This is a genomic window from Pseudomonas sp. VMV1, from assembly GCF_056790235.1.
Genome location: NZ_JBXGSE010000002.1, coordinates 446393 through 501734 on the forward strand (window position 1 = coordinate 446393; position 55342 = coordinate 501734).

The following is a 55342-nucleotide window of genomic DNA, read 5'->3' on the forward strand; positions in this document are numbered from 1 at the left end:
TCAGCCGCTCGACCTGCTCGGCGGTCAGGCCGGAGTAGGAGAACATGCCGCGCTGGGCGTTGACGAAGGCGAAGTCGCGGGTGGCGCCGGCAGCGGCCAGGCCTTCCACCAGGGCGTTACGCATGGTGCGGATGCGCTGGCGCATTTCCCCCAGTTCGGCTTCCCACAGGGCGCGCAGCTCGGGATTGCTCAGCACGGTGGCGACGATGGTGGCGCCATGGGTCGGTGGGTTGGAGTAATTGGTGCGGATCACCCGCTTGACCTGCGACAGCACCCGGGCGCTTTCCTCGCGGCTCTCGCTGACCAGCGTCAGGGCGCCAACCCGCTCGCCGTACAGCGAGAAGGATTTGGAGAAGGAGCTGGACACCAGGAAGGTCAGGCCGGAATCGGCGAACAGGCGTACGGCCTGGGCGTCTTCCTCGATGCCGTCGCCAAAGCCCTGGTAGGCGATGTCGAGGAAGGGCACCAGGTTGCGCGCCTTGACCACGTCCAGCACCGCCTGCCAGTCGGCCGGCTGCAGATCCACGCCAGTGGGGTTGTGGCAGCAGGCGTGCAACACCACCACCGAGCGCTCTGGCAATGCCTTGAGATCGGCCAGGAAGCCTTCGCGATTCAGGCCATTGCTGGCGGCGTCATAATAGCGATAGTTCTGCACGGGAAAGCCGGCGCTCTCAAACAGGGCGCGGTGGTTTTCCCAGCTCGGATCGCTGATGGCGACCACGGCGTCCGGTAGCAGGCGCTTGAGGAAGTCGGCACCGATCTTCAGGGCGCCGGTACCGCCGACGGCCTGCACGGTGATGGCGCGACCTTCGCGCACCAGACTCGATTCGGCACCGAACAGCAGGTGCTGCACGGCCTGGTCGTAGGCGGCGATGCCCTCGATGGGCAGGTAGCCACGCGGCGCCTGGGCGGCCACGCGCTGCTTCTCGGCCTCGGCTACGGCGCGCAGCAACGGAATGCGGCCCTGCTCGTCGTAGTAGACCCCCACGCCCAGATTGACCTTGTGCGGACGGGCGTCGGCGTTATAGGCCTCGTTCAGGCCAAGGATGGGGTCGCGGGGTGCCATTTCGACGGCGGAGAACAAACTCATGGGGCAGGGGCTCGAATGAGGGGTGAAGGGAAGGGCGGAACGCTTAGGAACCAGGAGTATAGCCCCCTGCAGGCACCATCGCGACCCGACCTCGGTAGGAGATTTCCTGACGTGCGGCGCCGCAGGCGGATTGCAAAGGGGCGCATGCGACCTCATCTAGGGGCTTCCAGCCTTTTCCTCGTCCACACCGCCCTGACCTTGCGTCAGCGTGGTGGTGTCCGTGCATTTCCGCGCTACTGAGGCAGCCATGTCCGCATTCCAGCTTTCCACCCGCTACACCCCGGCCGGCGACCAGCCCGAAGCCATTCGCCAGATGGTGGAAGGCCTGGAGGCGGGCCTGTCGCACCAGACCCTGCTCGGCGTGACCGGCTCGGGCAAGACCTTCAGCATTGCCAACGTCATCGCCCAGGTGCAGCGCCCGACTATGGTGCTGGCGCCGAACAAGACCCTGGCCGCCCAGCTCTATGGCGAATTCAAGGCCTTCTTCCCGAACAACTCGGTGGAATACTTCGTCTCCTACTACGACTACTACCAGCCGGAAGCCTATGTGCCGTCGTCGGACACCTTCATCGAGAAGGACTCGTCCATCAACGACCACATCGAGCAGATGCGCCTCTCTGCTACCAAGGCGCTGCTCGAGCGCAAGGACGCCATCATCGTCGCCTCGGTGTCCTCCATCTATGGCCTGGGCAGTCCCGAGGCCTACCTGAAGATGGTCCTGCACCTGGATCGCGGCGATCGCATCGACCAGCGCACCATCCTGCGCCGGCTGGCCGAGTTGCAGTACAGCCGTAACGACATGGAATTCGCCCGCGCCACCTTTCGCGTGCGCGGCGACGTCATCGACATCTTCCCGGCGGAATCCGACCTGGAAGCGGTGCGCATCGAGCTGTTCGACGACGAGGTGGAGAGTCTGTCGGCCTTCGATCCGTTGACCGGCGAGGTGATCCGCAAGTTGCCGCGCTTCACCTTCTATCCCAAGACCCACTACGCCACGCCGCGCGAGACCCTGCTGGGCGCCATCGAGAACATAAAACTGGAGTTGGCTGATCGTCTCGAATGGCTGCGCAGCCAGAATCGCCTGCTCGAAGCGCAGCGTCTGGAGCAGCGTACCCGCTTCGACCTGGAGATGATCCTCGAACTGGGGTACTGCAACGGCATCGAGAACTACAGCCGCTACCTGTCGGGGCGTGGTCCGGGCGAGCCGCCGCCCACCCTCTACGACTACCTACCGAGCAATGCCCTGCTAGTGATCGACGAATCCCACGTCACCGTTCCGCAGATCGGCGCCATGTTCAAGGGTGACCGCTCGCGCAAGGAAACCCTGGTGGAATACGGCTTTCGCCTGCCCTCGGCGCTGGACAACCGACCGCTCAAGTTCGAGGAGTGGGAGGCCGGCGCGCCCCAGACCATCTTCGTCTCGGCCACCCCAGGTCCTTACGAGGAAGAACATGCCGGCCGCGTGATCGAGCAGGTGGTGCGGCCCACCGGCCTGGTCGACCCCATCATCGAGATCCGTCCGGCCACCACCCAGGTGGACGATCTGCTCTCCGAGATCCGCCTGCGCGTAGCCCAGGAGGAGCGGGTGCTCTGTACCACCCTGACCAAGCGCATGGCCGAGGACCTCACCGACTACCTGGCCGATCACGATGTGCGGGTGCGCTATCTGCACTCGGACATCGACACCGTGGAGCGGGTGGAGATCATCCGCGACCTGCGCCTGGGCACCTTCGACGTGCTGGTGGGCATCAACCTCTTGCGCGAAGGCCTGGACATGCCCGAGGTCTCCCTGGTGGCGGTGCTGGACGCCGACAAGGAGGGCTTCTTGCGTTCCGAGCGCTCACTGATCCAGACCATCGGCCGGGCGGCGCGTAACCTCAACGGCAAGGCCATCCTCTATGCCGACAACATGACTGGCTCCATGCAGCGCGCCATCGACGAGACCGAGCGCCGCCGCAATCGGCAGCTGGCGTTCAACGAAGAGCACGGCATCGTGCCCCAGGGCATCAAGAAGGACATCCGCGACATCATGGAAGGCGCCGCCGCGCCGGGCGGTAAGGGCAAGCGTCGCGTGGCCAAGGCTGCCGAGGACAAGGGCGAATATGCCGCCGAACTGCGCTCGCCCAGCGAGATCGGCAAGCGCATCCGTCAGCTCGAAGAGAAGATGCTGCAGCTGGCGCGCGACCTGCAGTTCGAGTCCGCAGCCCAACTGCGCGACGAGATACAGACGCTCCGCGAGCGCCTGGTCCAGGTTTAAGGTGATGGGCTCAACTGGCAGCGCTGACCCCGGCGCTGCTACCATTCCGCCTTTGTCCCTTCGCGTTTTTCGAGAAAGCCGATGACCACCGTTCGCACGCGCATCGCGCCGTCGCCCACCGGCGACCCGCATGTCGGTACCGCCTATATCGCCCTGTTCAATCTCTGCTTCGCCCGTCAGCACGGCGGTCAGTTCATCCTGCGTATCGAGGATACCGACCAGGTTCGCTCGACCCGCGAGTCCGAACAGCAGATCTATGATGCCCTGCGCTGGCTGGGCATCGAGTGGGACGAGGGCCCGGATGTTGGCGGTCCCCATGGCCCCTATCGGCAGAGCGAGCGCGGCGAGATCTACTGGAAGTACGCCCGGGAGCTGGTAGAGAAGGGCCACGCCTTCTACTGCTTCGCTACTCCGGAAGAACTCGACCAGATGCGTGCCGAACAGCAGGCGCGTGGTGAAACCCCGCGCTACGACGGTCGCGGCCTGCGCCTGAGCCAGGACGAGGTGCAACAGCGCCTGGATGCGGGTCAGCCCTATGTGATCCGCATGAAGGTGCCGGAGGAGGGCGTGTGCGTCGTCCCCGACCTGCTGCGCGGTGATGTCGAGATCCCCTGGGATCGCATGGACATGCAGGTGCTGATGAAGGCCGACGGCCTGCCCACCTATTTCCTCGCCAACGTGGTCGACGACCACCTGATGGGCATCACCCACGTCCTGCGCGGCGAAGAGTGGCTGCCCTCGGCACCCAAGCTGATCAAGCTCTACGAATACTTCGGCTGGGAGCAGCCCCAACTCTGCTACATGCCGCTGCTGCGCAACCCCGACAAGAGCAAGCTCTCCAAGCGCAAGAATCCCACCTCGGTGACCTTCTATCAGCGCATGGGCTACCTGCCCGAAGCCATGCTCAACTACCTTGGACGCATGGGCTGGTCGATGCCCGACGAGCGCGAGAAATTCACCCTGGATGAGATGGTCGAGCATTTCGACCTCCAGCGTGTGTCCCTGGGTGGTCCGATCTTCGACGTCGAGAAGCTCTCCTGGCTCAACGGCCAGTGGCTGCGCGAACTGAGCCCCGAGCGCTTCGCCGCCGAGGTGCAGCAGTGGGCGCTCAATCCCGACTACCTGCTCAAGATCGCACCCCTGGTGCAGCAGCGCGTCGAAACCTTCAGCCAGATCGCCCCGCTGGCCGGCTTCTTCTTCAGCGGTGCGCTCAATCTGGATCCGGCGCTGTTCCAGCACAAGAAGCTGTCCGCCGACCAGGTCCGCCTGGTCATGCAACTGCTGCTGTGGAAGCTCGAAGCCTTGCGCCAGTGGGACAAGGAGCGCATCACCGCAGTGATCCAGGCCGTCGCCGAGCACCAGCAGCTCAAGCTGCGTGACGTGATGCCGCTGCTGTTCGCCGCCATTACCGGCCAGGCCAGCTCGGTCTCGGTGCTGGACGCCATGGAAATCTTGGGTCCGGACCTCACGCGCTTCCGCCTGCGGCAGGCGGTCGAGCTGCTGGGCGCACCCTCCAAGAAAGAAACCAAGGAGTGGGAGAAGCTGCTGGCCGAACTCGGCTGACAGCCTCCCGGCCGACCCCGTCGTTGGGGTCGGCTTCTTTCTCGCGCCAGGATGGCCACATGACCTCCAAGACTCCTCCGCACCACACTGGCCTGGAAGCCAGATTGGCTGGCGGTACTACGCCTAGGCTGGACCTTCATTCCCGCGACGCCCGTATGCCTGCTCGCCGGACCAATCCCGGCCGCGCGAGGCCGCGGTCCCCAAGGCATGCCGGTGCTGATTCGCCTTCGTCATCATGCCAGTCTTGGTGGTATCAACATCGTTGTGCACTCTTTGCAGCAGCGCTACGGTTGGTGGGTGGGCAAGGTGCGGAAGGGTATCGCTTGCCTGAGCGTTCACCTGGCCCGGTTCGTTGTCGAGTCCGGCGCCACTCTCATTTCCCTCCTGGCCGCCGCGATCCTTATCTGGCCCGGCGATCGATCCTCGCCCAGGTCGTTACAGTGGGATCGACTACGGGCTTTCCGTCGCGCGATCGCAACTTCGATTGGTCCGCGACCCGCCTTGGCTTTAAGATGGCGCCCATTTTCGGCGGCCCGGCCGTCGTCATCGCAAGTTGAAGAGGTCTCCATGAGCTGCGATTTCCTGGCACAAGCCCTTCCCGGCGTACAGAAACTTTCGCCCTACGTGCCCGGCAAGCCTGTCGATGAACTGGCCCGCGAGCTGGGTATGGCGCCCGCCAGCATCGTCAAGCTCGCCAGCAACGAGAATCCCCTCGGCCCGAGTGCCAAGGCCCTCGAAGCCATCCGCGCCGAGCTGGCCGACCTGACCCGCTATCCCGATGGCGGCGGCTTCGACCTCAAGCAGGCCCTGAGCGAGCGCTTCGGCGTGGCCGCCAATGGCATCACCCTGGGCAACGGCTCCAACGACATTCTCGAACTGGTCGCCCGAGCCTACCTGGCACCCGGCTACAACGCCGTGTTCAGCGAGCATGCCTTCGCCGTCTATCCGCTGGTGACCCTGGCCATCGGTGCGGAAGGTCGCAGCGTCCCGGCCAAGGACTACGGTCATGACCTCGACGCCATGCTGGCCGCCATCGATGCCGACACCCGGGTGGTCTTTGTCGCCAACCCGAACAACCCCACCGGCACCTGGTTCGACAGCGAAGCCCTGGCCCGCTTCCTCGCCCGCGTGCCCGAACACGTCCTGGTAGTGCTGGACGAGGCCTACATCGAATACGCCGAAGGCAACGAGCTGCCGGACGGCCTGGCCTTCCTCGCGCAGTATCCCAACCTCGTGGTGTCGCGGACCTTCTCCAAGGCCTATGGCCTGGCCGCCTTGCGCGTGGGCTATGCCTTCTCCTCGCCGACCGTGGCCGATGTCCTCAACCGGGTACGCCAGCCGTTCAACGTGAACAGCCTGGCCCAGGCCGCGGCCTGTGCGGCCTTGGCCGACAGCGACTACCTGGCCCGCAGCCGCGCCCTGAACGACGCCGGCATGGCCCAGCTGGAAGCGGGTTTTCGCGACCTCGGCCTGGCATGGATTCCTTCACGCGGCAATTTCATCGCCGTCGACCTGGGTCGTGATGCCGGGCCGATCAACCAGGGCCTGCTGCAGGAAGGCGTCATCGTCCGCCCCGTTGCCGGTTACGGCATGCCGACCTTCCTGCGCGTCTCCATCGGTACCGAGGCGGAAAACGCCCGCTTCCTGGTAGCACTGGGCAAGGTGCTGGGGCGTGGCTGACATGGCCGCCCCCGTGATCGAACGTCTTGTCGTTGTCGGCCTGGGGCTGATCGGCGGCTCCTTCGCCAAGGGTGCTCGCGCCAGTGGTCTTTGCCGTGAAGTGGTCGGGATCGACCGGGATCCGGATACCCGGCGCCAGGCGGTGGAGCTGGGCGTGGTCGACCGTTGCGTCGCCGAACTCGCCGAGGCCTGTCCCGGCGCCGATGTCATTCAGCTCGCCGTGCCCATCCTGGCCATGGAGTGCGTGCTGGCCGACCTGGCGGCACTACCGCTGCAGGGCGCCATTCTCACCGATGTCGGCAGTGCCAAGGGCAACGTGGTGCGCGCCGCCCGCCGTGCCTTTGCCGGCCAGTCGCTGCGTTTCGTCCCGGGGCATCCCATCGCCGGTTCCGAGCGCAGTGGCGTCACCGCGGCCAATGCGGCCCTGTTCAATCGTCACAAGGTCATCCTCACGCCACTGGAAGAAACCCTGCCGGCCGACCTGGACAAGATCGATCGCCTCTGGCGCGCCATCGGCGCCGACGTCGAGCACATGACCGTCGAACATCACGATCAGGTTCTCGCCGCCACTAGTCATCTGCCGCACCTGTTGGCCTTCAATCTGGTGGACTCCCTGGCCAAGCGCAGCGAGAACCGCGAGATCTTCCACTATGCCGCGGGCGGTTTCCGCGACTTCACCCGTATCGCCGGCAGCGATCCGACCATGTGGCACGACATCTTCATCGCCAATCGTGAAGCCGTGCTGCAAGCGCTGGACACCTACCGCACCGATCTCGACGAACTGCGCGGTGCCATTCAGGCCGGCGATGGTCAGTTCCTCATGGAGGTGCTGACCCATGCGCGGGGCGCGCGCGAATATTTCGGGCGCATCCTCGCCAGTCGTACCCAGGCCGGCGCTCAGGCCGCCAGCCATCATTCCCTTACGGAGGGGCACTCATGAGCAGTACCGCACCCGTCATCACCCTCGACGGCCCCGGCGGTTCGGGGAAGGGCACCCTCGCGGCGCTGGTCGCCCGCCAGCTCGGCTGGAACCTGCTGGATTCCGGCGCGCTCTATCGGCTGCTGGCCTTCGCCGCGCGTAACCATGGCGTCGACTACACCAATGAGGAGTCGCTCAAGCTGCTGGCGGCCCATCTGGACGTCCAGTTCCTCGCGGGGCACGAGCACGGCCAGCGCATCATCCTCGAAGGCGAGGACGTCACTGACGTCATCCGCACCGAGGAAGTCGGCGCCGGCGCCTCCCAGGTCGCCACGCTGCCTGCCGTTCGTGATGCCCTGCTGCAGCGCCAGCAGGCCTTCCGCGAAGCGCCCGGCCTGGTGGCCGATGGTCGTGACATGGGCACCGTGGTTTTCCCGGATGCCGAGCTGAAGATCTTTCTGACCGCCGGTGCCGAGGAACGGGCACAGAGGCGTTATCTTCAGTTGAAGCAAAAGGGCGAAAATGTTAGTTTGCCTGCCCTCCTGGAAGAGATCCGTGAGCGGGACGCCCGCGATAGTCAGCGTAGCGTTGCTCCGCTCAAGCCTGCCGACGACGCCGTCGAGCTGGATTCCACGCATCTCTCCATACAACAGGTATTGGAACGCATCCTGACCCTGGCCGCCGAGCGCGACCTGGCAGGATGAAGGCCGAGGCTCATTCGAGTCGTCGGTGAAAGCTGCCGGGAACCAGTCACATCCCGGTAGCCGGATGGTTACCACTCACCCCGCATGGGCTGGTCATGCGGTAGCCGGATACATCGGGTATCCATACAACAGGTATAAACATGAGCGAAAGCTTCGCAGAACTCTTTGAAGAAAGTCTGAAATCCCTCGACATGCAGCCGGGCGCCATCATCGTCGGCACCGTGGTGTCGATCGATGGCGACTGGGTAGTGGTCGATACCGGCCTGAAATCCGAAGGCCTGGTTCCGCTCGAGCAGTTCTACAACGAACAAGGCGAGCTGACCATCAACGTGGGTGACGAAGTCCACGTAGCCCTGGATGCCGTCGAAGACGGTTTCGGCGAAACCAAAGTGTCTCGCGAAAAGGCCAAGCGCGCCGAGTCCTGGCTGGTCCTGGAAGCCGCGTTCAGCGCCGACGAAGTGGTCAAGGGTGTCATCAACGGCAAGGTCAAGGGCGGTTTCACCGTCGACGTCAGCGGTATCCGCGCGTTCCTGCCGGGCTCCCTGGTCGACGTCCGTCCGGTGCGTGACACCACTCACCTGGAAGGCAAGGAACTCGAGTTCAAGGTCATCAAGCTGGACCAGAAGCGCAACAACGTTGTCGTTTCCCGTCGTAGCGTCCTGGAAGCCGAGAACAGCGCCGAGCGTGAAGCTCTGCTGGAATCCCTGCAGGAAGGTCAGCAGGTCAAGGGTATCGTCAAGAACCTCACCGACTACGGTGCGTTCGTCGACCTGGGCGGCGTGGATGGCCTGCTGCACATTACCGACATGGCCTGGAAGCGCATCAAGCATCCGTCGGAAATCGTCAATGTCGGCGACGAGATCGACGTCAAGGTGCTGAAGTTCGACCGCGAGCGCAACCGCGTCTCCCTGGGTCTGAAGCAGCTGGGCGAAGATCCGTGGGTCGCCATCAAGGCTCGTTACCCGGAAGGCACCCGCGTTCAGGCGCGCGTCACCAACCTCACCGACTACGGCTGCTTCGCCGAGCTGGAAGAGGGCGTGGAAGGCCTGGTACATGTGTCCGAAATGGATTGGACCAACAAGAACATCCACCCGTCCAAGGTCGTTCAGGTCGGCGACGAAGTGGAAGTCATGGTCCTGGATATCGACGAAGAGCGTCGTCGTATCTCCCTGGGCATCAAGCAGTGCCGCGCTAACCCGTGGGAAGAGTTCTCGGGTCAGTTCAACAAGGGCGACCGCATCTCCGGCACCATCAAGTCGATCACCGATTTCGGTATCTTCATTGGTCTGGAAGGCGGCATCGACGGCCTGGTACACCTGTCCGACATCTCCTGGAACGAAACCGGCGAAGAAGCCGTGCGTCGCTTCAAGAAGGGTGACGAGCTGGACACCGTGATCCTGTCCGTTGACCCGGAGCGTGAGCGCATCTCCCTGGGCATCAAGCAGCTGGAAGACGATCCGTTCTCCAACTACGCCTCCCTGAACGAGAAAGGCACCATCGTGCGCGGTACCGTCAAGGAAGTCGATGCCAAGGGCGCTGTCATCACCCTGGGCAACGAGATCGAAGGCGTCCTGAAGGCGTCCGAAATCAGCCGTGATCGCGTCGAAGACGCCCGTAACGTGCTGAAGGAAGGCGACGAAGTCGAAGCCAAGATCATCAGCATCGATCGCAAGAGCCGCGTGATCAGCCTCTCCGTCAAGTCCAAGGACGTCGACGACGAGAAGGAAGCCATGAGCTCCCTGCGTAGCAAGCAAGAGCCTGCTGCTGGCCCCACCACCATCGGCGACCTGATCAAGGCGCAGATGGAAAGCCAGAACTAAGTTCGAGCTTGAATGAAAAAGCGACCCTTCGGGGTCGCTTTTTTTTGCTCTGCAGAAAGGGAAGCAAGGTGGTCATGAGACGTAAAAGTTACCGAGGCGAAAGCGACCTGCTTGACTTTTCAAAAATCGGCCAGCGTGCTAAAAGTCCTTGAAGGTGATCTAGCCGCTTGATAACGAAGGAAAAAATCCATGACCAAGTCGGAGTTGATCGAGCGCATCGTGTCCTACCAGGGGCAACTTTCGTCCAGGGACGTCGAGCTGGCTATCAAGACCATGCTGGAGCAGATGGCCCAGGCGCTTTCCACAGGTGATCGCATCGAAATCAGGGGCTTCGGCAGCTTTTCTCTGCATTATCGGGCGCCTCGGACCGGTCGCAATCCCAAGACAGGCGAGTCGGTATTGCTGGACGGAAAGTTCGTGCCGCACTTCAAACCGGGCAAGGAGTTGAGAGACAGGGTCAACGAGTTGGAGCCATAAAGCCGTCGCCCAACTCTTCTGTCTGCTCGATTACCGTCTAAGCTATTGATTCTTCTGCTTTTTTAATCTGAGCCAGAATCGTCAAAAAAGCGTTGTTTATTCATTTTTTATCGGTATTTTGACGTTTACAAAAAAAGTCAAGGCGTTTTGATATTTTTGTAGACGAGTTCCGATTTTTGTATGAGACTTCCTTCACATAAGGTCTTGGGTGACCTCGTAGTCCACGCCGAGTGAGGAAGTTGTCATGCGCCACTATCTTTTCATCTGGATTGGTATCGCCGCCTGCTTTACCAGCATGCAACTTGGGCATCCCTTCCTGGCCGTCGCTGCTCTGGCTGGCAGCTGGATGGTAGCTCTGTTCCTGCAGCCCGCTCAGCGCGTTGAGAACTTCTCCCGTCACTACGTTGCTCCTCCGGCCGCTCGTTTCCAGGCCGTTGAAGTGCGGGCGACTGCCAAGACGTTCTAAAGCTTTACCGTTTTACGGCCCGCCAAGCTCACGCTTGGCGGGCTTTTTTATGCCCGCGTTTTGCGCGGCTAGGCCCTCGCGGGGCAATGTCTTACCATAAGCCCCCTTACCTGGCTGACTGGCACGGCGCAACGCATTGATGGAACGCAAGATTCTGGTGACGGGGGCGAGAGGCTTCGTGGGTGCCGCCCTGGTTAGGCAGCTGCAGACCAAGGAGTATCCGGTAATCGCAGCGCAACGCCAGGCGTCCGCGGCTTCTACCGTGGGTGGCATCACGACGGTGATCCAGGAGCTGTCCAGCGATACCGATTGGTGTGCAGCGCTGGCAGGGGTGGACACGGTCATTCACCTCGCGGCGCGCGTCCACCAGTTGGGCGAACAGCCGGGCGCGGAGAGCGAAAGGCGCTACGACGAAGTGAATCGAGCTGCCACGCTGAAGCTGGCACGGGACGCCTCTGCCGTCGGCGTTCGCCGCTTCATCTTTGTCAGCAGTATCAAGGTCAACGGCGACTGGACTCAGCCCGGTCGGCCCTTTCGCGCTGACGATCCTCCTGCGCCCAGTGACGCCTATGCACGTTCGAAGGCGGCCGCCGAACAGCAGCTGCTGGCGCTGATGGCCGAGACCGGGCTGGAAGTGGTCATCGTGCGACCGCCGCTGATCTATGGGCCTGGAGTAAAAGCCAATGTGGCTCGCCTGCTGGACACCCTGGCTCGTGGTGTACCTCTGCCCTTGGGCGGTGTCCGCCATAACAGGCGCAGCCTGCTGGCCTTGGAGAACCTGGTCGATCTGTTGATCCTGTGCATCGAGGCGCCCAAGGCCGCGGGCGCCATCCTGCTGGCCAGTGACGACGAGGACGTGTCTACTGCCGAATTGCTGCAGCTACTGGCCGAAGGCTTGGGGCGCAATGCCCGGTTGATGTCGATTCCACCCGCCTGGCTCGAATGGGGCGCTCGGCTGCTGGGTCGCGGCGATGTGGCGCAAAGACTCTGTGGTTCACTGCAAGTCGATATTCAGCCTACCAGGGCCTTGCTCGGCTGGCAGCCTCCGCTGTCGGCGCGCATTGCGCTTCGGGCGCTGGGAGCGCAGCAAGCACACCCGGAGGGCAGGTGATGCTGCTGCTGTTGTTGATAGCAGCCGTTGGCTGCAGCTGGCTGGGTACCGCAGCCCTCAGGCGCTATGCCTTGTCCGGCGGTTTGCTCGATGAACCCAATGCCCGTAGTTCGCATCAGGTGGCGACACCTCGTGGCGGCGGCCTGGCGATCGTCGTGGTATTTCTGCTCGGCTGCGCAGTCCTGCTGCTGCTGGGACGGCTAGAACCTTCGTTCTGTGGTGTGCTGACAGGGGCGGGGTTGCTGGTGGCGGTACTGGGCTTCGTTGACGATCATCGTCATGTCGGTGCTGGCTGGCGGTTGCTCGGCCATTTTCTTGCCGCTCTGGGCACTTTGCTGTGGCTGGGTGGCTATGGCGTCCTGCCTGATACTCTGGCCGGGTCGCTCGGGTTGCCCGGTTGGCTGATAATTGCTCTGGGGTGTCTGTATCTGGTCTGGCTGCTGAACCTCTACAACTTCATGGACGGTATCGATGGTATCGCCGCCGTGGAAGCCCTGACTGTCTGTCTGGGTATGGCGCTGGTGTATGTATTCGTCGGTCAGAGCCAGTTGGTGGCGGCGCCGCTGCTGTTGGCGGCAGCGGTCAGCGGGTTCCTGTGGTGGAATTTTCCGCCTGCCCGAATCTTCATGGGCGATGCGGGTAGCGGCTTCCTCGGCCTGGTCCTCGGCATTCTTTCGCTGCAGGCGGCGCTGACCGATCTGTCGCTGTTCTGGGCCTGGCTGATCCTGCTTGGTGTCTTCGTGGTGGATGCGACCTGGACGCTGCTGCGCCGGCTGAGTCGCGGCAAGAAACCCTACGAAGCCCATCGCACCCATGCCTATCAGTGGGCGTCGCGGAGGCATGGCGCGCACCGGCCGGTGACCCTGGCCGTGCTGGTGATCAATCTGTGCGGGTTGCTGCCTATCGCTTTGCTGGTGGGTGCCGGGCGTTTAAGTGCCATACTGGGCCTCTTGCTTGCCTATGGGCCTTTGCTTTGCCTGGCCCTTCGATACCATGCTGGGACCGATGAGGTAGCCGCGGCTGCGCAGTCCACCGGAATCAGGGATTAGGGACACTGACATGTTGCGTGACCATCTGGTCAAGCTGAACCGGCGTACGAAGAGAGTCATCCAGGTCGCGGTCGACCTGCTGCTGATCTGGCTCTCGCTATGGTTGGCCTTCTATCTGCGCCTGGGCTCCGTGCAGATGATCGAGCCCTTCAGTGGTCATGCCTGGCTGTTCATTACCGCCCCGGCCATTGCCATCCCGCTATTCATTCGCTTCGGCATGTACCGGGCGGTCATGCGCTATCTGGGCAACGATGCGCTGATCGCCATCGCCAAGGCGGTGACCCTGTCGACCCTGCTATTGTCCGTAGTCATCTACTGGTATCGCGATCTGCCGGAGATCGTCCCGCGCTCGATGATCTTCAATTACTGGATCGTCAGCCTGATCCTGATCGGGGGGTTGCGCCTCGCGCTGCGTCAGTACTTCCTCGGTGACTGGTATCGCGCCATCACGGTGCCCTTCATCAAGCAGCCCGACGAATTGCCGCGGGTGGCCATCTATGGCGCCGGCTCGGCCGGCAACCAGCTGGTCGCGGCCCTGCGCATGGGCCGGGCCATGCGCCCGGTGGCCTTCATCGACGATGACAAGAGCATCGCCAACCGCATCATCGCCGGGCTCAAGGTCTACACGCCAAAGCACATCCAGCAGATGATCGACGAGTCGGGCGCCGAAGAGATCCTCCTGGCGATACCGTCCGCCACGCGCGCACGCCGGCGCGAAGTGCTTGGGCTGCTGGAACCCTATCCACTGCACGTCAGAACCGTGCCGCGCATCAGTGATCTGGCCTGTGGCAAGGTGCAGGTGGACGATCTTCAGGAAGTCGATATCGCCGATCTGCTGGGGCGCGATCCCGTCACGCCCCGCCCCGAGCTGTTCGCCCGCTGCATTACCGCCCAGGTGGTAATGGTCACCGGGGCAGGGGGCTCCATCGGTTCCGAGCTCTGTCGCCAGATCATCGGGCAGAAGCCGCGCACCCTGATCCTGCTCGACCATGCCGAATTCAATCTCTACAGCATCCATCGTGAGCTGGACGCCTATATCCAGCGCGAAGCCCTGCCGGTCACCCTGGTACCCGTGCTGGGCTCCATCCGCAATGCACCCTTGCTGTTGCAGGTGATGCGGCACTGGAAGGTCGCTACCCTCTACCACGCCGCGGCCTACAAGCATGTGCCCATGGTCGAGCACAACATCGCCGAGGGATTCGGCAACAATGTGCTGGGAACCCTCAACGCCGCCCAGGCAGCCATCCAGGCCGGCGTGACCAGCTTTGTGCTGATCTCAACCGACAAGGCGGTTCGCCCCACCAATATCATGGGCAGTACCAAGCGGCTGGCCGAGATGATCCTCCAGGCGCTGAGCCGCGAGGCCGCGCCCGTGCTGCACGGTCAGGCGGACGGCATCCATCAGGTCAATCGCACCCGTTTCACCATGGTGAGATTCGGCAACGTGCTGGGCTCGTCCGGCTCGGTCATCCCGCTGTTCCGTACCCAGATCCGCAAGGGTGGTCCGGTGACCGTTACCCATCCCAAGATCACGCGTTTCTTCATGACCATCACCGAGGCTGCCCAGTTGGTCATCCAGGCGGGCGCCATGGGGGAGGGCGGTGACGTCTTCGTGCTGGACATGGGCGAGCCGGTCCGGATCGTCGAGCTGGCCGAGCAGATGATCAAGTTGTCAGGTCTGAGCGTGCGCTCCCCGACCAATCCCCATGGCGACGTGGCCATCGAGTTCACCGGGCTGCGTCCAGGTGAGAAACTCTATGAAGAGCTGCTCATCGGTGATGACGTAAGCCCGACTTCCCATCCCAAGATCATGCGCGCCAGCGAAGATTTCCTTGCCTGGGAAGCCTTCCAGGCTGCCATCATCGAGCTGAGTCGAGCGATCGAGGCAGGCGATTACCTGCGTGTCCGCCAGCTGCTGCGCGATACCGTCGCCGGCTATTCTCCCGAGGGCGATATCGTCGACTGGCTGCACGGCAAGAGATCCATCGAGTGATCCGGTCCACGCTTTCTTTCAGCCTGGATTTGAAGCCGAGCACAGAAGCGGCAGCCTCCCACCGCTAGGCTGAACTTTCTTTTCCTGCCACTGTTTAACTCAGGTCTTTGGGTACATAGCTGTGGCTGTGACCCGAGCCAGGGATGGCTGCGCCGTCCTCCGATGTCTCGCCCGCGGCGCTGGGCGCGATGATGTACAAATCGATATAGGCAGGATTCAGGATGAAGGTACTGGTAACAGGTGGCGCGGGTTTCATTGGTTCCGCCGTAGTACGTTTTCTTATCAACGAGACCCAATGCAAGGTTGCCAACGTCGACAAGCTGACATACGCCGGTAATGTGGATTCCCTGGCCGAAGTCGCCGACTCCGACCGCTACGAGTTCCACCAGGTGGACATCTGCGACTTCGCCGCGCTGCAGCAGGTCTTCGCGTCCTTCCAGCCCGACGTAGTCATGCACCTGGCGGCCGAGTCCCACGTGGACCGCTCCATCGAGGGCCCTGCCGCCTTCATCCAGACCAACGTGGTCGGCACCGGCGTCATACTGGAAGTGACTCGTGCCTACTGGAACGAGCTGGAGCCGGAAGCCAAGGCAGCCTTCCGTTTCCACCACATCTCCACCGACGAGGTATACGGCGACCTGCACGGCACCGACGACCTCTTCACCGAGACCACGCCCTATTCGCCGAGTTCGCCCTATTCGGCCAGCAAGGCCGGCAGCGACCATCTGGTACGCGCCTGGGGTCGCACCTACGGGCTGCCGGTGCTGGTGACCAACTGCTCGAACAACTATGGCCCCTATCACTTCCCCGAGAAGCTGATTCCCCACGTCATTCTCAATGCCATCCATGGCAAGCCGCTGCCGGTCTATGGCGATGGTTCCCAGGTGCGTGACTGGCTGTTCGTCGAAGACCATGCCCGGGCTCTCTACACCGTGGTGACCCAGGGCGAGATCGGCGAGACCTACAACATCGGCGGTCACAACGAGAAGCGCAACCTGCAGGTCGTCGAGACCATCTGCGACCTGCTCGAAGAGCTGGCGCCGGAGAAGCCCGAAGGCGTGGAGCGTTATCGCGACCTGATCACCTTCGTCAAGGATCGTCCCGGTCACGACATGAGATACGCGATCGATGCCAGCAAGATTGGCCGCGAGCTGGGCTGGACGCCGGAGGAGACCTTCGAGACCGGCATGCGCAAGACCGTAACCTGGTACCTGAACAATCGTGAGTGGTGGCAGCGGGTACTGTCCGGCGCCTATCGCCTCGAGCGTCTCGGCGAAGCCGTTTAACGATCCTATTGCGGACACGTCCCTGGGCGTGTCCGACCGACAGCAACAGTCAATTTTCAGAGGATGATTGCCATGAGCAAATACAAGGGAATTCTGCTGGCCGGTGGATCCGGTACCCGTTTGCACCCCATTACCCTGGGCGTGTCCAAGCAGTCGCTGCCGATCTACGACAAGCCCATGATCTACTATCCGCTGTCCGTGCTGATGCTGGCCGGTATCCAGGAAGTGCTGATCATCTCGACGCCAGACGACCTGCCTGGCTTCCAGCGCATGCTTGGCGACGGCAGTCATTTCGGCATGCAGCTGAGCTATGCCGAGCAGCCCAGTCCGGACGGCTTGGCCCAGGCCTTCATCATTGGTCGCGAATTCGTCGGCGATGACAATGTCTGCCTGGTTCTGGGCGACAACATCTTCTACGGCCAGCGTTTCAGCGAGACGCTGCTCAAGGCGGCGAGCCTGGAAAAGGGCGCCACTGTCTTCGGTTACTACGTCGCTGACCCCGAGCGTTTCGGCGTCGTCGAATTCGATGAGCAGGGCAAGGCCCTGAGCATCGAAGAAAAGCCCAAGAAGCCGAAATCCAACTACGCCGTCACTGGTCTGTATTTCTATGATAACGACGTGCTGGACATCGCCGCCAATATCAAGCCGTCGCCTCGCGGCGAGCTGGAAATCACCGACGTCAACAACGAGTACCTGCGCCGTGGTTCGCTGAACGTGTCCCTGCTGGGCCGTGGTTTCGCCTGGCTGGATACCGGTACCCACGACGCCCTGCTGGAAGCTGGCCATTTCGTGCAGACCATCGAAAAACGTCAGGGTCTGAAGGTCGCCTGCCTTGAAGAGATCGCCTTCCAGAAAGGCTGGATCACCTGCGAGCAGATGGCCCTGCAGGCCGAAGCCCTGAGCAAGACCGGCTACGGTCAGTACCTGGCGCGGCTGTGCAAGGAGCAGGACTGATGCAGGTCTTCGATACCGCGATTCCCGATGTGAAGCTGATCGAGCCCAAGGTCTTCGGTGATGACCGCGGGTTCTTCCTGGAGTCCTTCCAGGCCGATCGCTATGCCCAGCAGGCAGGAATCACCCTGCCATTCGTGCAGGACAACCACTCGCGTTCAGCTAGAAACGTCCTGCGTGGTCTGCATTTCCAGCGCAGCAAGCCGCAAGGCAAGCTGGTGCGGGTCGTGCGTGGCGAGGTACTGGACGTGGCCGTCGACATTCGTCGCGGTTCGCCCACCTTTGGCAATGTCGTGGCCGAAATCCTCTCCGAGGACAACAAGCGCCAGCTGTGGATACCGCCGGGCCTCGCCCACGGCTTCGTGGTGCTGTCGGAAACCGCTGATTTTGAATACAAGTGCACAGATTATTACGATCCCTCTGATGAAGGGTCTTTGATCTGGAATGATCCGGATCTGAATATCGACTGGCGGGTCAAGGATCCCATCCTGTCCGCCAAAGATGCACAAGGACTTCGATTGGCGGAGCTGTATAGATGAAGATACTGGTTACCGGAGCGAACGGTCAGGTCGGACGTTGTCTGACCGACCGGCTTCAGCGTTCAGAACTGGCATGGGAGGCCCATGGACGTGCCACTTTGGATATTGCTGACGAAGGCTCGGTAACCAGCCATCTCCAGCGGTTCGCGCCGGACGTGGTGATCAATGCGGCCGCCTATACGGCGGTCGACAAGGCCGAGCAGGAGCCGGAGATTGCCGCGCGCGGCAATATCGAAGGCCCTGCGGTACTGGCTCAGGCCTGTGGGGCGGCCGGTATCGCGCTGCTGCACCTGTCCACCGACTATGTATTCGATGGTACGGCCACCGAGCCCTATCAGGTCGAGGATCCCGTCAGTCCCTCCGGCGTGTACGGCATGACCAAGCTGGAAGGGGAGAATCGCGTGCTCTCCGCCTGCCCCCGGTCGGTGGTGCTGAGAACGGCCTGGGTGTTTAGCGAACACTGCAACAACTTCCTCAAGACCATGCTGCGCCTGGCGGCTGATCGCGATGAGTTGCGGGTGGTGAGGGATCAGGTCGGCTGCCCGACCTATGCGGGTCATATCGCCGATGCGCTGCTGCAGATCGCGGCCAAGGTCCAGGCCCAGCCAAATCAGGCGGCCTATGGGCTCTACCATTTCGGTGGTGACAGCGGCCTGAGCTGGTGCGATTTCGCGCGCTATATCGTCGATGCCGGAGAGGAACTCGGCATGCTGCAGCGAACCCCTCTCATTACCGGGATCGCGACCTCCGAATTTCCGACGCTGGCCAAGCGGCCCGCCTATTCCATGCTCGATTCCAGCGTGCTGGAGCAGCAGTTCGGCATAGCGCCCAGCGATTGGCGTCAAGGCGTCCGCCAGACCCTCCTGGCGCTCAAGACCGAGCACGCCCAGGCGGGGTCGCTGGTGAGTTGACCTTTTGACGGAGCGGTTTAAGCTTCCCGGATGACACAGTGGAACACGGAGGTTCCTCTATGAGATTCATCTGGATAGTGACGTTGTTGGTCCTGCTCAGCCCCTGGGCCAGCGCCTGCGAAACCGACCGCGGCAGCGCCGCCAAAGTCATTTCTAGCCTTGAGCAGGCGCCGCTGAACATCAATGTCGCCGACGTCACCGCGCTGCAACGGCTGCGGGGAATCGGGGCCGTCAAGGCCCAGGCCATCGTCGAGCATCGCCAGACTCATGGCGCCTTTGCCTCGGTGGACGAGCTGCTCGAGGTCAAGGGTATCGGGAAGGCCCTGCTGCAACGCAATCGCACCTTGCTCACCGTCGACTGATTGTCGACAAACTTTAATCATCTCTCTGTGCCTATCTCCAAGCTATTGTTTTAGCTTGATTTTCAGGATCTGGCACAGGCATTGCTCTATCTCTGACACGAGTGGGTACGGCGTCAATTTCCCGTGCCAGAGGAGCAGAGCAAATGGTTCAAGGTGTCGAGTTCAATCGGTTGATGCTGGAAATGCGTTCCATGCAGACCGAGGCCATGGCCCGGCCGAAAGCCGTAGCAGCCCCTGCTGCTGGCGCCGAGCAGGTCCAAGGTCCGAGCTTCGCCGACATGCTCAGCAAGGCCGTGGGCTCCGTCAATGAAACCCAGCAGACTGCTGGCGAGATGGCCAAGGCCTTCGAGCTGGGGCAGGGTGGCGTCGACCTCACTCAAGTCATGATCGCTTCGCAGAAGGCCAGCATCTCCGTACAGGCCTTGACCCAGGTACGCAACAAGTTTGTCCAGGCGTACCAAGACATCATGCAAATGTCTATTTGAGGACGGGCTAGAAAATGGCTGACGCTCTTACCAACGCACCCGTCCCCACGACCAAGCCGGAGGCTGAAGACAAGCCGAAGAAGTCGCTGCTGGGCCTCAGCTTTCTCGACAACCTGTCAGATATGCCACTGCTGCGTCAGCTGGGTCTGCTGATCGGCCTGGCAGCCAGTGTCGCCCTGGGTTTCGCAGTGGTGCTCTGGACCCAGCAGCCCGACTATCGGCCGCTGTACACCAGCATGAATGGTTTGGACGCGAATCAGGTCCTGCAGGCCCTTGGCGCAGCCGATATCGGCTACAAGGTCGATCCCAATTCCGGCGCTCTGCTGGTCAAGTCCGACGATCTCGGTCGTGCGCGCATGAAGATGGCCGCCGCCGGCATTACCCCCACCGACGGCAACGTAGGCTTCGAACTGCTGGACAAGGAGCAGCCGTTGGGCACCAGCCAGTTCATGGAGGCGGCGAACTATCGTCGTAGCCTGGAGGGCGAACTGGCCCGCACCATCTCCAGCCTCAACAACATCAAGGGTGCCCGGGTGCACCTGGCGATTCCGAAGAGTTCGGTGTTCGTCCGTGACGAGCGCAAGCCGAGCGCCTCGGTGTTGGTCGAGATGTATGCTGGCCGTACCCTGGATGCCGGTCAGGTCATGGCGATCATCAATCTGGTCGCCACCAGCGTGCCTGAGCTGGACAAGTCCCAGGTCACCATCGTCGATCAGAAAGGCCAGCTGCTGTCCGATCAGCAGAACCTGTCCGAGCTGTCGATCGCTGGCAAGCAGCTGGACTATACCCGCAAGATGGAAGGCTCCCTGACCCAGCGCGTGCAGAACATCATGCAGCCGGTGCTCGGCAACGGCCGCTTCAAGGCCGAGGTGGCCGCCGACGTGGACTTCAACGCCGTGGAGTCGACGTCGGAGCAGTTCAACCCGGATCAACCTGCGCTACGTAGCGAGCAGCAGAACAGCGAGCAACGTCAGACTTCCGGCGGTGGCGCCCAGGGTGTGCCCGGTGCACTGTCCAACCAGCCGCCCGGTCCGTCCTCGACCCCCGAAAAGGCCGGTGCCCAGGGTGGCGGCGCGAACTACATCGCTCCGGGCCAGCCGCTGCGCGACGCCAACGACCAGTACATCTATGACAGCAAGACCAGCCTGCCGGCGACCCTGCCGTACCCGACCGACAAGCGTGAGCAGAATACCCGCAACTACGAGCTGGACCGCAGCATCAGCTACACCCGTCAGCAACAAGGCCGCCTGCGTCGACTTTCCGTCGCGGTGGTACTGGATGACCAGGTCAAGGTCGATGCGGCCGGCAAGGTCACTCACCAGCCCTGGACCACCGAAGACCTGGCTCGCTTTACCCGCCTGGTGCAGGATGCCGTGGGCTTCGACGCCAGCCGTGGCGACAGCGTGAGCGTGATCAACGCGCCCTTCGCGCCGGTGCAGCAGGAAGAGATCGAAAGCATTCCCTTCTACCAGCAGCCCTGGTTCTGGGGTGTGGTCAAGCAGGCGCTCGGTGTGCTGTTCATCCTGGTGCTAGTCTTTGGGGTGCTGCGTCCGGTGCTGAAGAATCTGTCCGGCGGCAACACCAAGGACGCCGCCGCTCTGGCCGCCGCCGGTGGCGCCGGGGCCCTGGGGGCCGGTGGTCTGGATGGCTTGGGGGATGATCTGGCCGACGACAAGGTGAGTCTGGCAGGTCCGGCGCCGCTGCTGCTGCCGAGCCCCAGCGAGGGCTATGATGCTCAGCTGACGGCCATCAAGCAGTTGGTCAACGATGATCCGGGCCGTGTCGCCCAGGTAGTGAAGGATTGGATCAATGGCGACGAATGACGCGCAACTTTCCAAGGTCGAGAAGGCCGCCATCTTCCTTCTGTCGCTGGGTGAGGCCGATGCCGCGCAGATCCTGCGTCACATGGGACCCAAGGAAGTACAGAAGGTCGGCACCGCCATGGCCCAGATGCGCAACGTCAACCGCGAGCAGGTCGAGCGGGTGCTGGGCGACTTCATCGAGGTGGTGGGTGACCAGACCAGCCTAGGCGTAGGCGCCGATGGCTACATCCGCAAGATGCTGACCCAGGCGCTGGGCGAGGACAAGGCCAGTGGCCTGATCGACCGTATCCTGCTGGGCGGCAACACCAGCGGGCTGGACAGCCTGAAGTGGATGGAGCCGCGGGCGGTGGCGGATGTCATCCGCTACGAGCACCCGCAGATCCAGGCGATCGTGGTGGCCTATCTGGATCCCGATCAAGCGGCCGAGGTGCTTGGGCACTTCGACCACAAGGTGCGCCTGGACATCGTCCTGCGTGTCTCCTCGCTCAACACCGTACAACCGGCGGCGCTCAAGGAACTGAACCTGATCCTGGAGAAGCAGTTCTCCGGCAGCGCGAGTACCACCCGTACCGCCCTGGGTGGTGTGAAGCGCGCCGCTGACATCATGAACTACCTGGACAGCTCGGTCGAAGGCCCGCTGATGGAGGCGATCCGCGACGCGGATCAGGATCTGTCGGGGCAGATCGAAGACCTGATGTTCGTCTTCGACAACCTGGCCGATGTCGACGACCGTGGTATCCAGGCCTTGCTGCGCGAGGTGTCGTCCGACGTCTTGGTGCTGGCGCTCAAGGGCGCCGACGAGGGCATCAAGGAGAAGTTCTTCCGCAACATGTCCAAGCGCGCGGCCGAACTGCTGCGCGACGACCTGGAAGCCAAGGGGCCGGTGCGGCTGTCCGAGGTGGAGGGGGCGCAGAAAGAGGTGCTCAGCGTCGCCCGGCGCATGGCCGATGCCGGGGAGATCGTCCTGGGTGGCAAGGGTGGCGAGGAAATGGTCTGACAGGTTGCAGGGGTTGGCCTGGGCTTTGCTAATGTCCTGTCAGTAGCGGTTTTCTGACGGACAGGTAATGAGCAAAGAATCGGCGAGCGAACTGATCAGGGCGCGGGACTTGGAAGTGTTCGATGTCTGGCGGTTGCCGGCCTTCGACAGCTTCGACGAGCCCGAGGAGATCCCTGCGCCCGCAGCACCCGAGCCGGAGCCTCAGCCTGAGACCCTGATCGAGGAGGTGCCGGTCGAAGAGGTCCAGCCGATTACCCTCGAAGAACTCGAGGCGATTCGTCAGGAGGCCTACAACGAGGGCTTCGTGACCGGCGAGCGCGATGGCTATCACGCCGGTCAGCTCAAGGCCCGCCAGGAGGCCGAAGCAGCGTTGACCGCGCGGCTGGCCAGCCTGGAAACCCTGATGACTCATCTGCTCGATCCGATCGGCGATCAGGACCAGGCGTTGGAAGCCGGTATGGTACAGCTGATCCGCCACATCACCCGCGAGGTCATCCAGCGCGAACTGCAGATGGATTCCAGTCAGTTGGGGCAAGTGGTGCGCACGGCGCTGAAGCTGTTGCCCATGGGTGCCGAGAACATCCGCATCCAGGTCAGCCCCCAGGATTTCGAACTGATGAAGGCCCTGCGTGACCGGCATGAAGAGAGTTGGCGTATCCTCGAAGACGAGACGCTGATGCCTGGCGGGTGCCGGATCGAGACCGAGAGCAGTGTCATCGATGCCAGCATCGAGACTCGCCTGACCCAGGCACTGACGCAACTGGCCGAACAGCAACGCCACCAGGCGACCCAGCCCCAGGAAGCCGACCTGCACATCGACATCGAGGATGCCTCCCATGCGTCTTGAGCGCCTGAGTTTCGAACGCCGTCTTGGCGGTTACGATGAAGCCATCCGGGTCGAGCAGCAGCCGGTGATCGAAGGTCGCCTGCTGCGCATGGTCGGGTTGACGCTGGAGGCTGAAGGCCTGCGCGCGGCCGTTGGCAGCCGTTGCCGCCTGATCAATGGCGGTGGCTACCAGCCCGTGGAAGTCGAAGCCGAGGTGATGGGCTTCAATGGCAACAAGACCTTTCTCATGCCGGTGGGCAGTCTGGCCGGGATCGCTCCCGGCGCCCGGGTAGTGCCCGTGCCGGATACCGGCCGCCTGCCCATGGGCATGTCCATGCTCGGTCGCGTGCTGGATGGCCTGGGCAATGCCCTGGACGGCAAGGGCCGCATGCGCGCCGAAGACTGGGTGCCCATGGACGGCCCCACCATCAACCCGCTCAAGCGCGAACCCATCAGCGAACCCTTGGACGTGGGTATCCGCAGCATCAACGGTTTGTTGACGGTAGGACGTGGCCAGCGTCTGGGCCTGTTCGCCGGTACCGGGGTGGGCAAGAGCGTGCTGCTCGGCATGATGACCCGGCTGACCAAGGCCGAGATCATCGTGGTCGGGCTGATCGGCGAGCGGGGCCGCGAGGTGAAGGAATTCATCGAGCATATCCTTGGCGAGGAGGGCATCAAGCGAGCGGTGGTCGTGGCCTCGCCAGCGGACGATGCGCCCCTGCTGCGCCTGCGAGCGGCCATGTATTGCACCCGCATCGCCGAATACTTTCGCGACAAGGGCAAGAACGTCCTGCTGCTGATGGATTCCCTGACCCGTTATGCCCAGGCACAACGGGAAATCGCCCTGGCCATCGGCGAGCCGCCCGCCACCAAGGGTTATCCGCCATCGGTGTTCGCCAAGCTGCCGCGGCTGGTGGAGCGCGCCGGCAATGCAGAAAAGGGTGGGGGTTCGATCACGGCGTTTTATACTGTGCTATCGGAGGGCGACGATCAGCAGGATCCCATCGCCGACTCGGCGCGGGGGGTGCTGGATGGTCACTTCGTGCTGTCGCGGCGCCTGGCCGAGGAAGGCCACTATCCGGCGATCGACATCGAGGCGTCCATCAGCCGGGTGATGCCCCAGGTGGTCAGTCCGGAGCATCTGCGCAACGCTCAGCGCGTCAAGCAGCTCTGGTCGCTCTACCAGCAGGCCAAGGACCTGCTCAGCGTTGGCGCCTATGTGCCTGGCGGGAATGCCGAAACCGATCTGGCGATCGCCCGTTACGCCCCGATGCAGCAGTTCCTGCGCCAGGGGTTGCGCGAAAGCGAGTCGCTGGAGCAGAGCGCCGCCAATCTCCAGGCTGTCTTGGGAGGCTGATAGATCATGAAAGGCAGAGCCGAACGTCTGGGCCCCGTGGTGGAGATGAGTGAGCGCGACGAGCGCGACGCCGCCCAGCGCCTGGGGCAGTGCCAGCAGCAACTGGCCCAGGCCGAGTTCAAGCTGGGCGAATTGCAGCGCTATCGTGAGGACTACCAGCAGCGGCTGGTGGCCAACGGCAGTCAGGGCGTCACCGGGCAATGGCTGATCGGCTATCAGCGTTTTCTCAGTCAGCTGGAAGAGGCGATCGGCCAGCAGGAGCGTAATGCCCAGTGGCACCGCGACGTGGTCGCCAAGGCGCGCGCGCAGTGGCAGGAACGCTATGCCCGGCTTGAAGGCCTGCGCAAGCTGGTCGAGCGCTACAAGCAGGAGCAGCGCCTGGTCGAGGACAAGCGCGAGCAGAAGCAGATGGACGAATATGCGCAGCGGGCGCGTTCGACCTATCTATAGGTCCCGCAGACCTGCGGGGTGTCTGTTGCCCCGTCAGTACCAGTGCCCTTGTCAGTGAGAGTATCGATGTTTTCCACCCATCTTGATTCGGAAACGCTCGCCGCCCTGCGCGACTGCATGGAGGAGGAGTACGTCGACCTCATCGATACCTTTCTCGTGGACTGTGAAGAACGCATCGCGGAACTCAAGCGTAGCCTGATTGGTGGCGATGCCGAGCAGGTTCGCCAGCTGGCGCACAGCTTCAAGGGTAGCGCCGGCAACATGGGTGCCGCGCCTTTGGCGCAACTGTGCCGGGACGTAGAGGAGGGCGCCCGGCGCCGGGCCCCCACCGCCGAGCTGGCCATGGGCGTCTCCGCGATGGAGCGTGAGTTCGCCATCGTGCGCATCTTGTTCAAGGTCGAGCGGCAACGCTACACGACCTGAGTCTCGTCAAAGTGCTGGCGTTTGTGGCTGGCGCGCAACTTGCAAGTTTCTGGAAAACCCGTCGCTTGGAGCCTTCCATGGCCGTCGTGCCCGATTTTCTTCTCAACGCCGCAAGCTCTCCGGCCATGCCTGGCAGGACCGCGGTCAAGACCCCCTCTGCCCAGGATCGCTCTCCGACTCAGGAACGATTTGCCGACGTCTTTGCCCAGGAACAACCGCGGGAAGCGGTACGCAGCGAAAAGCCGCGGGACTCCAGCGATAGCAAGGCGTCCAGTCAGGCGCGCAGGAACGAACCCGCGCGCGCCCGGGATGGCGATGACCGGGTGAAGCGCGCTGGCGATGACGACCGCACGGCGGACGCCAAGCCTCAGGCCGACACCACTGCCAAGAGCGGTGAGCAGTCGGCAGCCGCGACCGACGACAGCGGCAAAACCTTGCCGGTAGCCCAGGGTGAAGAAACCAAGGCGCCGGTCGACGCGGTACTGGATCCGCTGTTCATGTTCGGCATGACCGGTCAGCTCCCGCAACCGGTAGCCATGCCGGCGCCAACACCCCAGGTCCCGACCGGAACGGCGGCAGAGGCGGCTACCGCCGCTACCACTGCCACCACTCAGGCCTTGGATCCGGCGGCCTTGCTGGGCGGCGCCGTGGCCACCGCCATGCCGGCGACCGCTATGGGTGCAGGCACGGGTGCAGCGGCGACCCCGGCCAAAGCTGGCGAGCAGGTCTCGGACGATGGTCTGGCGCAAATGCTGGGCCAGGTGCCTCAGGCTCAGACAGATGCCAGCAAGGCAGCCACCACTGCCAACAACCTGGCGGCGACGCAGTTGCAGGGCATGATGCCGGATGCCAGCGCGGCGGTTCCGGCGGCCGATCAGGCGGCCAGTGCCGTCCTGGCCTCGACGCTGGATCAGGGGGGCGATCAGGACGCGGCGATGCCGACCAAGACCGACGCCTTCGCCGACAAGCTCACTGCCCTGTCGCAAGCCATGAGCACGCCGGCGCAAACCGCCCGTCCGGTTACCGCTACGGTGCCTGGTCAGCCGCTCAGCCCACAGGCCGGCAACTTCAGTGAGGCCGTGGTGGACAAGGTCATGTGGATGTCCAGCCAGAACCTCAAGACCGCCGACATTCAGATGGAACCGGCGCAATTGGGCAAACTGGAAGTACGGATCGACATGACCCAGGACCAGACCCAGGTCACCTTCGCCAGTCCCCACGCCGATGTGCGCGAGGCGCTGGAAAACGGCAGCCAGCGCTTGCGTGAGCTCTTCGCCCAGCAGGGCATGAACCTGGCCAATGTCAACGTCTCCGACCAGTCGTCGGGCCAGGCCTGGCAGCAGTCGCAGCAGGGCGCTCAGAACGAGGGATCACGCCGAGGTCGCGGTGGTGCCGCGAGCGGCGGCGAGGATGAAGCGGTGGCGAACGTCGCCGAAACCCGCGGCTCGGCGACGCTCGCGGCGCGCAGTCTGGTCGACTACTACGCGTGACAGGCCACCGGCTCCCAGGTGACAGCCTGGGCCGCACCTGCTATATCCCCTTCGTATCAATAGGTTAGCTGCGTCACTCGACAAGGGTGACGCGCAGCACAGGATTCGGTCGAGCACTTATGGCGAAGAAGCAGGCGCCCGCGGCAGAGGGTGCAGCCGCGGAAGGCAAGGGCAAAGGCAAGCTCAAGCTCATCATCATCATCGTCGTGGCCCTGCTGCTGGTCATCGGCGCCTCCGTGGGAGCGACCTGGTTCCTGCTGGGCAAGAAGAACGCCGAGCCCGAGCACGCTGCGCCCGCTACTCCGGCGGCACCGGTGCACCTGGCTGCGGTCTATCAGCCGTTGGTGCCGGCGTTCGTGGTCAACTACAACGCCGATGGTCGGCAGCGTTACATGCAGGTCACGGTGACCCTGATGGGGCGCGACCAGGCGCAGATGGACGCGCTCAAGGCGCAGCTGCCCCAGGTGCGGAATCTGCTGGTCATGCAATTTTCCGGGCAGGACTTCAATAGCCTGCTCACGCCGGTGGGCAAGGAAATGTTGCGTCAGCAGGCCACCAGCAAGGTTCAGGAGCTGGCGAAGAACCTGACCGGCCAGACCACCATCGAACAGGTACTGTTCACCAATCTCGTCCTGCAATAGGTAACACCATGGCCGTGCAAGATCTGCTCTCCCAGGATGAAATCGATGCCCTGCTGCACGGGGTCGACGATGGCATCGTCGAGACCGAGACCGATGCCGAGCCGGGCACCATCAAGGGCTACGACCTTACCAGTCAGGATCGTATCGTCCGTGGGCGGATGCCGACCCTGGAGATGATCAACGAGCGTTTCGCCCGCTATACCCGGGTCAGCATGTTCAACCTTTTGCGGCGCTCGGCGGATGTGTCCGTGGGCGGGGTGCAGGTCACCAAGTTCGGCGAATACATCCACTCGCTGTATGTGCCCACCAGCCTCAACATGGTCAAGATGAAGCCATTGCGCGGAACCGCGCTGTTCATCCTCGACGCCCGGCTGGTGTTCAAGCTGGTAGACAACTTCTTTGGCGGTGACGGCCGTCACGCCAAGATCGAAGGTCGCGAATTCACCCCCACCGAATTGCGGGTGGTGCGCATGGTGCTCGACCAGTGCTTCATCGACCTCAAGGAAGCCTGGGGCGCCATGCTCGACTGCCAGTTCGAGTACATGAATTCCGAGGTCAACCCGGCGCTGGCCAACATCGTCAGCCCCAGCGAAGTGGTGGTGGTGAGCACCTTCAACATCGAACTGGACGGCGGTGGCGGTGAGCTGCACGTGACCATGCCTTATTCGATGATCGAGCCGATTCGCGAGATGCTCGACGCCGGTTTCCAGTCGGACGTGGACGACCAGGACGAACGCTGGGTCAAGGCCCTGCGCGAGGATCTGCTCGATGTCCGGGTTCCCCTGGAAGCGACGGTTGTCCGGCGGCAACTCAAACTCCGCGATATCCTCAACATGCAGCCTGGCGACGTGATTCCGGTGGAGATGCCGGAAGAGATGCTCATGAGAGCCAACGGCATGCCCACCTTCAAGGTCAAGATGGGCGCGCGCAAGGGCAATTTGGCCCTACAGATTCTCGAACCGGTCAGCCGCGGCCGCTGAGCGGCAATGTTTTCCCGTCCGGGCCGCGGCCCGGCGTAGCACGAGACCTAGACGATGGAAGAGAACCCCGAAGAACAAGCCCTGGCGGACGAATGGGCCGCGGCCCTGGCCGAAGCCGGCGATGCCAGTCAGGACGATATCGATGCCCTGATGGCCCAGGGTACCCAGGTAGAACCGCCCAAGCCGCCCAAGGCACCGGTCGAAGAATTCGGACAAAGCAGTGGAGGTCTGGCGGTGAGCGGTATGGAAGGTCCCAACCTGGATGTGATCCTAGACATCCCCGTGACCATCTCCATGGAGGTCGGCCACACCGACATCTCCATCCGCAACCTGCTGCAACTCAACCAGGGCTCGGTCATCGAGCTCGACCGTCTGGCTGGCGAGCCACTGGACGTGCTGGTGAATGGTACGCTGATCGCCCATGGTGAAGTGGTGGTGGTGAACGAGAAGTTCGGGATCCGCCTGACCGACGTCATCAGTCCCACGGAACGTATCAAGAAGCTGCGGTGATCCATGAAGAGTCTGCTCCTGCCGCTGGGTCTGCTTCCCCTGACCGCGCGTGCCGCCGAAGCCACCAGTCCCGGGCTGGACGTGGGGGCTCAGCTCGGCCAGTTGCTGCTGGGCCTGCTGCTGGTGATCGGCCTGATCCTCGGCCTGGCCTGGCTGGTGCGTCGCGTGCAGCAACAGGGCCCGCGCGGCCAGCAGGCGATCAAGGTGATCTCGACCCAGCACCTCGGACCGCGCGAGCGGCTGGTGCTGGTACAGGTCGGTCAGGAGCAGCTGCTGATCGGCGTCGCCGGAGGGCGCATCACGCCGTTGCACAGCCTGCGCGAACCGGTTCGCCTGGGCGAGACGGAGGCGCCGCCGCCAGAATTCGCCCAGCGCCTGCTGGAACTCATCAGCCGCGATCCCAAGGCGAAACCATGACCCCTTTGCGTCTACCGGCCGGCCTGGGGCGTACCCTGGGCTGGCTGCTGGGACTGGCCGTGCTGCTGTTCGCGCCCCTGGCGCTGGCACAGCAGGCCGGGCAGGCCAATCCGTTGTCGATACCCGCCATCACCTTGAGTACCAACGGTCAGGGGCAGCAGGAATATTCGGTCAGCCTGCAGATCCTGCTGATCATGACGGCGCTGAGCTTCATCCCGGCGTTCGTCATGCTGATGACCAGCTTTACCCGCATCGTCATCGTCTTCGCCATCCTGCGCCAGGCGCTGGGGCTGCAGACCACGCCCTCCAACCAGGTGCTGGTGGGCATGGCGCTGTTTCTCTCGCTGTTCATCATGGCGCCGGTGTTCGACCGCATCAACACTACCGCCGTACAGCCTTACCTGAAGGAGCAGCTCAGCGCCCAGGATGCCATTGATCGGGCACAGGTGCCGATGAAGGACTTCATGCTGGGTCAGACCCGGCAATCGGACCTGGACCTGTTCATGCGCCTGTCCAAGCGCACCGACATCGCCAGCCCTGATCAGGCACCGCTGTCGATCCTGGTGCCGGCCTTCGTCACCTCCGAACTCAAGACCGCCTTCCAGATAGGCTTCATGATCTTCATTCCCTTCCTGGTCATCGACCTGGTGATCGCCAGCGTACTGATGGCCATGGGCATGATGATGCTGTCACCCATGATCATCTCGCTGCCGTTCAAGCTGATGCTGTTCGTGCTGGTGGATGGCTGGGCGCTGATCATGGGCACCCTGGCGAGCAGTTTCGGTACCGTCTAGCGGTGCCCCTTTGCGTGGAGAAGCGAAATGACCCCTGAAGTCGCCGTCGACCTGTTCCGCCAGGGCCTCTGGCTTACCGCGCTGCTGGTGGCCGTGCTCGTGGTACCCAGCCTCATCGTTGGCCTGATCGTGGCGGTGTTCCAGGCGGCGACCCAGATCAACGAACAGACCCTGAGCTTCCTGCCGCGCCTGATCGTCACCTTGTTGACGCTGATCGTGTTGGGACCCTGGATGGTCAGGCAGTTGATGGAGTTCATCCAGACCTCGGTCGCCAATATTCCGCGGCTGATCGGCTAGCCCATGCTCGCGCTCAGCGACGCCCAGATCGGCGGCTGGGTCGGCAGCTTTTTGTTTCCGCTGTTTCGCATCGCCGCGCTGCTCATGACCATGCCGATCATCGGTACTACCCTGGTCCCGGTGCGGGTGCGGATGTACCTGGCCCTGGCGTTGAGCCTGGTGCTGGTACCCACCTTGCCCCCGATGCCACAGGTGGATGCCATCAGCGTCCAGGCCTTGCCGCTGATCGTCGAGCAGATCCTCATCGGCGCGGTGATGGGCTTCAGCCTGCAGCTGTTCTTCCATGTCTTCGTGGTGGCCGGGCAGATCATCTCGACCCAGGCGGGTCTGAGCTTCGCGTCCATGATCGATCCGGTCAACGGCGCCTCGGCACCGGTCATGGGGCAGTTCTTCACCATGCTGGTGACGCTGCTGTTCCTGGCCATGAACGGTCATCTGGTGGTGTTCGAGATCCTTGCCGAGAGCTTCGTCACCCTGCCGGTAGGGGATACCCTGAGCGTCGAGCATTTCTGGCAGATCGCCGGCCGGCTGGGCTGGGTACTGGGTGCCGGCATCCTGTTGGTCCTGCCAGCCATCACCGCGCTGCTGGTGGTCAACATCGCCTTCGGCATCATGACCCGCGCGGCGCCGCAGCTGAACATCTTTTCCGTCGGCATGCCGCTGATCGTGGTGCTGGGCATGGTGATCGTCTGGCTCGGCACCGCCGATATCCTGTCCCACTACGAAAGTCTCGCCAGCGAGGCGCTGCAATGGCTGCGCGAACTCGCCCGCGAACGCTAGGAGGTATGCCGCATGGCTGAATCCGATGGCGAAGACCGCACAGAAGACCCCACCGAGAAACGCAAGCGTGATTCTCGGGAGGAGGGGCAGCTCCCGCGATCACGCGAACTCGGTACGGTGGCAGTCATGCTGTCAGGTGTTGGCGGCCTGCTGATGTACGGCGCCTTCCTCGGCGGCAAGCTGCTGGAGGTAATGCGCAGCAACTTCTCGTTGCGACGCGAAGAGGTCATGGACGAACGCTTCATGGGCACCTTCCTGCTGGCCTCGGGCAAGGCGGCGATGCTGGGGATGGTGCCGATGATTGCCTTGGTGGTGATCGCCGCCATCGTCGGCCATATCGCCCTGGGCGGCTTCCTGTTTTCCGGCAAGGTGCTGGCCCCCAAGCCGAGTCGGATGAATCCGCTGTCCGGCATCACACGCATGTTCTCCAAGAACTCCCTGGTGGAGCTGCTCAAGGCGCTGGGCAAGTTCTTCATCATCCTCGGCGTGTCGGTGCTGGTGCTGATGAGCGAGCGCACGGCGTTGCTGCAGATCGCCAAGCTGCCGCTGGAGCAGGCGCTGCTGCACAGCATGCAGGTGGTGGGGCATGCCACGCTGCTGCTGGCGCTGGGATTGTTGATCATCGCGGCCGTGGACGTACCCTTCCAGATCTTCAGCAATCGCAAGAAACTGATGATGACCAAGCAGGAGATCAAGGACGAATACAAGGACAGCGAGGGCAAGCCGGAGGTCAAGGGCAAGATCCGCCAGATGCAGCGGCAGATGGCGCAGCAGCGGATGATGGCCGAGGTGCCCAATGCCGATGTGGTCATCACCAACCCGACCCACTTCGCCGTGGCCCTCAAGTACGATGCGGCCAAGGGCGGGGCGCCGGTCCTGGTGGCCAAGGGCAGCGATTTCACCGCGCTGAAGATTCGCGAGATCGCCCAGGAACACCAGGTCTCGCTGCTGGAGTCACCCGGCCTGGCGCGGGCAGTGTATTACTCAACCGATGTGGATCAGGAGATTCCGGCCGGGCTCTATGTGGCCGTGGCTCAGGTCCTGGCCTATGTCTATCAGCTCAGGCAATTCCGCGCCGGACGTGGCCGCAAGCCCAAGCTGTCAGACCTGCCCATCCCGCCGGATCTGCGGCGGGACGAGGAGGGGAAGGCGCCTACTTGATGACGCCGCAGGCGACGCGGGCGCCGCCACCGCCCAGGGGCTTGGGCTGATCGGAGTAGTTGTCGCCTCCGGCATGTACCATCAGGGCATGGCCCTTGATCTCTTCGAGACGCTTGATGCGTGGCGCCAGTACCGGCTGAGTGGCCTGGCCGTCTGCGGTCACATAGAGCGCCGGCAGTTCGCCCAGGTGGCCATCGTCCGACCAGGGCGCGCTGTGCTTGCCGGTGTTGCGCGGATCAAGATGACCATCCGCGGCGCCGCCAGCGGTCAGGGTGCCATTCACCTCGGCCGGGCCGCAGTTGGGCTTGGTATGGACGTGAAAACCATGGATCCCCGGCTCCAGGCCCTTGAGGTCGGGGGTGAAGACCAGGCCATATTTCGAGCGGGTCACCTGCACGCTGCCGACGCTTTCACCCACACCGTCGGTCGTGACCTTGTTCACGGGAATCGTCAAAGATTCAGCCGCCTGGGCAGTGCCGGCCAGGCAGGTGGCCAACAGCGTCGCGGTCCAGATTTTCATCATGATGCTCCTCGGATAGGCGCGCTAGCGCAGGTCCCTAGACAGACTCGCGTCTTTCACCTGGGGTTCAGCCCGCCGCTCCACCGATCCGTAACCAGTCCTGTATCGCCTCCGGAAAACCTTGCGGATTCAAGCTGTTGGGCAGTTGGCCCGGAGCTTGCTCAGGCCCCTGCGAACAGTGCGCTGCGTCAACTTTCCGTGACGACGGCACCGGCAAGCGAGGAATGGGTGTGAAAGTCGATAAATCCCTGATGATGGGCAACATGCGCGGTCTAGCTCGCGGCAACCTGGGCGTGCCGCTGGCCGTCCTGGCGATGCTCGCCATGATGACCCTGCCGATGCCGCCGTTCCTGCTGGACGTGCTGTTCACCTTCAACATCGCCCTGTCGATCGTGGTCCTGCTGGTCAGCGTCTACGCCTTGCGGCCGCTGGACTTCGCCGTCTTCCCGACCATCCTGCTGGTGTCGACCCTGTTGCGCCTGGCGCTGAACGTGGCCTCGAGCCGCGTGGTGTTGCTGCACGGCCAGGATGGCCACGACGCCGCGGGCAAGGTCATCCAGGCCTTCGGTGAGGTGGTGGTCGGCGGCAACTACGTGGTCGGTGCGGTGGTGTTCGCCATCCTCATGATCATCAACTTCGTGGTGGTGACCAAGGGTGCCGGCCGCATCTCCGAGGTGTCGGCGCGCTTCACCCTGGATGCCATGCCCGGCAAGCAGATGGCCATCGATGCCGACCTCAACGCTGGCATCATCGACCAGAACGAAGCCAAGAAGCGCCGGACCGAAGTGGGTCAGGAAGCCGATTTCTACGGCTCCATGGACGGTGCCAGCAAGTTCGTGCGCGGTGACGCCGTCGCCGGCCTGCTGATCCTCTTCATCAACCTCATCGGCGGCATGGCCATCGGCATGGCCCAGCACAGTCTGTCGTTCGGCGACGCTGCCCGCATCTACGCCCTGCTGACCATCGGTGACGGCCTGGTGGCCCAGGTCCCGTCGCTGCTGCTGTCGGTCGCCGCGGCCATCATGGTGACCCGCGTCTCTTCCGCCGAGGACATGGGTCAGCAAGTCAATCGTCAGATGTTTGCCTCGCCCAAGGCGCTGGCGGTATCGGCCTTCATCATCATCGCCATGGGCCTGGTGCCGGGCATGCCGCACCTGCCGTTCCTTGGTCTGGGCGGTGGTGCCGCCGCCGGTGCCTGGCTGATCTACAAGCGTCAGCGCCAGGCCAAGCAGACCGCCGAAGTCGAAGCCAAGAAGCAGCAGGACCTGGCTCCCGTGCAGCGCCCGGCCGAGGCCAAGGAGCTAGGTTGGGACGACGTGACCCCGGTGGACATGGTGGGTCTGGAAGTCGGCTACCGGCTGATCCCCATGGTTGATCGCAACCAGGGTGGTCAACTGCTGGCGCGGATCAAGGGCGTGCGCAAGAAGCTGTCCCAGGACCTCGGCTTTCTTATGCCTTCGGTCCATATTCGCGACAACCTGGACCTGCTGCCCAATGCCTATCGTTTGACGTTGATGGGCGTGAGCGTGGCCGAGGCCGAGATCTATCCCGACCGCGAACTGGCGATCAACCCCGGTCAGGTCTATGGCTCCCTCAATGGCGTCGCCGCCAAGGATCCGGCATTCGGTCTGGAAGCCGTCTGGATCGACGTCACCCAGCGTGATCAGGCCCAATCCCTGGGTTACACCGTGGTGGACGCCAGTACCGTGGTCGCCACCCACCTAAACCAGATCCTCTTCAAGCATGCCCACGAGCTGATTGGTCACGAAGAAGTCCAGCAATTGCTGCAGGTGCTGGCCAAGAGTTCGCCCAAGCTGGCCGAAGAATTGGTGCCCGGCATCGTCTCCCTGTCGACCCTGCTCAAGATCCTCCAGCAGCTGCTGCAGGAGCAGGTACCGGTCCGCGACATCCGCACCATCGCCGAAGCCATCGCCAACGTCGGTCCGCGGAGTCAAGATCCCGCCGCCATCGCCGGTGCCGTACGGGTCGCGTTGTCCCGCGCAATCGTCCAGAACATCGTAGGAATGGAGCCTGAGCTGCCTGTTATCACCCTTGAGCCAAGGTTGGAACAGATGTTGCTAAGTAGTATGCAGAAGGCCGGTCAGGGCGCCGAGGACGGTATGTTCCTTGAGCCTGGCATGGCTGAAAAACTGCAGCGTTCCCTTATCGAGGCAGCGCAGCGTCAGGAAATGATGGGTAAGCCAGTGGTGCTGCTGGTAGCTGGTGCGATCCGCGGGATGATGTCCCGCTTCGCCCGGATGGCAGCGCCGAACATGAGTGTACTGGCCTACCAGGAAATTCCGGACAACAAGCAGGTCACCATCGTCGCTACCGTTGGCCAGAATGGCTGAGGTCTAGATCATGCAAGTCAAACGTTTCTTCGCTGCCGATATGCGTCAAGCCATGAAGCTGGTACGCGACGAGCTGGGCCCTGATGCCGCCATCCTCAGCAACCGCCGGGTCGCCGGCGGGGTCGAGCTGACCGCGGCGCTGGACTACCAGGCTCCGGCACCGGCTGCGCCCAACGCGGAGCTGCAGGCGGAGTTGCGCAAGACCCATGCGAAGATCGCCCAGGCCCATGCCGACCTCAGCATCCGCGCGCCGGGCGTGCCCTCGGCCGCGCCCAAGGACAAGCAGCTGCTCGGCGCCATCAGTGCTGCCGACAGTCGTCGCGAGCCGGTGATCGCCCCGCCGCGTGCCCCCCAACCGGCTGCTGCGGCAGCTGCCGCCAGCGCCGCGCCGGAAGACCGCCGCGCCCTGGAAGCCATGCGCAGCGAACTCAGTGGCCTGCGTGAACTGCTGGAAGTCCAGCTGGGCTCCATGGCCTGGACGCAGGTGCAGTCCACCCGTCCGGAGCAGGCCGGCCTCTGGCGCCGTCTGCAACGCATGGGGCTGCCGGCCGACCTGGCCCGCCACCTGCTCGACAGCGTGGCCAAGATCCAGGACCCGCGCCATGCCTGGCGCATGCTGCTGGCCAACTTCGCCCAGCTGGCCAAGACCACTGACGCCAAGATTTTGGAGGAGGGCGGCATCGTCGCCTTCGTCGGCCCGGCCGGAATGGGCAAGACCACCACCCTGGCCAAGCTCGCCGCCAACTACGTGCTCAAGTACGGTCCCCAGAGTCTGGCGCTGGTCAGCATGGACAGCTTCCGCATCGGTGCCCAGGAGCAGATCAAGACCCTGGGCCGCATCCTCGACGTACCGGTGACCCTGGTCGATCCGGGCCAGTCCCTGGCGCAGGCCCTGGCGCCCCTGGCACGCAAGCGTCTGGTGCTGATCGATACCGCGGGCATGCCCGCCAACGATCCGGCGCTCAAGGCGCAGCTCGAAGCCCTGGCGAACCGCCAGCTGAAGATTCGCAATTACCTGGTGCTGGGTGTCACCAGCCAGAGCCAGGTGCTCAAGGCGGCCTATCACAGCTATCGGCGCTGCGGTCTGAGCGGCTGCGTGCTGACCAAGCTGGACGAGGCCGCCAGCCTCGGCGAAGCCCTGGGCCTGGCCATCAGCCAGCGCCTGCCGGTGGCCTACATCGCCGATGGTCCGCGCATCCCGGACGATCTACATCAGGCCCGCAGCCACCAGCTGGTGAGCCGCGCCGTGAGCCTGCAGGCGTCCGAAGAGCCGAGCGAAGAAACCATGGCCGGCATGTTCGCCGGCCTGTATCAGAGCAATGCCCGCCGCGCCGGTTAGCGCCGACGAACGGTGGTGGTGCATCGCATGCCTGGGCACGCCAAATGCACTTGGTCTAAAGTGTGACGGATTTCAATCAAAGGTATCAGGCAATGGGTAGCATGCATCCCGTCCAAGTCATAGCGGTCACGGGCGGTAAAGGCGGTGTCGGCAAGACCAATGTGTCGGTCAACCTGGCCTTGGCCCTGGCCGATATCGGGCGGCGCGTCATGCTGCTCGACGCCGACCTGGGCCTTGCCAACATCGACGTTCTGCTCGGGCTGTCGCCCAAGCGCACCTTGGCCGACGTCATTTCCGGCGAGTGTGAGCTGCGCGACGTGCTGCTGCACGGGCCGGGCGGCATCCGCATCGTCCCGGCAGCCTCGGGCACCCAGGCGATGGTCAATCTGACGCCGGCCCAGCATGCCGGTCTGATCCAGGCCTTCAGCGACATCAGCGAGAACCTCGACGTGCTCATCGTCGATACCGCTGCCGGCATCGGCGACCAGGTGGTCAGCTTCGTCCGCGCCGCCCAGGAAGTCCTGGTCGTGGTGTGCGACGAGCCCACCTCCATCACTGATGCCTACGCCCTGATCAAGCTGCTCAATCGCGACCATGGCGTCACCCGTTTCCGGGTGTTGGCGAATATGGCGCTGACACCCCAGGAAGGCCGCAATCTCTTTGCTAAGCTGACCAAGGTGACCGACAGATTCCTGGATGTCGCCTTGCAATACGTGGGCGCCATTCCGTTCGATGAAGCGGTGCGCAAAGCGGTACAGAAACAGCGCCCCGTGTACGAAGCCTTTCCGCGTGCCAAGGCCTCACTGGCCTTTCGTGCGGTGGCTCAGAAAGTCGATGGCTGGCCGCTGCCCGCCAATCCGCGCGGCCATCTCGAGTTCTTTGTCGAGCGCCTTGTGCAACCAGCCATCGGTACCCACGCATGACAGCATCCAGCGGGCTTCGCATGTACAGCAAAACCTCGGAACGTACCCAGCAGGAGCAGCTCATCAACCGCTACGCGCCGTTGGTGAAACGCATCGCCTACCATCTCCTGGCGCGCCTGCCGGCGAGCGTACAGGTCGAAGACCTGATGCAGGCCGGCATGATCGGTCTGCTGGAGGCCTCGCGCAAATACGACGCCGGCAAGGGCGCCAGCTTCGAGACCTACGCTGGCATCCGCATCCGCGGTGCCATGCTCGATGAGGTCCGGAAGGGCGACTGGGCACCGCGCTCGGTGCACCGCAACACGCGCATGGTCACCGACGCCATTCGGGCAGTGGAAGCGCGCACTGGTCGTGACGCTAAAGATTCCGAAGTCGCGGCCGAACTTAAATTGAGTCTGGATGAGTACTACGGCATCCTTGGCGACACCATGGGGAGTCGCCTGTTCAGCTTCGACGACCTCATGGAGGGTGGTGAGCATGGGCTCGAGGAGAGCGGTTCGCATGAACTCGAGCCCGGTCGCGGTCTGGAAGACGAGCGCTTCCGCAAGGCCCTGGCCGAGGCCATCGCCAATCTTCCGGAGCGTGAACGTCTGGTGCTCTCGCTGTATTACGACGAGGAACTCAACCTCAAGGAAATCGGCGAGGTGCTGGGTGTGAGCGAGTCACGTGTCTGCCAACTTCACAGTCAATGCGCGGCACGCCTGCGGGCGCGGCTGGCGGAATGGCGTTCGCGTTAACCGGCTGGTACTCAGGCTACTACGATTGCTTAGACGCGCCTTGTGGCGTGTGTGCGGATTAGGACGGAGGTCGACTTGGACAAGAACATGAAAATCCTCATCGTGGACGATTTTTCCACGATGAGACGCATCATCAAGAATTTGCTGCGCGATCTGGGATTCACCAATACCGCCGAAGCAGACGACGGTAATACCGCACTGCCGATGCTGCAGAGCGGCAACTTCGATTTTCTCGTCACCGACTGGAACATGCCTGGCATGACCGGCATCGATCTGCTGCGCCAGGTCCGCGCCGACGCGCGCCTGAAGACCCTGCCGGTGCTGATGGTGACCGCCGAGGCCAAGCGTGAGCAGATCATCGAAGCCGCTCAGGCCGGCGTGAATGGCTATGTGGTCAAGCCTTTCACCGCCCAGGTGCTGAAAGAAAAGATCGACAAGATCTTCGAGCGGGTGAACGGCTGAAGAAAGCCGCGGGGACGTTATGGATCAGCTTGGCACCAACAGCTTCAGCGACTTCGAGTCGAATCTAAAACAGCACGCCCAAGAGCTGGTGAAATGCCTGGAAAGCGGCGATTTCACCCAGGCCGTGCATGTTATCAATGAGCTCAATCAACTGCGTGACCGGGGTCTTTACCAGGAAGTCGGCAAGCTGACCCGCGAGCTGCACAATGCCATCGTCAACTTCGAGATCGATCCGCGCGGCATGGCCGGCGAAGAGGTCTCCCAGATCAGCGATGCCACCGATCGTCTCTCCTACGTGGTGAAGATGACCGAGAACGCTGCCAACCGAACCATGGATCTGGTGGAGGAGAGCGCACCGCTGGTAGGCAACTTCGGCGACGAGGCCCGTGCCGTGCATGCCGACTGGAAGAAATTCATGCGCCGGGAAATGGGCGCGGACGAATTCCGCGAACTGGCCAAGCGCGTCGACGCCTTCCTCAGCCACAGCGAGAGCAGTGCCGAGCAGCTGTCGGCCAAGCTCAACGACATTCTCCTCGCGCAGGACTACCAGGATCTCACCGGTCAGGTGATCAAGCGGGTCGTCAATCTCGTCGGGCAGATCGAGAAAGACCTCGTCAAGCTGGTGATGATGGCCAGTCAGGTCGATCGCTATACCGGCTTCAGTCACGATCACACCGCGCTGATCGAACAGAATCGAAAAGAAAAGACGATGAAGGGTGAAGGTCCGCAGATTCATGCCGATAAGCGTGAAGACGTCGTGGCCGCTCAGGTCGACGTCGACGATCTTCTATCCAGTCTGGGCTTTTGACCCAGACCCTCTTGGGGAGTGCAGGAATGAGCTTCGACGCCGATGAAGAAATCCTCCAGGATTTCCTGGTAGAGGCCGGCGAGATTCTCGAACAGTTGTCCGAACAATTGGTCGAGCTGGAAAGCCGCCCGGATGACATGGATCTGCTGAATGCCATTTTCCGTGGCTTCCATACCGTAAAGGGCGGTGCCGGTTTCCTGCAGCTCCATACCCTGGTCGAGTGCTGCCATATCGCGGAAAACGTGTTCGACATCCTGCGCAAAGGCGAACGCCGCGTGGATGCCGAGCTGATGGATGTAGTGCTGCAGGCACTGGATTCCGTCAACGAAATGTTCGGTCAGGTCCGTGAACGCGAAGAGCCGACCCCGGCCTCGCCTGAATTGCTGGCGGCCCTGGCCCGCCTGGCCGAACCCGCCGGCAGTGAGCCGGCGCCGGTTCCGGTTGCGCCCGTGGCTGTTGCCCCGGTCGCCGCCGCAGAGCCCGCTCCGACCGCCGCGGCGGCTGCCGAGCCGGAACTGAGCGATGCCGATTTCCAGAACCTGCTCGATGCCCTGGGTAGCGAGCCGGGTGCCGACCAGGGGGCCACTGCGGAAACCGCCAGTGCCGCCGGTGGCGAGGACATCACCGACGACGAATTCGAGGCCTTGCTCGATCAGCTGCATGGCAAAGGCAAGTTCAACGAGGCGCCAGCGGCGGCTCCGGTGGCTGCCACGGCACCTGCGCCGGCCGCCACGGGTGGCGACGAGATCACCGATGACGAATTCGAAGCCCTGCTCGACGAGCTGCACGGCAAGGGCAAGTTCGTCGCGAACGAGGCTCCTGCGCCGGCCGCATCGGCACCCGTCACGGCTGCTCCGGCGGCGGCGAGTGGTGATGAGATCACCGATGACGAGTTCGAATCCCTGCTTGATGAACTCCATGGCAAGGGCAAGTTCAGTGGTCCCGCCGAGCCCGTAGCTGCACCGGTTGCCGCTGCGCCGACACCGGTCGCCGCGCCTCAGCCCGTTCCGGCCCCGGCCCCGGCCCCAGCACCGGCACCGAAACCGGCCGCCGAGGTCGCTGCGCCCAAGCCGGCGGCACCTGCCGCGGCAGGCGAGCGTCCCACCAGCGAGGCGGAGACCACCGTGCGGGTCGATACCGCGCGGCTGGACGAGATCATGAACATGGTCGGCGAACTGGTGCTGGTGCGTAACCGCCTGGTACGCCTGGGCCTGAACAGCGGCGACGAGGCCATGGCCAAGGCCGTGTCCAACCTCGACGTGGTCACCGCGGATCTGCAGACCTCGGTCATGAAGACCCGAATGCAGCCGATCAAGAAAGTCTTCGGCCGCTTCCCGCGCCTGGTCCGCGATCTGGCGCGCAGCCTGAAGAAAGAGATCAACCTGGAGCTGGTCGGTGAAGAAACCGACCTGGACAAGAACCTGGTCGAGGCCCTGGCTGATCCGCTGGTGCACTTGGTGCGCAATGCGGTCGACCATGGCATCGAGGGGCCGGCCGAGCGTGAAGGCAACGGCAAGTCCCGCGCCGGACGCGTGGTGCTTTCCGCCGAGCAGGAAGGCGACCATATCCTGCTGTCGATTTCCGACGACGGCAAGGGCATGGACGCGGATCTGCTGCGTAACAAGGCGGTGGAAAAGGGCCTGCTCGACCGCGACGCGGCCGATCGCCTGACCGAGACCGAGTGCTTCAACCTGATCTTTGCCCCGGGTTTCTCCACCAAGGCCGAGATCTCCGACATCTCCGGCCGCGGCGTGGGCATGGACGTGGTCAAGACCAAGATCAGCCAGCTCAACGGTACCCTCAACGTCTTCTCGACCAAGGGCCAGGGCTCCAAGATCGTCATCAAGGTACCCCTGACCCTGGCGATCATGCCGACGCTGATGGTGATGCTGGGCAACCAGGCCTTCGCCTTCCCGCTGGTCAACGTCAACGAGATCTTCCACCTCGACCTGTCCCGCACCAACGTGGTGGATGGCCAGGAAGTGGTGGTGGTGCGCGACAAGGCACTGCCGCTCTTCTACCTCAAGCGTTGGCTGGTACCTGGTGCAGCCCACGTGGAGCAGGGCGAGGGGCACGTGGTGATCCTCTCGGTCGGCACCCAGCGTATCGGCTTCGTGGTCGATCAGCTGGTGGGCCAGGAAGAGGTGGTCATCAAGCCACTCGGCAAGATGCTGCAGGGCACGCCCGGCATGTCGGGGGCGACCATCACTGGCGACGGCCGCATCGCGCTCATCCTCGATGTACCCAGCATGCTCAAGCGCTACGCCCGTCGCGGGCTCTGAGTCGGCCAGGTACGAGCGGCGTCGGGTCCTGTGCCCGGCGCCATCGGGTGGCCTGAGCCGCCCCAAGTTAGGAGTTTCAAGGTATGCCGGTAAAAGTACTGGTGGTAGACGATTCCGGCTTCTTCCGGCGTCGGCTCAAGGAAATCCTGGCGGCCGACCCCAACATCTCGGTGGTGGGCACGGCCAGCAACGGGCGTGAGGGGGTCGATCAGGCCCTGGCACTGCGGCCCGATGTCATCACCATGGATTACGAGATGCCGATGATGGACGGCATCACTGCCGTCCGCCATATCATGCAGAAGTGCCCGACTCCGGTACTGATGTTCTCCTCGCTCACCCATGAAGGCGCCCGGGTCACCCTGGATGCCCTGGATGCTGGCGCGGTCGACTACTTGCCGAAGAATTTTGAGGACATCTCGCGCAATCCGGCGAGTGTGCAGAAGCTGCTGTGCGAGAAGATCCACCATATCGCCCGTTCCAATCGCCGCTTTGCGGTGGCACCCAGTGTCGCGCCGGCAGCGTCCGCGAGTCCGGCGGCTGCATCGGCAAGTGCCCGGACGGTGACCCGGCCGGCGGCGCCCAGTGCGACCCAGGCTGGCCACGCGCCCAGTACCCCGGCGTCACCACCGCCCAAGCGCAAGCACTACCGCTTGGTGGCCATCGGTACGTCCACCGGCGGCCCAGTGGCCCTGCAGCGCGTGCTGACCCAACTGCCAGCCAATTTCCCGGCGCCGCTGGTGCTGATCCAGCACATGCCCGCCGCCTTCACCAAGGCCTTCGCCGAGCGTCTGGACAAGCTCTGCCGTATCAGCGTCAAGGAAGCCGAGGACGGCGATCAGCTGCGTCCGGGGTTGGCGCTGCTGGCGCCCGGGGGCAAGCAGATGATGGTGGATGGCCGCGGCATGGTGAAGATCCTGCCCGGCGACGAGCGCCTCAACTACAAACCCTGCGTCGACGTGACCTTTGGCTCCGCGGCCAAGGCCTATGCCGACAAGGTGCTGGCGGTGGTCCTGACCGGCATGGGCGCCGACGGTCGCGAAGGCGCGCGGATGCTCAAGCAGGTCGGTAGCCAGGTGTGGGCCCAGGACGAAGCCAGTTGCGTCATCTATGGGATGCCGATGGCCATCGCCAAGGCCAACCTGGCCGATGCCATCTACGGCCTGGAAGACATCGGCAGGCACCTGACCGAGGCCTGTTCGTGACGGCAGGCGTTCATTCGCCAGAAGGGCATTGAGCGTGGACGTCCTCAGCCTTATCGGCATCCTGCTGGCCTTCACCGCCATCATGGGCGGCAATCTGCTGGAGGGCGGCTCCTTCGCCGCCCTGGCCAATGGCCCGGCGGCGCTGATCGTGGTGGGTGGGACCCTCGGTGCCGTGCTGTTGCAGACCCGGCTACCGGTGCTGCGCCGCGCCCTGACCATGCTGGGGTGGGTGTTCGTGCCGCCAACGCTGGACCTCACCGGTGGCATTCGCAAGGTGGTCAATTGGAGCAGCGTGGCGCGCAAGGAAGGCCTGTTGGGTCTCGAGCCCCTGGTCGCCCGCGAGGCCGATCCCTATGCCGCCAAGGGGCTGCAGCTGCTGGTGGACGGCACTGAGCCCGAGACCCTGCGCAGCATTCTGGAAGTGGACCTCTACGGCCAGGAAGATCGTGACATCGCCGCCGCCAAGGTCTATGAAGCCATGGGCGGCTATGCGCCAACCGTCGGCATCATCGGTGCGGTGATGGGCCTGATCCACGTCATGCAGAATCTCGCCGATCCCTCACAGCTGGGTAGCGGCATCGCGGTGGCCTTCGTCGCCACCATCTATGGCGTCGCCTTTGCCAACCTGCTGCTATTGCCCATCGGCAACAAGCTCAAGGCGTTGGCCCAGCAGCAGTCCCGTTACCGGGAAATGCTGCTGGAAGGGCTGATGTCCATCGGCGAAGGCGAGAATCCGCGGTCCATCGAAATGAAGCTGCAAGGTTTCCTGGACTAGGAGAGCGCCGCATGCCTCGCCGCCGCCGTCCCGAAGAGCACGAGAACCACGAACGCTGGCTGGTCTCCTACGCGGACTTCATCACCCTGTTGTTCGCCTTCTTCGTGGTCATGTATTCCATTTCCTCGTTGAACGAGAGCAAGTACAAGGTGCTCTCGGACAGCCTGTCAGGCATCTTCAGCCAGCCAGAGCGGTCGCTCAAACCTATCACCCTTGGCGATCAGCGTCCGGCGGGAACGACGCCTGCGGTAATGGACACCAGCGCCGCCCAGAGCGCCAAGGGCACGCCTAGCGATCCGCTGCAGCAGATCGCCGACAGCGTGCGATCCACCTTCGGCGATCTCATCGCCGGCGACCAACTGAACATCAAGGCCAGTGAGATGTGGCTGGAAATCGAGCTCAGCTCCAACCTGCTCTTTGCCAGCGGTGACTCTCTGCCGAGCAATCCCGCCTTTGGCCTCATGGAAAAGGTGGCCAAGATTCTGGCGCCGTTCAAAAATCCGATCCAGGTACAGGGCTACACGGACGACCGTCCCATCAGCACGGCGCTGTATCCCACCAACTGGGAGCTATCAGCGGCCCGGGCCGCCAGTATCGTGCGGCTGCTGATCGGCAATGGCATCGCCCCGCAGCGCTTGGCTGTGGTCGGCTATGGCGCCTATCAGCCGGTGGTCGACAACACCAGTGACGTCAACCGAGCCCGCAATCGGCGGGTGGTTCTGCTGATCTCGCGCAATCTAGACTTGTTCCGGCCACAGAGCACCTTGCAAAATTCGTCGACTGGCACACAATCTGCAGCATCGCCTGGAGAGCTGACGCCCAAGGGGGCGCCTGTCAAATCTTCGTCGCCGGCCTCTGTGCCGGCCCCTTGACCCGGTCGGTTATGTCGTCGGGAGGAAGTCTGCACATGAGAGTCTGGGCTGTCGCCAATCAGAAGGGTGGGGTGGGGAAGACCACCACCACCGTTGCCCTCGCCGGGTTGCTAGGCGATGAAGGCAAGCGCGTCTTGCTGGTGGACCTGGATCCCCATGGTTCCCTGACCAGCTATTTCGGTCAGGATCCGGACAGTCTCGAGCACAGCGTGTTCGACCTGTTCCAACACGGCGGTCAGGTCCCGGAAGGCCTGCCGAAGCGTCTGCTGCTGCCGACCAGCCATCCGCAGTTGTCGATGCTGCCGTCCAGTACCGCCCTGGCTACCTTGGAACGCCAGTCGCCTGGGCAGAGCGGATTGGGCTTGGTGATTTCCAAGAGCCTGGCGCAACTGTGGAACGACTTCGACCACGTGCTGATCGATAGCCCACCGCTGCTGGGAGTGTTGATGGTCAACGCTCTGGCGGCCAGCCAGCATCTGGTGATTCCCACCCAGACCGAATTCCTGGCACTCAAGGGGTTGGAGCGCATGGTCAACACCCTGACCATGATCAACCGCTCGCGCAAGCAGGCGCTGCCCTACACCATAGTGCCGACCCTGTTCGATCGCCGTACCCAGGCCTCCATTGGGACGTTGAAGGTATTGCGCAATACCTATCCTGCGCAGTTGTGGCAGGCCTTCATTCCCATCGATACCCGGCTGCGCGATGCCAGTCGCTCCGGGCAGGTGCCGTCGCGCTATGAACTCAACAGCCGCGGTGTCATCGCTTACCGGGCGCTGCTACGGCATCTGCTCGAAGGGGCGCCCAGTAGCCAGGTCGCCTGATTCAAGTTTTCCATCCTTCCAGCCGATAGGCTGGACAACCCACCCACGTAGATCGCCATGAGCCAACCGACGTCCCTCGACAATCGTCCGCAGCGTGTCCTTCAGGGCTATCTCGATGCCCTGCTGCTGGATGCGTTCCTGGAGCTGCCGACCGCTGAAGTCGCGCCTGCCGTGGCGCCCGTGGTCGTGCCCGCAGAGCCGATCGCCAGCGTCAGCGAAGACGAGTTCGCCGCCGCCGTGCGCGAAGAGCTCGAGCGCGACGCCGCGCGACAGCCCCGGGTCGTGCCGTTGACCGCGCGCCGCGCAGGCGTTGCGCTGGCCGAGCGCTCCCCGGCGGAGGTCCTGTTGCCAGTGACCCTGCCCGTGGCGGCGCCGGACACCGATATCGAGCTGGATTGGCGCGTCCCTGAATTGGCCCCGGTCGCCGAGCCGCCGCGTCCCATCGTGGAAGGCATCGCTGTGGGCAATGTGCCGTCGCAATCGTTGCTGGTCGGCGGCGCACCGCCCGGTGGCGTAGCGCTGGAGGGCCGGCCCGAATGGGGCGAGGAACCCTTCGAATGCCTGTTGTTCGACGTCGCCGGCTTGACCCTGGCCGCGCCTCTGGTCTGCCTGGGCTCCATCTACCCACTTGCCGACGAAGAGTTGACGCCGCTGTTCGGTCAGCCAGACTGGTTCCTGGGCCTGCTACCCTGCCAGGCAGGTAACCTGCGCGTTCTCGATGCGGCGCGCTGGGTGATGCCCGAACGTTACCGTGACGACTACCGTGAGGGCCTGAAATTCGTGATATCGCTGCAAGGTCTGGACTGGGGCCTGGCCGTGCATGGCGTCAGCCATTCGGTACGACTGGATCCCGCCGAGGTCAAATGGCGGAATCAGCGCGCTACCCGGCCCTGGCTGGCCGGTACGGTGATCGATCAGATGTGTGCGCTGCTGGATGTGGCGGCGCTCGCTGAACAGGTGGTGGGTGGCCGTCGCTAGGGCTGCCCGCCGCAACTAACCAGCGGGTTCGCCCGCTTCGCCGCACGTGCGGTATTTGACGAGGCTAGGGAACATGAAAAAAACGTCCGCACAGGGTTCCGAAGATCCGGTCCTGCAATGGGTTACCTTCCGCCTGGATAACGAGACCTACGGCATCAACGTGATGCAGGTCCAGGAAGTCCTGCGCTATACCGAAATCGCTCCGGTACCGGGTGCGCCGAGCTATGTGCTGGGTATCATCAACCTGCGCGGCAACGTGGTGACGGTGATCGACACCCGCCAGCGCTTTGGTCTGCTGCCCACCGAGGTGACCGACAACACCCGTATCGTCATCATCGAGGCCGACAAGCAGGTCGTCGGTATCCTGGTCGACAGCGTGGCCGAGGTGGTCTACCTGCGGCAGTCGGAGATCGAGACCGCGCCGAACGTCGGCAATGACGAATCCGCCAAGTTCATCCAAGGCGTGTGCAACAAGAACGGCGAGCTGCTCATCCTGGTCGAGCTCGACAAGCTGATGACCGAAGAAGAGTGGTCGGAGCTGGAAAGCATCTGATGCTCGTCGGGCTGATCCTGCTCAGCGTCGCGCTGGGGCTGGCCTGTGCCGGCCTCGGTGGTTGCTGCTGGCTGCTCTGGCAACGCCAGCAGCAGCAGGTAGCGAAACAGGTTGAGCGGGACGCCCTTGTCGACAAGCGTATGCAGATTTTGCTCAAGCGCCTGGAAACCTACCAGGCCGGGCAGGTGCGCATGGGTGAGCAGGTGCAGGGACTGGCCAAGGTGGTGGCGCCCTTGCCTGATCGGTTGACCCAGATCGAGCAGAGCGACCCTACCAGTCTGTCCTTTTCCCAGGCTGCGCGCCTGGTGGGATTGGGCGCCAGCGCCGACGATCTCACCCAGGCCTGTGGCCTCTCCCAGGCCGAAGCCGAGCTGGTAGCCCGGCTGCATCGGCAGCGCCAGCAGCGCTCCGGCTAATCTGCCTTTGACGCCGCCTGCGCAGGATCGCCGCCTTAGCTGACGATCCAGTGGTAGAGCGCGATCACTACCAGCACGGCCAGCACCGGTTTGGCGATGCGATAGGCCTTGGGATGGCGCCGCTTGAATTTCTTCACGCCGCCACCGATACGATCACCGAATCTCTTGCTGAAGGCATAGGCCTGGTTGATGCCGCCTACGCGTTCGCCTTCGACGTTCTGCGGCGCTGTGGCACTACCCAGGAAGCGGCTGACTGCCTGGTTGATGCGCGTCAGCAGACGGTTGCGCAATGGCCGTTCCACATCGCAGAACAGGATGACCCGGGTCTGGTCGGTCTCGTTCTTCACCCAGTGCACATAGGTTTCGTCGAACATCACATCCTCGCCATCGCGCCAGGCATAGGGCTGGCCGTCGACATAGATGCGGCAGGCATCCGAGTTGGGCGTGGCCAGACCCAGGTGATAGCGCAGCGAGCCGCCGAAGGGATCGCGATGCGGATTCAGATGGCTGCCGCCTGGTAGCAGGGCGAACATGGCGCCCTTGACGTTGGGGATCTGCCGCACCAGTTCGACGGTGCGCGGGCAAAGGGTCTGGGCGGAGGGCAGCGGTTCGCCGTACCAGGTCAGGTAGAAGCGCTTCCAGCCCTTCTTGAAGAAGGAACCGAAGCCGGCGTCGTTGTCCTTTTCCGCGGCGCGAATGTAGCCTTCGTCGAACAGCCGCAAGGCTTCGACGCGAATCTCCTGCCAATTGTCCTTAAGTACGTCCAGCTCCGGAAAGCGGCTGCGATCGAGGTAGGGCTTGGACGGGACGCTGGAGAACAGGTACATCAGGGCGTTGTAGGGGGCGAACACCGCCGAGTGGTTGACCAGTTGGCGCAGAAAGGGCAGGCGAGCGCGTCCGCGAAGGTGGACGAAGAGCACGCTGGCGACAAAGAGCAGGACGATCGCGAAGGTAATCATGGACAAATTCTGATCGGCAGCGCCCGAACCAGGGGCGGATAGGTCATGACTGCATTATTTCACCCCCGGGAAAGGCTTGCACTCGCTTCGTCGGCTGCGCAGGATGGACACCCTGGCGCGCGGCCGCTCCCGAGCCGTGCCCCCTTGGATGATCTAGACGAGTCGTATCGATGAGCATGTCCCTACGCGACCAGCTGCTGAAAGCCGGATTGGTCAATGAAAAGCAGGCCAAGCAGGCCGTCAAGCAGAAGCAGAAACAGAGCCGCATGGAGCATCGCGGGCAGACGGAAAAGGACCGCTCCCAGGAGCTGGCCGTCCAGCAGGCCCAGGCGGAAAAACTGGCCAAGGACCAGGAGCTCAATCGTGCTCAGGAAGACAAGAAGCGGCGCAAGGCCGAGCAGGCGCAGATCAAGCAGCTGATCGAAACGAGCCGCCTGCCCAAGCTGACCACCGAGGACTACTACAACTTCGTCGACGACAAGAAGGTCAAGCGCCTGTCGGTCAACGTCATGATGAGAGACAAGCTCAGCAAGGGCAGTCTGGCCATCGTGCGCTACGAGGGTCGCTACGAGGTGGTGCCGCGCGCCACCGCCGAACGTATCCAGGAGCGCGATCCCAAGCGGGTGGTACTGCTCAACGTGCAGAGCGGCGAGCCGGATCCGGACGATCCCTATGCCGCCTACCAGGTGCCGGACGACCTGATGTGGTGAAGTGCCGGGTCAGGCGTCCTGCCTGACCAGCATGTAGATGCGATAGACGGCGATGCTGGGGATCAGCTGCAGGAAGCCTGAAAGGGTCTGCAGTACGATCTCCAGCGCTGCGTCCTCGGCGAAATGCCGGGTGATCCAGGCGTCGAGCAGCCAGGCCGGCAGCACCGTGGCCAGGATGCATGCCAGCAGGGTGAAGAAGTGCCCACGGCTCAGGCGCAGGCTGCCACGCAGCGCATCCAGCGGCGCCCGTCCCTCCAGCACCAGCAGGTTCTCGGCGAAGGCCAGCTTGGCCATGATCAGAAAGCCCGGCACGATCAGCAGCGAAAAGCCCAGCATCACCAGCCCCGAGGTCAAGGCCGCGAGGAGGGCGAAGCGTGGCCAGAGCAGCAGTGCCGCGCCCCAGGCACCGCTCAGGCGCGGTGTGGTGCCCTGCGTACGCGCCTCCAGAAAGATCAGCAGGGCGGCGGTGTACAGCGGATAGCAGAGCAGGCTGACCAGCATGTCCCACAGCCCATTGGTCACGCCGAACCGCTCCAGCACCTGATAGCGCAGCAGGGCTTCGAGCAGCAGCCAGGGCAGGGTGAGGACGGCCAGGGGCCGCAGATTGCGGGCAAAGAAAGACAGCGAGTCGCGCAGGATATCGACAGGGTTCATGCAGCTCTTCCAGGCGGGCAGGAGGGCAGTCTAGCAGGGCGACCCGTTCGTCCGCAGACGTTCGAGCATGGCTGCGCTGGAGGTGACGGTGGCGTATTCGCCGTGCAGATTGGCCATGGCCATCGCATGGACCTCCTCGGCGCTGCGCGGCCGACCGGAGAAGTCGGTCTTGGCGAAGGTGTAGCAGGCGTCTTCGGCGACCCAAGTGGTGAAATCCAGATTGCCGGCGCTGCGCGCCGTGGCTTCCACCGAATTCTCACTGGCCACGCCACAGATCAGCAGTGAGTGGATACCGCGCTTGTGCAGCCAGCGTTCCAGGCCACTGTTGGCGAAGGCGTCCGGGACCTGCTTGTCGAACACCGGCTCGCCGTGCAGCGGCGCCAGGGCCGGCTGGAACTCCACCCCGGGCTGCCCTGGCCAGAACACCGAGCGCGGATCGCGCGACAGATGGCGGACATGTAACAACGGGGCCCGGGCCTGGCGCCAGGCCGCCAGCAGTTCAGCTATCCGTCGCTCGGCATCGGGATGGTTACGTGGCCCCAGGTGCGGGGCGCGGATGCCCTGTTGCTGGTCGATCAAAATGAGCAGTGGAGTCATGACCGAGTCTTCTTGAAAAACGACCAGACTCCCGTAGCACCTGCCGATTGTCCAGTTGCGGGCAGCGGTTCGGAACTCGATGGCGAGACGTCTCTTCAGATAGGGAGGGATGACGTGTGGTATCTGGCTGAATCCACGCTGAACGCCATGCGGATCCATCTTGAAATGGCGACCCTTCGTCATTATCTGGCTAGTAGCGCATCGCTTGCGCCTTTCAGTATCCAGGCCGTTCCCGGGGGAACGCCGTCAGTAGACCGTCTGCGGGAGGGTCATCATGCAACGCGAAGAAAGCCAGCTGATCGAGGGTCTGTTCGACCGTCTCAAGACCACCGAAGCGCGAACCGCGCCCCGCGACCGGGAGGCCGAGGCGCTGATCCAGCAGCGTCTGCGCGACCAGCCCGCGGCGCCCTATTACATGGCTCAGGCGATGTTGATCCAGGAAGCCGCCATCAAGCGGCTGGACCAGCGCGTCAAGGAGCTGGAAAGCCAGATGGCCCAGGTTCAGCAGAATCGCCCTGGCAGTGGCGGCTTTCTCTCCAGCCTGTTCGGTGGCAGCAGCAACCAGCCAGCCAGTGGCCCGGCACCTGCCAATGCGGCGCCTTCTCGCGGCTGGAACGATCCCGGTCCGGCGGCACCGCGTCAGGGCTACGGTCAGCCCAATCCGGGCTACGCCCAGCCTGCACCGGGCTATGGTGCGCCTCAGGCCGCACCGTCGCGCATGGGTGGTTTCATGGGCGGCGCCTTGCAGACTGCCGCCGGGGTAGCCGGGGGGATGCTCGCCGCCCAGGCGATCTCGGGGTTGTTCCATCATTCGCAGCCCGAGGAGATCGTCAACGTCATCAATGAGACACCAGCGACCGACCAGGGCCTGGCCGACGCCGGCTCCCAGGGTGGCTGGGCGGATAACGCCAGCTACGACAATGGCGGCGGTTTCCAGGACGCCGGGGGCTATCAGGATAACGGAGGCTTCCAGGATGCCGCCGACTATGGCGATACCAGCGGTGGTGGCTTCTTCGACGACGGTGGCGACGACGACTCTTTTATCTAGGTCGTCGCGCCCAGCCAGCCCTGGCGCCGCAAGGCCCCAGGGCTTTTTTGTGCGCGGCTTTAAGTGGAGATGAGCGGCAGCGGCCGCTCGAAGGGCGTCGATAGCACCACCACGGTACGGCTCATGCCGAATGTGGTAAGGGTGTCGATGAGGGCTTCCAGCTCGGCCATGTCGCGCACGGCGGCGCACAGCATCAGGCAGTCCTCGCCCGTGACCCGGTGACAGGCGAGGAGCTGGGGCAGGGCTTCCAGCTTCTTCAGCAACGGCCCCTGGCTGGTGCTGTGCAAGCGCAGCGAGATCAGGCATTCGGTGCCGTAGCCCAGGGCGCGGCGGTCGATACGGGCGCCATAGCCGGTGATGACGCCGGCGTCCTCAAGCTTGGCGATGCGCTCGGCAATGGCCGGCGCGGAGAGACCCAGGCGGCGGCCCAGTTCGGCGTAGCTGGCGCGGCCCTCCACCAGCAGCAGGTCGATGAGGCGTCGATCGATATGGTCCATGTCCCATTCCCTGCCTTCGAATCGAAGGTCCTTGTCCTTAAAGTCTGCCGAATCAAAGCCTGATCAGGCCCTTTCTCTCCCGACTGTATCTTAGCCGTCCTGGCACTCGCTCCTACAATGTCAGCCTGACCTACCAGGAATCTCTCGCGCATGGACACCTCCGCCTCGCCCTGCATCGCGCCGCGCCTGCCCAGTTGGCTGCCACTGTTAGCGGCCTTTTTCGCCCTCTATGTGGTCTGGGGTTCCACCTATCTGGTGATCCGTATCGGCGTGGCCCATTGGCCACCGCTGCTGATGGCAGGGCTGCGATTCCTCATCGCTGGGAGTCTGCTGCTCGGCTGGCTGCGCCTGCGGGGAGCGCCCTGGCCGACGGCGCGCGAGACCGCGGCTGCCGCGGTGATCGGCATTCTGTTGCTGGGCGTCGGCAATGGCGGCGTGACCCTGGCCGAGCATTGGGGTGTGACCTCCGGCATCGCGGCCTTGTCGATCGCCACGGTCCCGCTGTTCACCCTGTTGTTCGGCCTGCTCTGGGGGCAGCGCAATACCCTGCTGGAATGGGCCGGTATCGCCTTGGGGCTGGTAGGGATCGCGCTGCTCAATCTGGGCGATACGATGAGCGCCACGCCGCTCGGGGCTGCGGTGATCCTGCTCGCCGCGGCGGCCTGGGCCTTCGGCTCGATCTGGAGTCGCTACCTGCCGTTGCCACGCGGGGCTATGGCCAGTGCGGTGGAAATGTTGGTAGCTGGCGCTGTCCTGCTCAGCGCCAGCTACCTCAGTGGCGAGCGGCTGCAGCATTGGCCAGCCCTGGGCGGTTGGTTGGCGCTGGGCTATCTGGTGGTGTTCGGCTCCCTGATCGCCTTCAGTGCTTATCTCTACCTGCTGGGCCGGGTACGGCCGGCGGCGGCTACCAGCTATGCCTATGTGAATCCGGTGGTGGCGGTGCTGCTGGGTACCCTGTTCGTGGGTGAACGGATCGGTCCGGCGGAAATGCTGGCCATGCTCGTCATCGTGGGCGCGGTGGTGCTGATCGGCTTGCCGCAGTGGCGACGCCGCTGACGGCAGGCTAGGCTGGCGCGTCATCCAAGCGGAGTTCGCCATGAGCCAAGCAGTCACCCCCGCCTTCGCCGAAGAGCCGCTCGAAGCCACCGAGATCCGTGTCCTCGGCAGTCTGATCGAAAAGCAGCTGACCACGCCGGAAAGCTATCCCCTGACCCTCAACGCGCTGGTGCTGGCCTGCAACCAGAAGACCAGTCGCGAACCGGTACTGAACCTCACCCCAGGCGAAGTGGGGCAGGGGCTGCGACGGTTGGAGGAGCGTGGCCTGGCGCGTCTGGTCATGGGCAGTCGTGCGGACCGCTGGGAACAGCGCCTCGACAAGGCACTGGAGCTGCCGCCGCCGCAGTGGGTCCTCTGCGCGCTGCTGTTCCTGCGCGGTCCCCAGACCCTGGGCGAATTGCTCGCGCGCAGTACCCGGATGCATGCCTTCGACGATACCGAGCAGGTGCGCCATCACCTGGAGCGGCTGATCGCTCGCGGCCTGGCCACCGGGCTTGGGCGCCAGCCGGGTCAGCGGGAAGAACGCTACCTGCATCTGTTCGGCAACGCGGCTGAGCGCGATGCCCAAGTCGCGCAACTCGGCAGTGCTTCCGATGGCAGTCCGTCCGTGGGCGGACGCGAAGGCCGGCTGGAGGTCCTGGAAGCCCGGATCGCCGCCCTCGAAGAGCGCCTGGCGCGCTTGGAAGAGAGTGCTCAGCGCGGATAGAGCGGCGGCAGGGTGTCGTGTACCGTCGCCGGTGTCAGCGGCGGCAGGGCGTTGATCGCCTGCCACAGGGTCTCGCCCTGCCAGCGCTGACCGGCTTCGCTGTACAGGGCGCCGTTGAGGTCGTCGAGCGCGGCCGCCAGGGGTTCGAAGCGGGCGCCCATGGCTGCCAGGGTTTCCGGTTGTTGCCGGGCCCAGGCATCCAGGGCGTGGCGCGTCGCATGGGGATCATTGCTCTGGCAGGCGCGGCGCAGCTCTTCGCGCTGCACGCGGCTGTCCACGTCCGGCACGGCCGGGAGTACCGCCGGTTGGCGCCGGGCGCGCCACCAGAGGCCGAAGCCAAGCAGCGTGGTGAGCGCGAAGAAGGCGGTCGCCAGCTGCCAGCGCCAGAGTCCGCGGTCGCCCGTGGTGACCTTGACCACCGTCGGCGTGGCGGTTGGCTGTAGCGTCGGATCTTCGGCCACCACCAGGGGCTGGGCGGGCAGGGTAGCGCGTTCCAGGGTATCGGTTTCGGTATTCCACCAGACCACTTCCACCGGTGGCAGCAACTTGTCGCCGCTGCTGGTGGGAATCAGGGCGACGCGTTCTTCGCGTTGCCCGACCAGGCCACGCGCCTGGGTCTGCAGAGATAGCCGCGGCTGCTCGGCATAGCGTTTCACGCCTTCGATCTCGGGCAACACCAGCGGCGGCAGCTGACCCGGTGCCAGGCCTTCGGCATGTACCTGCAGGGTACGGGTCAGGGCGCTGCCTTCCCGGGCGTTTTCCGGGGCGGGATTCCACTGCTGCGTCAGGGTCAGGCTGCGCGCCGGAACCCAGGGGGTCTGTGGCGGATAACTGGCCGGTTGTGGCAGAACCTCCAGGGTCACCGCCGGAGTGCGCAGCTGGATCGGCTGGCCAGCGCGCGAGCTGTCGTCGAGGCCACCGGCGAGGGTGGCGCTGAAGGTCTGGGGCGGCAGGACCAGGGTGCCGCTCTGCAGCGGATGGATGGCGTAGCGCCATTCGATCACGCCATGACGGACGCCGTCGACGTCGCGCTCATAGACGTTTGGCGTACCCAGCAGGTCGACCCGCGCGTCGCTGGGATTGGGCGGGGTGAGCACATGGTCGTCGTAGAGCGCTACCGCGTGGTAGAGGCGGATGGTCAGGATGGTTTCCGCCTGCACATAGAGCCTGGGGCGATCCACCGCGGCTTCCAGATAGACTGGCTCCCGCGTCTGGCGCTTGGTGGCGGGGGCCGCCACGGTGACGGTCAGCGGCTGACTGTGGGCACCGCCCAGGCTGAGTGCGGGAATGATGAGGGCGCCGCTGGCCTTGGGTTGCAGGGTCACGTTCCAGCGGGTGGTTACCTGCTCGCCCGGCGGCAGGCTGTTCTGGCGCACCCCGAGCACCTTGAAGTCCTGCTCCAGCGGGGCGAGATCGGGTTTGCCGAACTGGGCGGGATCGGTGGTCTCGAGAATGAGTTCCAGG

Annotated in this window: 56 protein-coding genes and 1 pseudogene (2 of these 57 cut by a window edge); 50 read left to right on the forward strand and 7 right to left on the reverse strand. The window is 63.7% G+C overall.

Annotated features, from left to right (window positions below):
- Window positions 1-1090, reverse strand: the 5' portion of a protein-coding gene (locus ACUCV0_RS07600) for an amino acid aminotransferase (protein ID WP_323147819.1). Its footprint begins 113 nt before the window's first position; only the first 1090 of its 1203 coding nucleotides appear in the window; the start codon lies at window positions 1088-1090; the stop codon falls past the left edge of the window.
- 247 nt (window positions 1091-1337) lie between these two features.
- Here ACUCV0_RS07600 and uvrB point away from each other — a divergent pair, with 247 nt between their 5' ends.
- The 32 genes and pseudogenes from uvrB to flhB all read left to right on the forward strand — a co-directional run bounded on the left by uvrB (window position 1338) and on the right by flhB (window position 32609).
- Window positions 1338-3347, forward strand: a complete 2010-nt coding sequence (gene uvrB, locus ACUCV0_RS07605) for an excinuclease ABC subunit UvrB (protein WP_482212428.1) — start codon at window positions 1338-1340, stop codon at window positions 3345-3347.
- A gap of 81 nt (window positions 3348-3428) precedes the next feature.
- On the forward strand, window positions 3429-4910 hold the full coding sequence (gltX, locus tag ACUCV0_RS07610; RefSeq protein WP_271655481.1) for a glutamate--tRNA ligase: 1482 nt from the start codon (window positions 3429-3431) through the stop codon (window positions 4908-4910).
- Window positions 4911-5477: 567 nt separating this feature from the next.
- Entirely contained in the window at window positions 5478-6590 is a 1113-nt protein-coding gene (gene hisC, locus ACUCV0_RS07615; RefSeq protein ID WP_434774586.1) for a histidinol-phosphate transaminase, read from the forward strand.
- Window position 6591: 1 nt separating this feature from the next.
- Window positions 6592-7506 (forward strand): annotated as a pseudogene (locus ACUCV0_RS07620) (prephenate dehydrogenase/arogenate dehydrogenase family protein); the annotation flags it as partial.
- 20 nt (window positions 7507-7526) lie between these two features.
- On the forward strand, window positions 7527-8213 hold the full coding sequence (gene cmk / locus ACUCV0_RS07625; protein WP_007160398.1) for a (d)CMP kinase: 687 nt from the start codon (window positions 7527-7529) through the stop codon (window positions 8211-8213).
- Window positions 8214-8353: 140 nt separating this feature from the next.
- Complete coding sequence (gene rpsA, locus ACUCV0_RS07630) at window positions 8354-10033, forward strand: 30S ribosomal protein S1 (RefSeq protein ID WP_059315566.1); 1680 nt, start codon at window positions 8354-8356, stop codon at window positions 10031-10033.
- 189 nt (window positions 10034-10222) lie between these two features.
- Window positions 10223-10510, forward strand: a complete 288-nt coding sequence (ihfB, locus tag ACUCV0_RS07635; RefSeq protein ID WP_007160396.1) for an integration host factor subunit beta — start codon at window positions 10223-10225, stop codon at window positions 10508-10510.
- 244 nt (window positions 10511-10754) lie between these two features.
- On the forward strand, window positions 10755-10976 hold the full coding sequence (locus ACUCV0_RS07640) for a hypothetical protein (protein ID WP_323147822.1): 222 nt from the start codon (window positions 10755-10757) through the stop codon (window positions 10974-10976).
- A 139-nt stretch (window positions 10977-11115) separates the two neighbouring features.
- On the forward strand, window positions 11116-12087 hold the full coding sequence (locus ACUCV0_RS07645) for an NAD-dependent epimerase/dehydratase family protein (protein WP_482212429.1): 972 nt from the start codon (window positions 11116-11118) through the stop codon (window positions 12085-12087).
- Window positions 12087-13136, forward strand: a complete 1050-nt coding sequence (locus ACUCV0_RS07650; RefSeq protein ID WP_482212430.1) for an MraY family glycosyltransferase — start codon at window positions 12087-12089, stop codon at window positions 13134-13136. Before ACUCV0_RS07645 ends, ACUCV0_RS07650 begins: the two co-directional genes overlap by 1 nt.
- Window positions 13137-13146: 10 nt before the next feature.
- Window positions 13147-15129, forward strand: coding sequence for a polysaccharide biosynthesis protein (locus tag ACUCV0_RS07655; RefSeq protein WP_323147824.1), 1983 nt, complete (start codon window positions 13147-13149; stop codon window positions 15127-15129).
- Window positions 15130-15350: 221 nt separating this feature from the next.
- Entirely contained in the window at window positions 15351-16415 is a 1065-nt protein-coding gene (gene rfbB, locus ACUCV0_RS07660; protein ID WP_271655475.1) for a dTDP-glucose 4,6-dehydratase, read from the forward strand.
- Between the two features lie 72 nt (window positions 16416-16487).
- Window positions 16488-17369, forward strand: a complete 882-nt coding sequence (gene rfbA / locus ACUCV0_RS07665; protein ID WP_271655474.1) for a glucose-1-phosphate thymidylyltransferase RfbA — start codon at window positions 16488-16490, stop codon at window positions 17367-17369.
- Entirely contained in the window at window positions 17369-17905 is a 537-nt protein-coding gene (gene rfbC, locus ACUCV0_RS07670; RefSeq protein WP_059315559.1) for a dTDP-4-dehydrorhamnose 3,5-epimerase, read from the forward strand. The genes rfbA and rfbC overlap by 1 nt, the downstream gene beginning before the upstream one ends.
- Complete coding sequence (gene rfbD, locus ACUCV0_RS07675) at window positions 17902-18816, forward strand: dTDP-4-dehydrorhamnose reductase (protein ID WP_271655473.1); 915 nt, start codon at window positions 17902-17904, stop codon at window positions 18814-18816. Before rfbC ends, rfbD begins: the two co-directional genes overlap by 4 nt.
- A 59-nt stretch (window positions 18817-18875) precedes the next feature.
- Window positions 18876-19178, forward strand: coding sequence for a ComEA family DNA-binding protein (locus ACUCV0_RS07680; protein ID WP_313648107.1), 303 nt, complete (start codon window positions 18876-18878; stop codon window positions 19176-19178).
- Between the two features lie 143 nt (window positions 19179-19321).
- Window positions 19322-19663: a flagellar hook-basal body complex protein FliE gene (gene fliE, locus ACUCV0_RS07685; RefSeq protein ID WP_059315556.1), complete on the forward strand. Its 342-nt coding sequence runs from the start codon at window positions 19322-19324 to the stop codon at window positions 19661-19663.
- 14 nt (window positions 19664-19677) lie between these two features.
- Window positions 19678-21486, forward strand: a complete 1809-nt coding sequence (fliF, locus tag ACUCV0_RS07690; protein ID WP_482212431.1) for a flagellar basal-body MS-ring/collar protein FliF — start codon at window positions 19678-19680, stop codon at window positions 21484-21486.
- Entirely contained in the window at window positions 21473-22483 is a 1011-nt protein-coding gene (gene fliG / locus ACUCV0_RS07695) for a flagellar motor switch protein FliG (RefSeq protein ID WP_059315554.1), read from the forward strand. The genes fliF and fliG overlap by 14 nt, the downstream gene beginning before the upstream one ends.
- Window positions 22484-22550: 67 nt before the next feature.
- Window positions 22551-23330 carry a flagellar assembly protein FliH gene (gene fliH, locus ACUCV0_RS07700; RefSeq protein WP_059315553.1) on the forward strand — a complete coding sequence of 260 codons (780 nt, stop codon included), beginning with the start codon at window positions 22551-22553 and terminating at the stop codon, window positions 23328-23330.
- The gene (gene fliI / locus ACUCV0_RS07705; RefSeq protein ID WP_059315552.1) at window positions 23320-24666 is read left to right on the forward strand and encodes a flagellar protein export ATPase FliI; all 1347 of its coding nucleotides are present in this window, start codon (window positions 23320-23322) and stop codon (window positions 24664-24666) included. The genes fliH and fliI overlap by 11 nt, the downstream gene beginning before the upstream one ends.
- Window positions 24667-24672: 6 nt before the next feature.
- The gene (gene fliJ / locus ACUCV0_RS07710) at window positions 24673-25116 is read left to right on the forward strand and encodes a flagellar export protein FliJ (protein ID WP_059315551.1); all 444 of its coding nucleotides are present in this window, start codon (window positions 24673-24675) and stop codon (window positions 25114-25116) included.
- Between the two features lie 66 nt (window positions 25117-25182).
- The gene (locus tag ACUCV0_RS07715; RefSeq protein WP_482212432.1) at window positions 25183-25539 is read left to right on the forward strand and encodes an Hpt domain-containing protein; all 357 of its coding nucleotides are present in this window, start codon (window positions 25183-25185) and stop codon (window positions 25537-25539) included.
- A gap of 77 nt (window positions 25540-25616) precedes the next feature.
- Window positions 25617-27029, forward strand: coding sequence for a flagellar hook-length control protein FliK (locus ACUCV0_RS07720; RefSeq protein WP_482212433.1), 1413 nt, complete (start codon window positions 25617-25619; stop codon window positions 27027-27029).
- A gap of 119 nt (window positions 27030-27148) precedes the next feature.
- Entirely contained in the window at window positions 27149-27670 is a 522-nt protein-coding gene (gene fliL / locus ACUCV0_RS07725) for a flagellar basal body-associated protein FliL (RefSeq protein ID WP_482212434.1), read from the forward strand.
- 8 nt (window positions 27671-27678) lie between these two features.
- Window positions 27679-28650 carry a flagellar motor switch protein FliM gene (gene fliM / locus ACUCV0_RS07730; RefSeq protein WP_007160377.1) on the forward strand — a complete coding sequence of 324 codons (972 nt, stop codon included), beginning with the start codon at window positions 27679-27681 and terminating at the stop codon, window positions 28648-28650.
- 54 nt (window positions 28651-28704) lie between these two features.
- Entirely contained in the window at window positions 28705-29160 is a 456-nt protein-coding gene (fliN, locus tag ACUCV0_RS07735) for a flagellar motor switch protein FliN (RefSeq protein ID WP_059315547.1), read from the forward strand.
- Between the two features lie 3 nt (window positions 29161-29163).
- Window positions 29164-29577 carry a flagellar biosynthetic protein FliO gene (fliO, locus tag ACUCV0_RS07740; protein ID WP_313648102.1) on the forward strand — a complete coding sequence of 138 codons (414 nt, stop codon included), beginning with the start codon at window positions 29164-29166 and terminating at the stop codon, window positions 29575-29577.
- Window positions 29574-30371: a flagellar type III secretion system pore protein FliP gene (gene fliP / locus ACUCV0_RS07745; protein ID WP_156428963.1), complete on the forward strand. Its 798-nt coding sequence runs from the start codon at window positions 29574-29576 to the stop codon at window positions 30369-30371. The genes fliO and fliP overlap by 4 nt, the downstream gene beginning before the upstream one ends.
- 27 nt (window positions 30372-30398) lie before the next feature.
- On the forward strand, window positions 30399-30668 hold the full coding sequence (gene fliQ / locus ACUCV0_RS07750) for a flagellar biosynthesis protein FliQ (RefSeq protein ID WP_027597972.1): 270 nt from the start codon (window positions 30399-30401) through the stop codon (window positions 30666-30668).
- A 3-nt stretch (window positions 30669-30671) separates the two neighbouring features.
- On the forward strand, window positions 30672-31448 hold the full coding sequence (gene fliR / locus ACUCV0_RS07755) for a flagellar biosynthetic protein FliR (RefSeq protein WP_059315545.1): 777 nt from the start codon (window positions 30672-30674) through the stop codon (window positions 31446-31448).
- 12 nt (window positions 31449-31460) lie between these two features.
- Window positions 31461-32609, forward strand: a complete 1149-nt coding sequence (gene flhB, locus ACUCV0_RS07760; protein WP_313648101.1) for a flagellar biosynthesis protein FlhB — start codon at window positions 31461-31463, stop codon at window positions 32607-32609.
- Here the strand turns inward: flhB and sodC are convergent.
- Window positions 32602-33129 carry a superoxide dismutase [Cu-Zn] SodC gene (gene sodC / locus ACUCV0_RS07765; RefSeq protein ID WP_482212435.1) on the reverse strand — a complete coding sequence of 176 codons (528 nt, stop codon included), beginning with the start codon at window positions 33127-33129 and terminating at the stop codon, window positions 32602-32604. The genes flhB and sodC overlap by 8 nt on opposite strands.
- 224 nt (window positions 33130-33353) lie before the next feature.
- On the opposite strand from sodC, the gene flhA reads away from it, so the two are divergent.
- The 14 genes from flhA (at window position 33354) to ACUCV0_RS07835 (ending at window position 47651) form a co-directional block, all read left to right on the forward strand.
- Entirely contained in the window at window positions 33354-35480 is a 2127-nt protein-coding gene (flhA, locus tag ACUCV0_RS07770) for a flagellar biosynthesis protein FlhA (RefSeq protein ID WP_059315542.1), read from the forward strand.
- A 10-nt stretch (window positions 35481-35490) separates the two neighbouring features.
- The gene (gene flhF / locus ACUCV0_RS07775; RefSeq protein WP_271655466.1) at window positions 35491-36819 is read left to right on the forward strand and encodes a flagellar biosynthesis GTPase FlhF; all 1329 of its coding nucleotides are present in this window, start codon (window positions 35491-35493) and stop codon (window positions 36817-36819) included.
- A 92-nt stretch (window positions 36820-36911) separates the two neighbouring features.
- Entirely contained in the window at window positions 36912-37742 is an 831-nt protein-coding gene (fleN, locus tag ACUCV0_RS07780; protein ID WP_059315540.1) for a flagellar synthesis regulator FleN, read from the forward strand.
- Window positions 37739-38479 carry an RNA polymerase sigma factor FliA gene (fliA, locus tag ACUCV0_RS07785; RefSeq protein ID WP_156428962.1) on the forward strand — a complete coding sequence of 247 codons (741 nt, stop codon included), beginning with the start codon at window positions 37739-37741 and terminating at the stop codon, window positions 38477-38479. The genes fleN and fliA overlap by 4 nt, the downstream gene beginning before the upstream one ends.
- A gap of 87 nt (window positions 38480-38566) precedes the next feature.
- Window positions 38567-38941, forward strand: coding sequence for a chemotaxis response regulator CheY (locus tag ACUCV0_RS07790; protein WP_169853335.1), 375 nt, complete (start codon window positions 38567-38569; stop codon window positions 38939-38941).
- Between the two features lie 19 nt (window positions 38942-38960).
- The gene (locus tag ACUCV0_RS07795; RefSeq protein WP_059315538.1) at window positions 38961-39749 is read left to right on the forward strand and encodes a protein phosphatase CheZ; all 789 of its coding nucleotides are present in this window, start codon (window positions 38961-38963) and stop codon (window positions 39747-39749) included.
- 26 nt (window positions 39750-39775) lie between these two features.
- Window positions 39776-42031, forward strand: coding sequence for a chemotaxis protein CheA (locus ACUCV0_RS07800; protein ID WP_482212436.1), 2256 nt, complete (start codon window positions 39776-39778; stop codon window positions 42029-42031).
- 83 nt (window positions 42032-42114) lie between these two features.
- Window positions 42115-43233 (forward strand): protein-glutamate methylesterase/protein-glutamine glutaminase, encoded by a 1119-nt coding sequence (locus ACUCV0_RS07805; RefSeq protein WP_482212437.1) that lies wholly within the window; start codon window positions 42115-42117, stop codon window positions 43231-43233.
- A gap of 34 nt (window positions 43234-43267) precedes the next feature.
- Window positions 43268-44008: a flagellar motor protein gene (locus ACUCV0_RS07810; protein WP_482212438.1), complete on the forward strand. Its 741-nt coding sequence runs from the start codon at window positions 43268-43270 to the stop codon at window positions 44006-44008.
- Window positions 44009-44019: 11 nt separating this feature from the next.
- Window positions 44020-44880, forward strand: a complete 861-nt coding sequence (gene motD / locus ACUCV0_RS07815; RefSeq protein ID WP_059315535.1) for a flagellar motor protein MotD — start codon at window positions 44020-44022, stop codon at window positions 44878-44880.
- A 35-nt stretch (window positions 44881-44915) separates the two neighbouring features.
- Entirely contained in the window at window positions 44916-45704 is a 789-nt protein-coding gene (locus ACUCV0_RS07820; RefSeq protein ID WP_059315534.1) for a ParA family protein, read from the forward strand.
- 57 nt (window positions 45705-45761) lie between these two features.
- Window positions 45762-46682: a chemotaxis protein CheW gene (locus tag ACUCV0_RS07825; RefSeq protein WP_482212439.1), complete on the forward strand. Its 921-nt coding sequence runs from the start codon at window positions 45762-45764 to the stop codon at window positions 46680-46682.
- A gap of 73 nt (window positions 46683-46755) precedes the next feature.
- Complete coding sequence (locus ACUCV0_RS07830) at window positions 46756-47235, forward strand: chemotaxis protein CheW (RefSeq protein WP_007160357.1); 480 nt, start codon at window positions 46756-46758, stop codon at window positions 47233-47235.
- Window positions 47235-47651, forward strand: coding sequence for a DUF2802 domain-containing protein (locus tag ACUCV0_RS07835; RefSeq protein WP_059315532.1), 417 nt, complete (start codon window positions 47235-47237; stop codon window positions 47649-47651). Before ACUCV0_RS07830 ends, ACUCV0_RS07835 begins: the two co-directional genes overlap by 1 nt.
- A gap of 35 nt (window positions 47652-47686) precedes the next feature.
- On the opposite strand, the gene ACUCV0_RS07840 is transcribed toward ACUCV0_RS07835, so the two are convergent.
- Window positions 47687-48610, reverse strand: coding sequence for an aspartyl/asparaginyl beta-hydroxylase domain-containing protein (locus ACUCV0_RS07840; RefSeq protein ID WP_059315531.1), 924 nt, complete (start codon window positions 48608-48610; stop codon window positions 47687-47689).
- Window positions 48611-48780: 170 nt separating this feature from the next.
- On the opposite strand from ACUCV0_RS07840, the gene ACUCV0_RS07845 reads away from it, so the two are divergent.
- Window positions 48781-49320, forward strand: a complete 540-nt coding sequence (locus ACUCV0_RS07845; protein ID WP_059315530.1) for a DUF2058 domain-containing protein — start codon at window positions 48781-48783, stop codon at window positions 49318-49320.
- A gap of 9 nt (window positions 49321-49329) precedes the next feature.
- Here ACUCV0_RS07845 and ACUCV0_RS07850 read toward each other — a convergent pair whose 3' ends face one another.
- Together ACUCV0_RS07850 and ACUCV0_RS07855 are read right to left on the reverse strand one after the other, a co-directional pair.
- Complete coding sequence (locus tag ACUCV0_RS07850; protein WP_059315529.1) at window positions 49330-49974, reverse strand: YciC family protein; 645 nt, start codon at window positions 49972-49974, stop codon at window positions 49330-49332.
- Window positions 49975-50004: 30 nt separating this feature from the next.
- On the reverse strand, window positions 50005-50571 hold the full coding sequence (locus tag ACUCV0_RS07855) for a cysteine hydrolase family protein (RefSeq protein ID WP_482212440.1): 567 nt from the start codon (window positions 50569-50571) through the stop codon (window positions 50005-50007).
- A gap of 274 nt (window positions 50572-50845) precedes the next feature.
- Here ACUCV0_RS07855 and ACUCV0_RS07860 point away from each other — a divergent pair, with 274 nt between their 5' ends.
- Window positions 50846-51619: a DUF2076 domain-containing protein gene (locus tag ACUCV0_RS07860; protein WP_482212441.1), complete on the forward strand. Its 774-nt coding sequence runs from the start codon at window positions 50846-50848 to the stop codon at window positions 51617-51619.
- Window positions 51620-51678: 59 nt separating this feature from the next.
- Here ACUCV0_RS07860 and ACUCV0_RS07865 read toward each other — a convergent pair whose 3' ends face one another.
- Window positions 51679-52116, reverse strand: coding sequence for an Lrp/AsnC family transcriptional regulator (locus ACUCV0_RS07865; RefSeq protein ID WP_482212442.1), 438 nt, complete (start codon window positions 52114-52116; stop codon window positions 51679-51681).
- Between the two features lie 150 nt (window positions 52117-52266).
- Between ACUCV0_RS07865 and yedA the strand changes: the two genes are divergently transcribed.
- Together yedA and ACUCV0_RS07875 are read left to right on the forward strand one after the other, a co-directional pair.
- The gene (gene yedA / locus ACUCV0_RS07870) at window positions 52267-53172 is read left to right on the forward strand and encodes a drug/metabolite exporter YedA (protein ID WP_271655460.1); all 906 of its coding nucleotides are present in this window, start codon (window positions 52267-52269) and stop codon (window positions 53170-53172) included.
- A 40-nt stretch (window positions 53173-53212) separates the two neighbouring features.
- Window positions 53213-53878, forward strand: a complete 666-nt coding sequence (locus ACUCV0_RS07875; protein ID WP_482212443.1) for a YceH family protein — start codon at window positions 53213-53215, stop codon at window positions 53876-53878.
- Here ACUCV0_RS07875 and ACUCV0_RS07880 read toward each other — a convergent pair.
- Window positions 53866-55342, reverse strand: partial view of a BatD family protein gene (locus ACUCV0_RS07880; protein WP_482212444.1) — the 3' portion only. Its footprint extends 107 nt past the window's final position; only the last 1477 of its 1584 coding nucleotides appear in the window; its start codon lies beyond the right edge, outside the window — the gene reads right to left on this strand; the stop codon is at window positions 53866-53868. The two genes, ACUCV0_RS07875 and ACUCV0_RS07880, sit on opposite strands and share 13 nt — an antisense overlap.

Excerpts from the sequence above, each read along its gene's own strand:
- uvrB (WP_482212428.1), top strand. The coding sequence starts at position 1,338 with ATGTCCGCATTCCAGCTTTCCACCCGCTACACCCCGGCCGGCGACCAG.
- gltX (WP_271655481.1), top strand. The coding sequence starts at position 3,429 with ATGACCACCGTTCGCACGCGCATCGCGCCGTCGCCCACCGGCGACCCG.
- hisC (WP_434774586.1), top strand. The coding sequence starts at position 5,478 with ATGAGCTGCGATTTCCTGGCACAAGCCCTTCCCGGCGTACAGAAACTT.
- cmk (WP_007160398.1), top strand. The coding sequence starts at position 7,527 with ATGAGCAGTACCGCACCCGTCATCACCCTCGACGGCCCCGGCGGTTCG.
- rpsA (WP_059315566.1), top strand. The coding sequence starts at position 8,354 with ATGAGCGAAAGCTTCGCAGAACTCTTTGAAGAAAGTCTGAAATCCCTC.
- ihfB (WP_007160396.1), top strand. The coding sequence starts at position 10,223 with ATGACCAAGTCGGAGTTGATCGAGCGCATCGTGTCCTACCAGGGGCAA.
- ACUCV0_RS07640 (WP_323147822.1), top strand. The coding sequence starts at position 10,755 with ATGCGCCACTATCTTTTCATCTGGATTGGTATCGCCGCCTGCTTTACC.
- ACUCV0_RS07645 (WP_482212429.1), top strand. The coding sequence starts at position 11,116 with ATGGAACGCAAGATTCTGGTGACGGGGGCGAGAGGCTTCGTGGGTGCC.
- ACUCV0_RS07650 (WP_482212430.1), top strand. The coding sequence starts at position 12,087 with ATGCTGCTGCTGTTGTTGATAGCAGCCGTTGGCTGCAGCTGGCTGGGT.
- ACUCV0_RS07655 (WP_323147824.1), top strand. The coding sequence starts at position 13,147 with ATGTTGCGTGACCATCTGGTCAAGCTGAACCGGCGTACGAAGAGAGTC.
- rfbB (WP_271655475.1), top strand. The coding sequence starts at position 15,351 with ATGAAGGTACTGGTAACAGGTGGCGCGGGTTTCATTGGTTCCGCCGTA.
- rfbA (WP_271655474.1), top strand. The coding sequence starts at position 16,488 with ATGAGCAAATACAAGGGAATTCTGCTGGCCGGTGGATCCGGTACCCGT.
- rfbC (WP_059315559.1), top strand. The coding sequence starts at position 17,369 with ATGCAGGTCTTCGATACCGCGATTCCCGATGTGAAGCTGATCGAGCCC.
- rfbD (WP_271655473.1), top strand. The coding sequence starts at position 17,902 with ATGAAGATACTGGTTACCGGAGCGAACGGTCAGGTCGGACGTTGTCTG.
- ACUCV0_RS07680 (WP_313648107.1), top strand. The coding sequence starts at position 18,876 with ATGAGATTCATCTGGATAGTGACGTTGTTGGTCCTGCTCAGCCCCTGG.
- fliE (WP_059315556.1), top strand. The coding sequence starts at position 19,322 with ATGGTTCAAGGTGTCGAGTTCAATCGGTTGATGCTGGAAATGCGTTCC.
- fliF (WP_482212431.1), top strand. The coding sequence starts at position 19,678 with ATGGCTGACGCTCTTACCAACGCACCCGTCCCCACGACCAAGCCGGAG.
- fliG (WP_059315554.1), top strand. The coding sequence starts at position 21,473 with ATGGCGACGAATGACGCGCAACTTTCCAAGGTCGAGAAGGCCGCCATC.
- fliH (WP_059315553.1), top strand. The coding sequence starts at position 22,551 with ATGAGCAAAGAATCGGCGAGCGAACTGATCAGGGCGCGGGACTTGGAA.
- fliI (WP_059315552.1), top strand. The coding sequence starts at position 23,320 with ATGCGTCTTGAGCGCCTGAGTTTCGAACGCCGTCTTGGCGGTTACGAT.
- fliJ (WP_059315551.1), top strand. The coding sequence starts at position 24,673 with ATGAAAGGCAGAGCCGAACGTCTGGGCCCCGTGGTGGAGATGAGTGAG.
- ACUCV0_RS07715 (WP_482212432.1), top strand. The coding sequence starts at position 25,183 with ATGTTTTCCACCCATCTTGATTCGGAAACGCTCGCCGCCCTGCGCGAC.
- ACUCV0_RS07720 (WP_482212433.1), top strand. The coding sequence starts at position 25,617 with ATGGCCGTCGTGCCCGATTTTCTTCTCAACGCCGCAAGCTCTCCGGCC.
- fliL (WP_482212434.1), top strand. The coding sequence starts at position 27,149 with ATGGCGAAGAAGCAGGCGCCCGCGGCAGAGGGTGCAGCCGCGGAAGGC.
- fliM (WP_007160377.1), top strand. The coding sequence starts at position 27,679 with ATGGCCGTGCAAGATCTGCTCTCCCAGGATGAAATCGATGCCCTGCTG.
- fliN (WP_059315547.1), top strand. The coding sequence starts at position 28,705 with ATGGAAGAGAACCCCGAAGAACAAGCCCTGGCGGACGAATGGGCCGCG.
- fliO (WP_313648102.1), top strand. The coding sequence starts at position 29,164 with ATGAAGAGTCTGCTCCTGCCGCTGGGTCTGCTTCCCCTGACCGCGCGT.
- fliP (WP_156428963.1), top strand. The coding sequence starts at position 29,574 with ATGACCCCTTTGCGTCTACCGGCCGGCCTGGGGCGTACCCTGGGCTGG.
- fliQ (WP_027597972.1), top strand. The coding sequence starts at position 30,399 with ATGACCCCTGAAGTCGCCGTCGACCTGTTCCGCCAGGGCCTCTGGCTT.
- fliR (WP_059315545.1), top strand. The coding sequence starts at position 30,672 with ATGCTCGCGCTCAGCGACGCCCAGATCGGCGGCTGGGTCGGCAGCTTT.
- flhB (WP_313648101.1), top strand. The coding sequence starts at position 31,461 with ATGGCTGAATCCGATGGCGAAGACCGCACAGAAGACCCCACCGAGAAA.
- sodC (WP_482212435.1), bottom strand. The coding sequence starts at position 33,129 with ATGAAAATCTGGACCGCGACGCTGTTGGCCACCTGCCTGGCCGGCACT.
- flhA (WP_059315542.1), top strand. The coding sequence starts at position 33,354 with ATGGGTGTGAAAGTCGATAAATCCCTGATGATGGGCAACATGCGCGGT.
- flhF (WP_271655466.1), top strand. The coding sequence starts at position 35,491 with ATGCAAGTCAAACGTTTCTTCGCTGCCGATATGCGTCAAGCCATGAAG.
- fleN (WP_059315540.1), top strand. The coding sequence starts at position 36,912 with ATGGGTAGCATGCATCCCGTCCAAGTCATAGCGGTCACGGGCGGTAAA.
- fliA (WP_156428962.1), top strand. The coding sequence starts at position 37,739 with ATGACAGCATCCAGCGGGCTTCGCATGTACAGCAAAACCTCGGAACGT.
- ACUCV0_RS07790 (WP_169853335.1), top strand. The coding sequence starts at position 38,567 with ATGAAAATCCTCATCGTGGACGATTTTTCCACGATGAGACGCATCATC.
- ACUCV0_RS07795 (WP_059315538.1), top strand. The coding sequence starts at position 38,961 with ATGGATCAGCTTGGCACCAACAGCTTCAGCGACTTCGAGTCGAATCTA.
- ACUCV0_RS07800 (WP_482212436.1), top strand. The coding sequence starts at position 39,776 with ATGAGCTTCGACGCCGATGAAGAAATCCTCCAGGATTTCCTGGTAGAG.
- ACUCV0_RS07805 (WP_482212437.1), top strand. The coding sequence starts at position 42,115 with ATGCCGGTAAAAGTACTGGTGGTAGACGATTCCGGCTTCTTCCGGCGT.
- motD (WP_059315535.1), top strand. The coding sequence starts at position 44,020 with ATGCCTCGCCGCCGCCGTCCCGAAGAGCACGAGAACCACGAACGCTGG.
- ACUCV0_RS07820 (WP_059315534.1), top strand. The coding sequence starts at position 44,916 with ATGAGAGTCTGGGCTGTCGCCAATCAGAAGGGTGGGGTGGGGAAGACC.
- ACUCV0_RS07825 (WP_482212439.1), top strand. The coding sequence starts at position 45,762 with ATGAGCCAACCGACGTCCCTCGACAATCGTCCGCAGCGTGTCCTTCAG.
- ACUCV0_RS07830 (WP_007160357.1), top strand. The coding sequence starts at position 46,756 with ATGAAAAAAACGTCCGCACAGGGTTCCGAAGATCCGGTCCTGCAATGG.
- ACUCV0_RS07835 (WP_059315532.1), top strand. The coding sequence starts at position 47,235 with ATGCTCGTCGGGCTGATCCTGCTCAGCGTCGCGCTGGGGCTGGCCTGT.
- ACUCV0_RS07840 (WP_059315531.1), bottom strand. The coding sequence starts at position 48,610 with ATGATTACCTTCGCGATCGTCCTGCTCTTTGTCGCCAGCGTGCTCTTC.
- ACUCV0_RS07845 (WP_059315530.1), top strand. The coding sequence starts at position 48,781 with ATGAGCATGTCCCTACGCGACCAGCTGCTGAAAGCCGGATTGGTCAAT.
- ACUCV0_RS07850 (WP_059315529.1), bottom strand. The coding sequence starts at position 49,974 with ATGAACCCTGTCGATATCCTGCGCGACTCGCTGTCTTTCTTTGCCCGC.
- ACUCV0_RS07855 (WP_482212440.1), bottom strand. The coding sequence starts at position 50,571 with ATGACTCCACTGCTCATTTTGATCGACCAGCAACAGGGCATCCGCGCC.
- ACUCV0_RS07860 (WP_482212441.1), top strand. The coding sequence starts at position 50,846 with ATGCAACGCGAAGAAAGCCAGCTGATCGAGGGTCTGTTCGACCGTCTC.
- ACUCV0_RS07865 (WP_482212442.1), bottom strand. The coding sequence starts at position 52,116 with ATGGACCATATCGATCGACGCCTCATCGACCTGCTGCTGGTGGAGGGC.
- yedA (WP_271655460.1), top strand. The coding sequence starts at position 52,267 with ATGGACACCTCCGCCTCGCCCTGCATCGCGCCGCGCCTGCCCAGTTGG.
- ACUCV0_RS07875 (WP_482212443.1), top strand. The coding sequence starts at position 53,213 with ATGAGCCAAGCAGTCACCCCCGCCTTCGCCGAAGAGCCGCTCGAAGCC.